Source organism: Pseudomonas sp. ERMR1:02, assembly GCF_002277815.1.
In the GTDB taxonomy this organism is placed as follows: Bacteria; Pseudomonadota; Gammaproteobacteria; order Pseudomonadales; family Pseudomonadaceae; genus Aquipseudomonas.
In genome coordinates this window covers 1-57,671 of the sequence record NZ_NKJI01000029.1, presented here as the reverse complement: position 1 = coordinate 57,671, position 57,671 = coordinate 1, and the positions used below count along the sequence as shown (strand labels likewise).

Here is a 57,671-nt window from a genome sequence, read left to right as displayed (position 1 = left end):
CTGTTTACCGGTGCCACCGCCGGCGTAAGGGGTGCCGCCGGCTTTGCCGCGTTCGCTGGCGCCAAGCACGGAATCCGCGCGCTGGCGCAAAGCATGGCCCGTGAACTCGGGCCGATGAACATTCACGTCGCGCACATCATCGTCGACGGAGCCATCGATACCGATTTCATCCGCGAGAGCTTCCCCGAAAAATATGCGACCAAGGACCAGGACGGCATTCTCAACCCCGAACACATTGCCGAGAATTATTGGTACCTGCACTGCCAGCCCCGTGACGCCTGGACCTTCGAACTGGACCTTCGCCCCTGGAGCGAACGCTGGTAAGCCCTCCCCTACAACAACAAGCAGAGCGCATCGACCATGAGCAAAACCGTGGAATTCTTGTTTGATCTGGGCAGCCCCGCCACCTACCTGGCGTACACCCAGCTACCAAAAATCTGTGAGCAAACCGACAGCCAGTTGATTTACATCCCGATCCTGCTCGGCGGCGTGTTCAAAGCCACCGGCAACGCCACCCCGGCGGCCATTCCAGCCAAGGGTCGCTACATGTTTCAGGACCTCGACCGTTATGCCAAACGCTATGGCGTGCCGCTGAAGTTCAATCCGCATTTCCCGATCAACACCCTGATGCTCATGCGCGCCGTCACCGGCATGCAGTTGCGCCATCCCGAGCGCTTTGGCGCATTCATCGATTGCCTGTTCAAAGCGCTGTGGGTTGACGGCCGGGATCTCAATGAACCGGCAACCGTCGCCGCTGTATTAAGTCAGAACGGCTTCAATCCGGGCGAAGTACTCGCCCTGACTGCCGATGAGGAAGTCAAAGCCACCCTCAAGGACAACACCGAGAAAGCGGTGCAGCGCGGTGTTTTCGGAGCCCCTAGCATGTTTGTCGATGATGAGCTGTTCTTCGGCCAGGACCGACTGGAATTCGTCCGCGAAGCCCTGAGTTAAATCTCGATGACCAACCGCCCTTGTGCCGCTCCCGACAGAAGCAGCTCATGGGCGGCTTCGGCGGTTTCCAGAGTGAACCCCCGCGGATCGAGAATCGGCTTGAGCTTGCCCGCCTCGATCAAGAGCGCCGCCTCCTGCAGGATTTCCCCGTGATGCTCACACCCCCGCCCCGTCAGCAACGGCAGCAAGGTGAATACACCGGAATAGCTGGCCCCGCGAAATGAAAGCGGCGCAAGACTGTGCTGACCCCAACCCAGGCAACTCACCACGTGACCGTGATAAATCCGCGCAGCCTTGAAAGACGCATCCAGAGTTTCGCCACCCACCGTGTCATAGACGATATCAAAGCCCTCCCCGGCCGTGTGCTCAGCCACGTAGTCCTCGACTGAAGACTTGCGGTAATCGATAAAGGTCGCACCCAAGCCTTCTATGATTCCTTGCTGCCGCGCAGAGCCAGTAGCAAACACCTCTGCGCCAAATGCGCGAGCGATTTGCACAGCGACATGCCCTACACCACCCGCCCCTCCATGAATCAACACTTTCTGCCCCGCCCGTACCCGAGCCCGGTCGACCAATCCTTCCCACGCCGTAATCAGAACCAACGGCAACCCCGCCGCTTCACACATGCTTATATTGCTCGGTTTACGCGCCAGCAGTCGTGCATCTACCACTGCGTATTCAGCCAGGGAACCCTGAGCTCCACCAATACCCGTTGCCATGGCGTAGACCTCATCGCCCGGCATCCAGCCACTGACACCCTCCCCTAATGTTTCCACTGTTCCCGCCAGATCCATACCCAACACTGCTGGTAACGGTTGGCGCGCATGAGTGGCCTGGCCCGAACGGATCTTGCCGTCTAACGGGTTCACCCCGCTGGCCGCGATCCGCACCCGGACCTGCCCGGCGCCAGGTGCAGGCCTGGGAATGGAGGCCAAGCGTAGCGGTCCATTAGCGGAGTCAACAATCAGCGCGCGCATTTGCAGTGAGTCAGTCATTTCGCCTATCTCCGTCAGAGGTGGTTGCAGGACCGATCTTGCGCCAACCCACTCATGCCGATAAGACGCGGTATAGCTATAGTAAGCATGCCCATCTGGCATGAATGAGAAACCCCGTGGACAAACTCAATGCAATGGCCATTTTCGTCCGGGTGGTAGAACGCGGCAGTTTTTCCGCTGTTGCCCGGGAAATGCAGACCAGTCAGCCGACCATCAGCAAAGTGCTGCGAGCGCTGGAAACCGGGCTGGGGGGAAAGCTGATCGCTCGCAGCACCCGCAAGTTATCCCTGACCGATGAAGGCCAGCGTTACTACAAAGAATGCCGGCAAATCCTCGCAGCGGTGGACGCCGCGGAGCACAGCTTCCAGTCCGGACGGGAAACCATCGCCGGACCGCTGAGAATCGGTTCCTCGGTCAGCTTCGGGCGTTTACAGATTGCGCCGCGTCTGGCGGAATTTCTCAGGCGCCATCCAGAGGTTCAGATCGATCTGCAACTGAGCGATCAGAATCAGGACCTGGTCAGCGAAGGTCTGGATGTCACGTTCAGGATCGGCGAATTGAACGACAGCGGTTTGATTGCCCGCCATGTCGGCACTACCCACCGGGTAACTGTCGCAACGCCAGATTACCTGGCGCAACACGGCAAGCCGCAAACGCCCGAAGAACTCAGCGGCCACAACTGCCTGCTGTTCAACCTGCTCAGCAGTCAGAATCAGTGGATCTACCAGAAAGCTGCCCGGCGTCACGAAGTACGGATCAAGGGCAATGCGCAAAGCAACAACTCTGAAGCGATTCGCGAGATGGTGCTGGGAGGATTGGGAATTGCTTTGTCGCCGGTATGGCTATTCAGCGAGGATCTGAAGGCTGGAAGAGTGATAGCGATTTTGCAGGAATACACCGCGCAGTCGCTGTCGATACATGCCGTGTCCCCGGCGAATCGTCGCCAATCCGCCAGGGTTAAAGCCTTCGTCGACTACATGAGCCAGGCGCTGGAATCAGCGCCTGAGCTACAACCCATTACAGAGCTCCAACCAATCAAATAGCCACCGTACGAGTGTTCAGCCACTCAAGGGCCGCACCTTCAAGCAACGGGCTCAGGCGTTCACGCACTTGGGCGTGGTAAGCGTTGAACCACTGCTTCTCCTCTTCACTCAGCAGCGACGGTTCCAGGCAACGGGTGTCAATCGGGCACAGGGTAAGTGTTTCAAATTTGAGGAACTCGCCAAATTCGCTGCTGCCTGCTTCGCGGTTCATCGCCAGGTTCTCGATGCGCACACCCCAGCGGCCTGGACGGTAGGTGCCCGGTTCGATGGAGGTGATCATCCCCAGCTGCATCGCGGTTTGCGGCGCAGGTGCGGCTTGATAGGCGATGACTTGCGGACCTTCGTGAACATTGAGGAAGTAGCCGACGCCGTGACCGGTGCCGTGGCCGTAGTCGACGCTTTCGGCCCAGATCGGCGCGCGGGCGATGGCATCGAGCAGTGGCGACAGAATACCTTTAGGGAACTGCGCGCGAGACAAGGCAATCACGCCTTTGAGCACTCGGGTGCAGTCGCGCTTCTGCTCGGCAGTCGGCGTTCCGACCGGAACCATCCGCGTGATGTCGGTCGTGCCGCCCAGATACTGGCCGCCTGAGTCGATCAGCAACAGGCCGTCACCCTCTACGACCGCGTGTTCCTCTTCGGTAGCGTGGTAGTGCGGCATGGCGCCGTTGGCGTTGAACGCGGCGATGGTGTTGAAGCTCAGCGACACGTAACCCGGACGACGCTCACGCGCGGCGGTGAGCTTTTCGTCGATGGTCAGTTCGGTGATGCGTTCACTGCCCAGCGCCGAGTCGAGCCAGGTGAAAAACTCACAGAGCGCCGCCCCGTCCTGCTCCATGGCCTGACGGATGTGCTCGGCATCGGCCAGGCTTTTCTGCGACTTGGCCAGGGTGGTCGGGTTCAGGCCTTCGATCAGCTTGACGCCGCTATCGAGGTTATCCAGCAGGCCCGCGGTCACTCGCGCCGGATCGACCAGTAGGCTCGCGCCGTCAGGCACCGCGCGCAGGGCATCCGCCACTTCGCTGTAATCGCGCAGGGTCACGCCGTCTTGCTCAAGCACTGCACGCAGCTCGGCATCGACCTTGCTCAGTGCCACGAACAGGGTCGCCTGCTGTTGACTGATCAAAGCGAAAGATACAAACACCGGGTTGAACGACACATCGCCGCCGCGCAGGTTGAACAGCCAGGCGATGTCATCCAGGGTGGCAATGAAATGCCAGTCGGCACCACGTGCCTGCAAGTTTTCGCGCAGCTTGGCGAGTTTGTCGCCGCGGCTGACAGTGGCTTGCGGCGGCAAGTGCTGATAGATCGGTTCGTTCGGCAGAATCGGGCGATCGCTCCAGACTTCGTTCAACAGATCGATGTCGGTGCGCAGACGTGCGCCGCGCTCTTCGAGTTTGCTGCCCAGGGTACGCGCCGAGGCCACGGCCATCACCGCACCATCCACTGCAACCACGCCGCCCTCAGGGGTTTGCTCGGCCAGCCAGTCCAATGGCGACGGTTGACCCGGTTGCAGCTTGACCAGTTCGATGCCGCTGCCCTTGAGTTCCTTGGTCGCTTGCTCCCAATAACGGCTGTCGGCCCAGACGCCGGCAAAATCTGGCGTGACGATCAGCGTGCCGACCGAGCCATGGAAGCCCGACAACCACTGCCGCCCCTGCCAGTAGCCCGGCAGGTATTCGGACAGGTGCGGGTCGGCCGACGGCACCAGAAGCGCGTGAATGCCCTCCCGGCTCATCAGTTCGCGGGTTTGTGCAAGGCGCTGGGGCACCGATCCATTGATCGAAGACTGCGTACTCATCGTAACTCCTGCTAACCACTCATCATTATTGTGTTGTTGTGTAGCGCCGATCAATGCCGGCGCATATCGCCCTATTGCCAGAATGCCGGAGCACTGGCGCAGGCCGCCTTAATCAGTTGTGCCGCCTGGTCGATATCCTGCTCGGTGGTGAAACGTCCCAGGCTCAAGCGAATGGTGCGACCCGCCAGGCGGGCATCGTGTCCCAGAGCGAGCAACACGTGGGACGGCGCATTGCTTGCGGAATTGCAGGCCGAGGTCGCGGAAAATGCGATTGAAGCAAGCAATGCCGCCGAATTGAACTCGCCTTCGCTGAAGGTCAGGCTCAGGGTGTGCGGGATCCGCTGGCTTTGACTGCCATTGAGACGCACGCCTGGAATGCTGAGCAATTGATCGAGCAGGCGTTCACGCAGACGTACGATCATGGCTTTTTCTTCATCGAACGAAGCCGCTGCCAATGCGAAGGCCTCGCCCATGGCGACGATCTGATGGGTCGCCAAAGTGCCGGAGCGCAAACCGCCCTCGTGCCCACCGCCGTGGATCTGCGCCAGCAAGCGCTGGTGTGCCCGCGGGCCGACATACAGCGCGCCAATGCCTTTGGGGCCATAGAGTTTGTGCGCCGAAAACGACATCAGGTCCACCGGCCACTCGGTTAGGTCGATCGCCACTTTACCTGCGCCCTGGGCTGCGTCGACATGAAACAGCGCATGGCGGTCACGCACCACCTGGCCGATGGCCGGGATGTCGTTGACCGTGCCGAGTTCGTTGTTAACCAGCATCAGCGACACCAGGAAGGTGTCTTCGCGCATGGCTTGGCTGACCGCTTGCGCAGTGATCAGGCCATCGGCGTCCGGTACCAGATACGTCACCGCGACGCCGGCGTCCTGCAACTGCTTCGTCGTGTCGAGGATAGCCTTGTGTTCGATCTGACTGGTGATGATGTGACCCCCGGCAACGCCGCGCGCCTGGGCGACACCCTTGAGGGCGAGGTTGTTGGATTCGGTGGCACCGGAAGTCCAGACGATCTGCGCAGGGAGGGCGCCGACCAGCTCAGCGACCTGGCGCCGCGCCTGCTCGACCGATTGCCGGGCCTGCTGGCCAAAGGCGTGGGAGCTGGAGGCCGGGTTGCCGAAATTGCCGCTAAAACCCAGGCACTCGACCATGACCTTGATGACTCGCTCATCCACCGGCGTGGTGGCGGCGTAGTCGAAATACAACGGACGTTTATTCATAAAAGACTCGCAGAGCGTGTTCCGGGATCAGGAGGCTCGTGACTGTAAACGCCAAGACGCAGCCTCGTGAGCTGCGCCCGGTTTCAGAACGTTACCAATACCTGATCGGATGCCGTTAAAGAAGTACCACTTCATTTAAAAGTGCGTTGGAACGCTCCTGAAAAGCGAGCTTAACAGGCATCGGGCGACCGGTTGAAGCAATGCGTCAGCTAAAGCTTTCGAGCAATATCGGATACAGCGAAGCCACCAGCAGCGCGGCCATGCCCCAGTTGAACAGGCGCAACCAGCGGCGGTCCTTCAGAACGTTGCGCAACAGCGTGCCGCACGCGGCCCACACGCCAACGCTCGGCAGGTTGATGATCGCGAACACCGCGGCAATCACGATGACATTGGTGAAGTAGCCCTGCATCGGCGTGTAAGTGCTGATGGCGCCGATGGCCATGATCCAGGCCTTGGGGTTGACCCACTGGAACGCGGCGGCGCTCAGGTAGCTGATGGGCTTACCCTCACCTTTCTCACTGTCCGAGACCGGCCCGGAATGGGCAATTTTCCACGCCAGATAGAGCAAATACGCCGCACCGACGTATCGCAGCACGGTGTAGAGCAAAGGGTAGGTCTTGAACACCGCGCCCAAACCGAAACCCACCGCCACGACCAGCACGAAGAAGCCGCAGGTAATGCCGAGCATATGGGGGATGGTGCGGTTAAAGCCGAAGTTCACGCCGGATGCCAGCAACATCGTGTTGTTCGGGCCGGGCGTGATAGAGGTGACGAGGGCAAACAGTGAGAAGCCCAGCAGCAGATCGAGCGAGAGTGTCATGGTTGGCAGTCCATCAGTGTCGGTCAGGTATTGACCCTATCGCACACCTCGGCGCAATCCCATGGACAGTTAGGTGAAAGTTCGAGCAGTACAGTTCTTGCTCAGCTAGGACGACCGTGCAGCTGTACACCTCGCTGGGCGTTCATCTCACCCTGTTTCTCAAAGCCGAAAGTCTTGCGCGGTTCACCGAGCAATTCGGCCTTTTTCGCGTGGTACTCGTCGAAGGACAAACCGCGACGATTCAACGCCTCAAGCGCCAATTCCCGCGTTTCTTCTGCGGTGTAGGGGCGCAATTCCGGGGAAACATGGCTGGCACATCCGGCAAGAACGGACAGGGTCAGCAGCAGGAAAGTGGTGATTGGGGTTTTCATGTCGCGCATCCTGGCAATCTGGTTCGGGGCAATGAACACAGGCTACTCGCGCCATTGGATGGGTAGAAATCAACGCTCTCGATAGTGGCTATCGAGTTTTCCTGATTCCAGTGCAGCCATCACCCTCATATTCCATAAAGAACTATAAATATTTATTTAACTTCTTTTACTGAATAAAAACGAAGCTTTATAACTGCTCCATCTGCCGACGAACTGTTGCTCACGCAACTGTTTGTCAGGCAACAGTCATTCAACAAACAGCCCTGAAAAATCAACAGCGCGGACTGATCAACGCGCTGCAAGCCCCGTAAACCGTGGCTTCGAGGGATTGGTACAGCTCTTGCTCAAAGGGGATAAGCCCAGTGATGACTCACTGCTCCCCCAGCAACTGTTTAAAAAGGAACTGATCACATGTCGCGTCCATTGAAAGTCGTTGCCCTCTCCGGCGGCACCTGGCGTCCTTCCCGCACCCTGGTGCTGACCCAAGCGCTGTTGGCGCAATTGGCCGAGCAACTGCCGATCGAGAGCAAGCTGATCGAACTGGGTGACATCGCCCGCCCACTGGGCGCGGCGCTGTCCCGTCAGGAAGTGAGTGCAGACATCGAAGCCGAACTCCAAGCCATCGAAAACGCCGACCTGCTAATCGTCGCCGCGCCAGTTTATCGCGGTTCCTACCCTGGCCTGCTCAAGCATTTGTTCGACCTGATCGATCTGAATGCGCTGATCAACACCCCGGTGTTGCTGGCCGCCACCGGTGGCAGCGAGCGTCATGCGCTGGTGCTCGATCATCAGTTGCGGCCGCTGTTCAGTTTCTTCCAGGCGTTGACCTTGCCGATTGGCGTGTATGCCACCGAAGCTGATTTTTCCAATTACCAGATAACCAGTGAACCCTTGAAGGCCCGCATTCGTCTTGCTGCAGAACGCGCCGCGCCGTTGTTCGGTGCGTACCCCAACAATCTGCTGAAAATCGCCTAAGGACTTGTTCATGGATGTTTTCTGGTTTCTGCCCACTCACGGCGACGGTCATTATTTGGGCACCACACAGGGCGCACGTCCCGTCACCCTCAACTATTTGAAACAAGTGGCTCAGGCGGCGGACAGCCTGGGCTACCACGGCGTGCTGATCCCCACCGGGCGTTCCTGCGAAGATTCGTGGGTGATCGCTTCGGCACTGGTGCCGCTGACCGAACGCTTGCGTTATCTGGTGGCGATCCGCCCCGGAATCATTTCGCCCACCGTGTCGGCGCGCATGGCCGCCACCCTCGATCGCCTGTCCAACGGCCGCTTACTGATCAACGTCGTAACTGGCGGCGACCCCGATGAAAACCGCGGCGACGGCAGCTTCCTCGATCACAGTGAGCGCTACGAAGTCACCGACGAATTCCTGAAGATCTGGCGCCGGGTGTTGCAAGGTGAGTCAGTGGATTTCGAGGGCAAACACCTGCGGGTGCAGAACGCCAAGGCACTGTATCCGCCGGTGCAGAAACCCTATCCGCCGCTGTATTTCGGCGGTTCGTCCGATGCCGCCCATGACCTGGCCGCCGAGCAGGTCGATGTCTACTTGACCTGGGGCGAACCGCCGGCCGCCGTGGCGCAAAAGCTGGCCGATGTCCGCGAGCGTGCGGCACGTCACGGGCGTACGGTGAAGTTCGGGATTCGCCTGCATGTAATCGTTCGCGAAACTACCGAAGAAGCGTGGAAAGCTGCGGACAAATTGATCGAACACATCAGCGACGAAACCATCGCCGCCGCGCAGAAGTCGTTCTCGCGTTTCGATTCCGAAGGTCAACGGCGCATGGCTGCGCTGCATGACGGGCGTCGCGACAACCTGGAGATCGCACCCAATTTGTGGGCCGGTGTCGGCCTGGTACGTGGTGGTGCTGGCACGGCGCTGGTGGGCGATCCGCAGCAGGTGGCAGCACGCATCAAGGAGTACGCGGACCTGGGGATCGAGAGCTTTATCTTCTCTGGCTACCCGCATCTCGAAGAGGCGTATCGCTTTGCCGAGCTGGTGTTCCCGCTGCTGCCCGAGCCGTACGCCAGCCTTGCCGGGCGCGGCGTCACCAACCTGACCGGGCCGTTTGGCGAAATGATTGCCAATGATGTGCTCCCCGCCAAAGCCTGATGCCGATCCTGGTCCCTGTAGGAGCTGCCGCAGGCTGCGATGGACGTCAACGGTAACGCGGGCCATCTGAATGAACGCGTTGTTCAGACGTTTTTCGCGAGCAAGCTCGCTCCTACAGAGACCACAACAAGAAGGAAACCCGCGTGACTGCCAAGCCGCACAGCGCCCTGATATCCCCGCTGCAGACCGCCCGCCAATTGGCCGCCGGTTTTGCCTTGACCGCCGTCGAACGCGACGAGCGTGGCGGTACGCCCAAGGCCGAGCGTGATGCCCTGCGCCAAAGCGGTCTGCTGGCGTTAAGTATTCCCACCCGGTTCGGCGGACTCGGCGCGAACTGGAGTGAAACCCTGACCATCGTGCGCGAGTTCGCCAAGGTCGACAGTTCGATTGCCCATGTTTTCGGCTTCCATCACCTGATGCTCGCCACCGTGCGCCTGTTCGCCCGACCTGAGCAATGGCAGCCGTGGTTTGAACAGACTGCGCGCAAGAACTGGTTCTGGGGCAATGCCCTCAACCCGCTGGACACCCGCACCGTGGTGAAAAACCTCGGTGGCTGGCGTGAGTTTTCCGGCAAGAAAAGCTTTTGCTCCGGCGCCAGCGATTCCGAGATGCTGATTGCCTCGGCAGTGGACGAAAGCGCTGGCGGCAAACTGCTGATCGCCGCCATTCCCAGCGGTCGCAGTGGCATCACGTTGCACAACGACTGGAACAACATGGGCCAGCGTCAGACCGACAGCGGCAGCGCCACGTTCGAACGGGTTCGCGTCGAAGAATCGGAACTGCTGCTGAACCCCGGTCCGTTGAGCACGCCGTTCGCCTGCCTGCGCCCGCTGATCGCTCAGCTCACCTTCACCCACATGTTCCTCGGCATCGCCGAAGGCGCCTTCGAAGAAGCGCGGCAATACACGCTGATCGAGACCCGACCGTGGCACAAATCCACTGCTCGGGATGTACGCCAGGACCCTTATGTACTCGGCCACTACGGCGAATTCTGGGTGGCTCTTGAAGGCGTCAGGTTGCTGGTGGAACGTGCTGGCGAGCTGCTCGACAAGGCCTGGGCAAAAGGTCCGGACCTCAGCGCCGAGGAGCGCGGACACCTGGCAACCGCCATCGCCACGGCCAAAGTCGCCGCGACCCGCAATGGACTGGAGTTGTGTAGCCGCTTGTTCGAAGTGACCGGCGCGCGCTCGACCCACGCCTCACTGCGCCTGGACCGTCACTGGCGCAATCTGCGTACACAAACCCTGCATGACCCGGTGGATTACAAACTCCAGGAGCTGGGTGACTGGGCGCTGAACCAGGCCCTGCCGATTCCGACTTTCTATTCATAGCCTGCCCTACAGGGAGCGTGCCCCATGCAACTGCTGACCTTACCGCCCTCGCCCGCTCTGGCCACGTCGATTCGTGCCACGGCCCAGGTGTTCGAAGACCCGAAATCCCAGGCCTTGCTCGCGCATCTACAACAAGTCGCCCCGAGTGAAGCCAGCGTGCTGATCATTGGCGAAACCGGCACCGGCAAAGAGCTGGTGGCCCGACATATCCACAACCTCAGCGCCCGACGCAACCGGCCATTCGTAGCGGTGAACTGCGGCGCGTTTTCCGAATCCCTGGTCGAGGCCGAGCTGTTCGGCCATGAAAAAGGCGCGTTTACCGGCGCATTGAGCGCCAAGGCCGGCTGGTTCGAAGAGGCCGACGGCGGCACCTTGTTCCTCGATGAAATTGGCGATCTGCCAATGGCGATTCAGGTCAAGTTGCTGCGGGTATTGCAGGAACGCGAAGTGGTGCGCCTGGGTTCGCGCAAGAGCATTCCCATCAATGTGCGGGTGCTGGCGGCGACCAACGTGCAACTGGAAAAAGCCATCAACGCCGGGCATTTCCGCGAAGACCTGTATTACCGGCTCGACGTGGTCAGCCTGGAGCTAAGCCCCCTGCGCGATCGTCCGGGCGACATCCTGCCGCTGACCCGCCACTTCATCGACGCCTACAGCCAGCGCTTGGGCTACGGCAACATCACCATCAGCAAAGAGGCCGAACTGAAACTGCGCAGTTACAGTTGGCCGGGCAATATTCGCGAACTGGAAAACGTCATTCACCATACCCTGCTGATTTGCCGCAATGGCGTGATCGAGCGCGACGATCTGCGCCTGTCGAACATGCGTATCGAGCGTCAGGATGACCACCACGCGCAGGTCGACGACTCCACCGAAGCGCTGCTTGAGCGAGCCTTTCAAAAGCTCTTCGAAGAACAGGCCGGTGCGTTGCACGAGAAGGTCGAAGATGCCTTGCTGCGGGCGGCCTATCGCTTCAGCCATTACAACCAGGTCCATACCGCTGCCCTTCTGGGGCTGAGCCGCAACGTGACCCGCACGCGCCTGATCAAAATCGGTGAACTGGCGGTTAACAAGCGCCGACCCACGGAAAACGTGCAGGGTGAGCGTTTGATGCAGTTGTCGATTTAAGCGCTTGCCTTTACTGCACCAGATTGCAATGCAGCGCGTGGTCATGGCTGCGTTCAAGGCTGTGCAACACCTGGAACGAGCCAAAGGTCACGGTTTTCGCCTGGTGGGCACGGATCAACTGCCAGAAATCCAGTTCGCCGCTTTCAAAGCTCTGAAATGCGGCTTCCCCGGCCTCGCGGGTTTGCCATTGCAAATAATTGAGCACCCGCCGGCCGTCGTCGCTGGCCTGGATGCTCGCACTCAGAAAACCGCTGTAATGCTGGGCCAAACGTTCGGTCTGCTGCGATAGCGCCGACACCAGTGCCGGTTGCTGATGGGGTTCGATCTCGAATTCGATCAACTGAGTGAAGCTGCGATTTTTCTCTGGCACTTGCATGAATAGTCCCCACTACCTGTAAGACGGATCTTGCGATCCGAAGGTGTGCAGGTTAAAACCTCTAGTTAAGTAGAGGTCAAGGGGCAATTTTTAAATGATCACCTCGGAAAACCTGCATAAAGAACTCACCGTAGGCCAATTGGCGGCGCGCAGCGGCGTGGCGGTTACGGCGCTGCACTTCTATGAATCCAAGGGGTTAATCAAGAGCAACCGCAATCAGGGCAACCAGCGGCGTTATCCGCGGGAGGTGCTGCGGCGGGTGGCGTTGATCAAAGTCGCCCAGCGTCTGGGAATTCCGTTGGTGGAAATTGGCGAGGCATTGAAAACCCTGCCGGATAATCGTGCACCGACGGCGGCGGACTGGAAGGTGTTGTCGGCGCAGTGGAGTCGCGATCTGGATGATCGGATTCAGCAGTTAACCCTGTTACGCGACAGGCTCAATGGCTGCATTGGTTGTGGGTGTTTGTCGATGGAGGCGTGTCCGTTGCGCAATTTTGGGGATGTGTTGGGGGAACAGGGGCCGGGGCGCAGTTGCTGGAATCGGGGACAGATCCGAAATAGTGGTGCGGCATTCGCGGGCAAGCCTCGCTCCCACAGGATTGCGTGTTGTTTAATCTTACACAAATCTGTAGGAGCGAGGCTTGCCCGCGAACGCGAGACTGTCAGAAATTTTGTGTTCGGGCATAACATGTTGAAAAGGAGCATGTATGCCGACCAAGAAGAAAACGGCCTCGGAGGCCAAACCCGAGCTTCCTTCGATCCCGAAGGAGCTGATTGATCAGTTCGTCAAAGGTCCAATGAGCGCCGAGGCGATTCAGGACGCCGCGATGGCGTTCAAAAAGGCGCTGATTGAACGAGCCCTTGGCGCCGAACTGGGTCACCACCTTGGCTATCTTCAGGGCGCACAGCGCCCTGAAGAGACGAGTAACCAGCGCAACGGCACAAGCGGCAAGACCGTGTTGACCGACGATGGCCCGCTGCGGCTGGACATCCCGAGGGATCGCGACGGCAGCTTTGCGCCGATCCTGATTCCCAAACACGAGCGTCGTTTTACGGGTTTCGATGACAAGATCATTGCCATGTACGCCCGTGGCATGACCGTTCGCGAGATCCGGGCATTCCTTTCGGAGCAGTACGGGACTGACGTTTCCCATGATTTCATCAGCTCGGTCACCGACGCGGTCTTAGAGGAAGTTGCTGCCTGGCAGCAACGCCCACTTGAGCCGATGTATCCGGTGATTTTCTTCGATGCTCTGCGGGTCAAAATCCGTGAGGAAGGGCTGGTTCGCAACAAGGCCATTTACCTGGCGTTAGGGTACTGCCAGACGGCACCCGAGATATCTTGGGCATTTGGATTGAGAACACTGAGGGGGCCAAGTTCTGGATGAAGGTCTTCAACGACCTCAAAACCCGAGGCGTCGAAGATGTGCTAATCGCGGTGACCGATGGCCTCAAAGGCATGCCAGAAGCCTTGAGCGCGGTGTATCCGACAGCGACCTTGCAGACCTGCATTGTGCATCTGATCCGCAACAGTCTTGATTACGCCGCCTGGGACAAGCGCCGTGAATTGGCCAAAGCCCTCAAGCCGATTTACCAAGCGCTTAATGTAGAAGCTGCCGAGCAAGCGCTGGACGCATTCGAAACCGGGCCTTGGGGCAAGCAGTACCCCACAGTCGTAGCCGCTTGGAGACGCGCCTGGGATCGAGTCATCCCGTTTTTCGTCTTCCCGCCTGGCATCAGAAAAGTGATCTACACCACCAATGCCATCGAGAGCATCAATGCTCAGCTGCGCAAGATCATCAAGACAAGAGGCCACTTCCCGACTGACGATGCGGCAACAAAGCTGATTGGCTGGCACTGCAAAACATCACTGCCAATTGGGGCAGCGCGGCGCACGACTGGAAGACAGCCATGAATCAATTTGCGATTCTTTATGGAGATCGATTTACCAGGTCAAACTGGTGAAATGAGGGCTTGCCTGACGGCAGGCCGTTACCGGCCCGCACACAAAATATCTGACACTCCCGCGAACGCGTCCTCCCTGTCAACCAATAATCAGAACCCCGGCGCGATCTGCCCTTTGTAGCGGGTCAAAATGAACTGCCGAACCTCATCGGAGTTCAACGCCTTGGCCAATTTCTGCAGGCCCGGGTCGTTGATGTTGTCCGGGCGGGCCACCAGGAACTCGATGTACAGGCTCTTGCCCTTCTCGACGATCAACGCACTGTTGGTGTCGATTCCCGCTTCCAGCGCGTAGTTGGCAAACACGAACGCCAAGTCGACCTGGCTCACCGAGCGCGCCAGCAACGCACCTTCCAGCTCACGGATTTTCAGGTGTTTGGGGTTTTCGGCGATGTCCCGTTGTGTCGCCAGAGTATTGCTCGGGTCCTTGAGTTTGATCAGCCCGGCTTCATGCAGCAGCACCAGTGCGCGACCGGTGTTCACCGGGTCGTTGGGGATCGATACAGTGGCGCCGTCCTTCAACTCGGAAATGTTTTTGATCTTGGTCGAGTAAGCGCCAAACGGTTCGATGTGCACGCCGACCACCGGCACCAGGTTGGTGTGGCGGGTCTTGTTGTAGTCATCGAGAAACGGCCGGTACTGATAATAGTTGGCGTCGAGGTTCTTCAAGGCCAACTGCTGGTTGGGCTGGATGAAATCGGTGAAAACCTTGATGTCCAGGTCCACCCCTTCCTTGGCCAGGGTCGGTTTGACGAATTCGAGGATTTCCGCGTGCGGCACGGGGGTGGCGCCAACGGTGAGTTTTTCATTGGCGTGAACGCTCAACGAAACTAAGGCAGCCAGAATGGCCAGGGTCTTTTTCATACTGTGCTCCTAGGCAGTTTCAAGTGGCCGTCGTGGGGTGGACGTGGGGCCGCGTTTTTTGATTGTTGAATCGAATCGTTATCGATGGCTGTAACGCGCCACCAAGCGGTCGCCACTCATTTGCAGGGCCTGGACCAGGATCAGCAACAGCACCACGGTGACTACCATCACGTCGGTCTGGAAGCGCTGGTAGCCATAGCGGATCGCCAAATCGCCCAGACCGCCGCCACCGATCACCCCGGCCATCGCCGTGTAATCGACCAGCACGATCGCGGTCACCGTGACCGCCGCCAACAGCCCTCCTCGGGCTTCGGGCAGCAAGGTGTGGCGAATGATTTGCCAGGTGTTCGCGCCCATGGCCTGGGTCGCTTCCACTACCCCGCGATCAACTTCGCGCAATGCGGTTTCCACCAGTCGCGCGAAGAACGGCGTGCATCCCACCACCAGCGGCGGAATGGTGCCCGGCACACCGAGCGAGGTGCCCACCAGCAAGGTGGTCAGGGGAATCAGCACGATCAGCAAAATGATGAACGGCAGCGAACGCAGCATGTTCACGATCACCGACAACACCCGATAAACCCCGACGGCCTCATGCAACTGGCGCTTGCCGGTGAGGAACAACAGAACCCCCAGCGGCAGCCCCAGCAGCACGGTAAAACCGAGCGCCGCGCCGAGCATGCTCAGGGTGTCGAGACAGGCCTGGCCGATGTCGGCCCAATAAATGTTCTTGAACAATTCGGCCATGATCACGACCAATCGTGGCGTGGCGGTTTCACGCCGTTGAGCAGCCAGTTACCGACCACGTGATACTTCCAGCGCACCGGGTCATGCAGGGTATGCACCCGCGCATTGCGCCAGTGGCGGTCGAAGTTGTGCTGCTTCAGGGTCGAGCGAGTGCCGCCCAGTTCGAACAGTTTGTTGGTCGCTTCGATGGCGATTTCGGTGGTCAGCACCTTTGCTTTGGCCACGGCCAGGGAGGCGCGGGCCACGTTGTCTTCATCAGGGGCCGGGCGTGCCGCATCCAGCGCGCGACCGGCCCGTTCCAGCAAGGCTTCGGCCGCCTCAAGGCGAATCTCCAGGCGACCGACCTGAATGATGGTCAGCGGGTCTTCGCTAGCCTTTTCCACGCCCGCGTCGATCCATGGCCGGGCGAATTGCTGGACGAACGCGATGGTGTCACGCAGGGCGGCGCGGGCGATGCCTGCATCGATGGCGGCGGTGGTCAACTGGGCGAACGGGCCGGCCAGAGTCGGGTTTTCATAGGAACGATGCGTCGGGAACAGGTTGAAGGCCGGGACGTGCAGATCTTTGGCCAACACCGTGCCGCTGGACGTGGTGCGCTGACCGATGCTGTCCCAGTCGTCGACGATCACCAGTCCATTTGTGCCGCGCTCAACGAAAGCCAGTTGGCCCTTTTGCTCTTCATCCAGCGCCAGCACCGCCAGCCAGTGAGCGTAGAGAGAACCGGTGCAGTAACCCTTACGCCCGTTAATCAGATGACCGTCGCCGTAACGGCGGATGGTCGCCTGAATGTCCTGCACGTTTTTGCCGCCGGTTTCCGACAAGGCGTTGGCAAAACGATGACCTTGCAGCGCCAGTGCGAAGAAACGCGCCTGTTGCTCCGGCGTGCCTTGCAGGCGAATGTCTTCCAGCAGGCAATAGTGGTTTTGCGGGATCTGCCCCAGGGACGGATCGGCCGCCGAGATGATCGCGATCACCTGCGCCAGCACCGCGCAGGACACCTGCGCGCCGCCGAATTCTTTCGGTACGGTGATGCCCCACAGGCCACTGTTGGAATACAGGTCGACGATCTCGGCGGGCACCTGGCGGGTGCGGTCGCGCTCGGCGTCCTGCTCCAGGAGGATCGCGGCGACGTGCTCGGCTACTCGCAGCGCTTCGGCTTCGTCGGCGATGCGGTGGGCGGCCGGCGGGTTGATCGGATAGACGGCTGAGTTGGACAAGGCAGACATACAAGACTCTCGACAAGGTGTTTATCGCTGGTCTTGCAGCTTCTGTGCCTAACTGTGTGAGCCTGTGTTTTCGGACGTTTCAGGGCGATATCGTGGGCTTTTAGATGACAAAGCGGAGCAATCTGTTGCTTCGCTGTTGATGGCTGAACAATGGCGCTGGTGCACGGGTCACGCCTGTCGCCGGCTGCGATCTTTTTTGAAACATGCTGAAAGTCAAATTCAAGAGATCGCAGCCTTCGGCAGCTCCTACACTTGTTTGTTCTGCTCCAAGGCAGCGAATTCACAACAACAGGGAGAACCACCATGAGCGTCAAACCCATTCCAGAGGGTTATCACAGCATTACCCCGTACCTGGGCATCGCAAAAGCAGCTGAAGCCATCGATTTCTATAAAAAAGCCTTCGGCGCCATCGAAGTCATGCGCCTGGCCATGCCCGACGGCGGTATCGGCCACGCCGAACTGCGCATCGGCGACTGCCCGATCATGCTTGGCACGCCGTGCGATCAAGGGCCGTTGAGCAATCCGGACCAATCGCCGTCCGTGGGTCTGCATTTGTATGTGACCGATGTGGACAAGTCTTATAAACAGGCGATTGCTGCCGGTGGCATCGTGGTGTCGCAGGTCAAGGATCAGTTTTATGGCGACCGTTCGGGGACTTTGAAGGATCCCTACGGCCATCTGTGGTTTTTGGCCACGCGCAAGGAGGATCTGACTCAGGAACAGATCGAGCAGCGGGCGAAGGAGTTATTTCAGCAAGGTTAAGATCTTAGTGCCTGTCAGGGCCTCTTCGCGGGCAAGCCTCGCTCCTACAGTTGATCGCGTTCGTTCTGTAGGAGCGAGGCTTGCCCGCGAAGGCGGCATCAGCCCCCGAGGGCACTACCCGCCGGCCATTACATCGCCGAAGAAGTGCCCGAACTGCTCCTCGCCGAAGTGCTGGATTTTCTGCGCTGACCCCGGCGCCTCGTTGAACTGACTCTTCCTATCACGCGGGCCGTCAACGGCCTGCGGGCATTGTCTTGCCCGAAGAAAGATCAGGCTTCGCGGAACACGAAACATTTTCTTTCATATCGCCCTTCGGGATTTCCGATGCTCATCCGTCCTATATAGATGCAGTCCAGTCGCGTAGGCAAAAGCCACGACCTGACTTTTATCGACCTCATCGCTGCGAAGCCCGTAGTAGAAGCCTTCTCATCGAAACAAGACCCTTGATCATGTCGAAGAAATCCCGTTCCAAAATCTGGTTTCTGGTCCATAGCTGGCTGGCGCTACCGATCTGGTTTTTCGTACTGATCGTCTGCGTGACAGGCACCTTGGCGGTGGTCAGCCAGGAAATCGTCTGGCTAGCCAACCCGCAAATGCGCGCCAGCCAGCCCTCGGACGACGCACCGCGCCTGAACTACGACCAAATCGTCGCGGCGATCAAAAAGGCCGAGCCCGACACGCTGGTCGAGGGCATCAACCGCCCCGACGAGTCGCACTTTGCCCTGGACGTGAGTGTCAGCTACCCCGACGGCCGTTCGGTGACGGTGTACGTCAACCCGTACACCGGCGAAATCCAGGGCCCCGCGCCGCAATTCAACTTCCAGGCATTCACTCGCGCCCTGCACGGCTGGTGGCTGGTGCCGTTCACCAATGGCTACAGCTGGGGCTGGTACCTGGTGTCGTTCCTGAGTTTGCCGATGCTCGCCTCGCTGGTGACCGGGCTGGTGGTATACAAGCGTTTCTGGAAAGGCTTCTTGCGTCCGACCCTGCGCATTCGCCATGGCGCGCGGATTTTCTGGGGCGACTTCCACCGACTCAGCGGCATCTGGTCGATCTGGTTCATCGCGGTGATTTCCATCACCAGCACCTGGTTCCTGATCCAGGCATTCATGTTCGATAACCAGATTTCCATTTCGACCGCACCGGTCGCCGCCGTAGTCCCACGCGAAAGCGTGCCGCTTACCGCCGACGGCTCGCCAGCGCCGATGATCAGCCTGGAAGTAGCGATCCAACAAGCCAAGGAACGCATCCCCGGCCTCGACGAAAGTTTTGTCAGCATGCCAGCCAACGCCTACAGCTACTTGTCTGTGGGTGGGCGTAGCTGGTATCCGCTGATGTACCAGACTGCCGATATCAACCCGTACACCGGCGAAATCGCCGCCACGCGCCGGCTCTCTGACCGTTCGGGCCTGGAGTTCGTGACCGAGTCCATGCGTCCGTTGCACACCGGCGATTTCGGCGGGATCTGGATCAAGTTAATCTGGTTCTTCTTCGGCCTGTTGCTGAGCATGATGGTGCTGAGCGGCCTGTTGATCTGGACCAAGCGCACCGCCCTTGCCACGGCCAACGCCCTCAAGCGCAGCAAAAAAATCCCTCGCAATGAAACTGCTCCGATCACTAGCCGTGAAGCCACGCAGGTCAGCCAATGAGCCAGGTCTGCGCTGAAAAACCGCCATCGAAACTCAGCCGTTTCTGGCACAAATGGCGCTTCCACATCAACGTCCTGCTGTTGCTGGTGCCGCTGGGCTTCATGCCCAAGTACTTCGCCGACGCCGCGTTGTTTCGTGGTGATACCGGGTTGGGCGAGCAGGAAATCGGTGATATCCAGGTCGGTCCGTGGAGCCTGCGCCTTGCCGAATTGCGTAATGAAGCACCGCGGCTCGATGGCCCCGCCGGCTATATGAAGAGCTTCAACGCGGCGCTGTGCGACAGCTGCCGCGAGCAGGTCAAGGCCACTTACCTGCGTATCGGCAAACCCCGCAGCCTGCGCGCCGCCGGGGTGATTTTCTTCGGCACGCCTTACCGCATGGGCGCCATGGTGCCAATCCCGGAAAAGACCAAAGCCGATGCCGAACTGTGGATCACCATGGAAGGCTGGGACGGCTCCATGCATCAGGCATCCATTCCTCTGAGCCAGGCCTCTCCTGCCACCCTCGCTTGGTTGAACACTCAAGGAGGCAAACCATGATCAAACCCATTCGCCCTCTGCACGCCGCGCTGCTGTTCCTCTGCGCCGGCTTCAGCGCCAACGTCCTGGCCCACAACCCGATGTGCGAATGCAAGGCCATCGACGCCGAGCAGATCAAGTGCACAGGCGGCTTTTCTGACGGCAGCGGCGCGCCGGGCGTGACCCTGGACGTGATCGGCTACGACGAAACCATCCTCGTGCCAGGCAAGCTCGGCGCCGACTCGACCCTGACCTTCAAGAAGCCCGGTGCCGAGTTCTATGTGCTGTTCGACGCAGGTCCCGGCCACGTCGTCGAAATCGACCAAGCGGACATCGAGGCGCCTGGAACATGAGCATGAACAGCCCGACCACGCAAGTCGTTCGCCCGGCCGGTGCGGGCCATGAAACCCTCTACGTGTTGCTGTTATGCCTGATGATCCTGGCGATTGCCGGCTCGGTGGTCGCCTGGCGCCACGAGTCGCAGGACGTGACCCATGTGAGCAGCCATCAACTGGATGCCCGCCGCGATCTGAGCGCTTCCGAGCAAGGCATCTATGCCGATTTGCGGGTGACACTGGACGAGATTCATCTGCTGCGTCAGGAACAGCAAACCCTGCCGACACCTGAAGCCCTTGCCGATGAAGGCTTCGCGCCGTTTGCTCAGGATGCCAGCTCTGTGAGTCGCGGTGACCATGCCTGGCAGTTGCTCGACACCAAGATTTATTTCGGACAGAGCCAGACGCCATCCATTGCAGGGTCATTTCTGATGCGCCTGAAGGCTGCCGACGATGCACCGGATATCTGGCTTAGCCGCGCCGCAGACATCAAGGCCCCGGCCGATGTCACCGATGCCGCGCTCGAAAGCGCCGGCTGGCAGCAGATCGTCGCGCAATTCGATGCTGGCGTGACCCGCCAGCATCGGCACTGAACCTTCGCCTTCACCCCAGAGAAGATCGCTTTCCCATGCCCATTTCATCTCTACGCTCTGCGCTGCGCCTGACGCTGATCGGCCTGCTGGCCTGCCTGCTGACACCCTTGGCCAGCGCCGACGAGGCCAAGCGCCTACGCATCGGCATCACTCTGCACCCGTATTACAGCTACGTGGCCAACATCGTCGGCGACAAGGCCGATGTGGTGCCGCTGATTCCTGCCGGCTTCAACCCCCACGCCTACGAACCCCGGGCCGAAGACATCAAGCGCATCAGTGGGCTGGATGTGATCGTGCTCAACGGCGTCGGCCATGATGACTTCGCAGACCGCATGATCGCCGCCAGCGAAACGCCGAATATCAAGGTAATCGAAGCCAACGAAAACGTGCCGCTGCTGGCCGCCACCGGCGTTGCCGCGCGCGGCGCCGGCAAGGTGGTGAATCCACATACCTTCCTGTCGATCAGCGCCTCGATTGCCCAGGTCAACAATATCGCCCGGGAACTGGGCAAGCTCGACCCGGCCAATGCCAAGACCTACACCGAGAACGCCCGCGCCTATGGCAAACGCCTGCGCAAGATGCGCGCCGACGCCCTGGGCAAACTGACCCAGGCACCCAACGCCGAACTGCGCGTGGCCACGGTGCACGCGGCTTACGACTACCTGCTGCGCGAATTTGGCCTGGAAGTCACCGCCGTGGTCGAACCGGCCCATGGCATTGAGCCAAGCCCGAGCCAGTTGAAAAAGACCATCGACCAACTGCGGGAACTGGACGTGAAGGTGATCTTCTCGGAAATGGATTTTCCGTCCACTTACGTCGAACCATTCAGCGTGAATCCGGGGTGAAGCTGTACCCGCTGTCGCACATTTCCTACGGCGAATACACCGCCGACAAGTATGAGAAGGAAATGACCGGCAACCTCAATACCGTGGTGCGGGCGATTCAGGAGTCAGGCGCATGACCTCAAAAGAAGTCGAGTTCCCTGTGGGAGCGAGCTTGCTCGCGAAAGCGTCCGCTCAGTCAACATCAATATCGAATGACACACCGCAATCGCGAGCAGGCTCACTCCTACAGGGGCCGGGGCCGACCCTGGATTTCGCCGACGTCAGCCTGACCCTAGGCCGCACAACGATCCTCGATAAAGTCACCTTTCAGGTCCGACCCGGTAGCGTGCATGCACTGGTCGGCCCCAACGGCGGCGGCAAAAGTTCGCTGATCAAGACCCTGCTCGGACAGATGCCGCATCAGGGCCGCTTGAGCCTGCAATGGCCGGGCGAGTCCGGCACCATCGGCTACGTCCCGCAGGCACTGGAATTCGACCGTGGCCTGCCGATTACTGTCGACGATTTCATGGCAGCGATGTGCCAGCGGCGCCCGGCGTTTCTCGGTTTGAGCAAGCACTACGCGGCTGCGATTGGCGAAGCGCTGGAACGGGTCGGCATGCAGGACAAACGCAAACGACGCATGGGGGCGCTGTCCGGTGGCGAGCGCCAGCGGGTGTTGTTAGCCCAGGGGCTGATTCCGGCGCCGCAATTGCTGGTGCTGGATGAGCCGATGTCTGCTCTCGATGAGGCCGGCATCCAGGTGTTCGCACGCTTGCTCGGTGACTGGCGGGCGGCGGGGATCACTGTGCTGTGGATCGAGCACGACCTGGAAGCGGTCGGGCGGCTGGCGGACTACGTCACCGGGCTCAACCGCCGGGTGCTGTTTGATGCCACGCCGCAACAGGCACTGACGCCGGACCGCCTGCTGACGCTGTTTTCGACCCATCCACGGAGCCTTGCCTGATGAGTTACGAAGCCTTTCGGTTGATGATCCAGGGCTGGGCCTCGTCGGGTTATCTGCCCGAGGCGCTGGCCTATGGATTTGTGGTCAACGCGCTGCTCGCCGGGCTGCTGATCGGCCCGGTGCTGGGCGGTTTGGGCACGTTGGTGGTGGTCAAGCGCTTCGCGTTTTTCTCCGAAGCGGTGGGCCACGCGGCGCTGACCGGCGTGGCGATTGGCATCCTGCTCGGCGAACCCTACACCGGTCCCTACGGCAGCCTGTTCGGTTACTGCCTGCTGTTCGGCATCCTGCTCAACTACCTGCGCAACCGCACCGGTCTGGCGCCAGATACATTGATCGGCGTGTTCCTCTCGGTGTCCCTGGCCCTGGGTGCGAGCCTGCTGCTGATTCTGGCGGGCAAGATCAACGTGCACATTCTGGAAAACGTGTTGTTCGGCTCGGTGCTGACGGTAAATGGCAACGATCTGCTGGTGTTGGCCATCGTTGGTTCGCTGGTAATGGCGCTGGCCTTGCCGCTGTACAACCGCATCATGCTCGCCAGTTTCAACCCGCAACTGGCGACGGTGCGCGGTGTGGCGGTGAAGACGCTGGATTATCTGTTCGTGATTCTGGTGACCCTGATCACCGTTGCCGCGGTGAAAGTCATCGGCGCGATTCTGGTCGGGGCCCTGCTCGTGATCCCTGCGGCAGCGGCACGCTTGCTCAGCCAATCGTTGAAGGGCTTTTTCTGGTGCTCTGTGCTGATCGCAACCGTCAGCACGCTGTGCGGGATTCTCGCGCCAATTGTCTTCGACCTGCCGATTCCATCGGGTGCCGCGATCATTCTGGTGGCCGGTATTGCCTTCGCCCTGTCCGCCATCGCTCGCGGTGTCGTCCCCAGCCTGAAAGGGAACCTTGGATAAATGTCATTTTCTCTGCGACAACTGACCCTGGCCGTAGCCCTTTGCGGGCTGGCCCACGCAGCATTCGCGGCTGACAGCGCCAAACCGCTGCGAGTGCTCGCGTCCCTGCCGGTCACCTATGGCCTGGGCGAAGTGCTGCTCAGAGGCACCAATGTGAACCTCGAACGCGCAGCCCCGGCCAACCTGCCCGGCAGCCGGCAGACCGCTTACTTCACCGGCCGTGGCGCGCCGGCGCTGGCCAAACTGGCGACCGAGGCCGATGCGGTCATCGGCCTGCGTTCATTGTGGCCGGATGATCCGCTGTACCCGATTGCGCGGCGCAGCAACATCCGCATCGTCGAAGTTGACGCCGCCCGCCCGGTGGACGGCGCCCTGCCCGGCATCGCCGTGCAGCCAAGCAACAAGGTCGATGGTTTGAACAGTCAGCCATGGCTGGCCAGCAACAATATGGGACGCATGGCTGATGTGATGGCGGCAGACCTGGTGCGCCTGGCGCCTGCGGCCAAGCCTGCGATCGAGGCCAATCTGGCAGCATTGAAGCAGCGGTTGCTCAAGCTCAGCGCTGACAGCGAAACGCGCCTGGCCAATGCCGACAACCTAAGTGTGATGAGCCTTAGCGATCACTTCGGTTACTTGATCGGTGGTCTCAATCTGGAGCTGGTGGGTCTCGATGCTCGGCCGGATGCCGAATGGACTCCTGAGGCGTTGAAGGCCTTGAGTGCGACGCTCAAGGACAATGATGTGGCGGTGGTGTTGCACCATCGACAGCCGTCGGATGCGGTGAAAACGGTAATTACAGAAGCTGGGAGTCGGTTGGTGGTGTTGAGTACCGATGCCGAGGATCCGGTGGCTGAGCTGGAGTGGAATGTGGATTTGCTCATTAAAGGACTGAACGAAATATGAGGCGGCCTGCCAGCCGACCTCATTTTACAGACGTCCCCAATCCCATGTAGGAGCTGGCTTGCCAGCGAATGCGGTGGGTCAGTCGACATAATTATCGCCTGAAAAAACGCCTTCGCTGGCAAGCCAGCTCCTACAGATACGCGTCGATCAGTGAGCCACAGCTGCCTGCTCGTCCATCTTCTGCCGCAAACTCAGCGGACGCATATCAGTCCAGGTTTCTTCGATGTAAGCCAAACATTCTTTTTTCAGTCCGCTTTTGCCTACAGTGCGCCAACCTTCCGGCACGGCTTTGTAGTCGGGCCAGATCGAGTATTGCTCTTCGTGGTTGACCACGACCTGAAAGAGGATGTCCTCGCGGTCGAATACTGACGTCATGCTGTCTCTCCATCACTATAAGGTGGGCTGCACGCCGCGTGCAGCCGGTATGTAGAAGGAACGTTGCTGTGTAAAGGGAACGTTGCAGGGTCCGGAAAATTTAGAGGCCGGCGGTGGCAGCGGCCAATGCACGGCCGAAAATCTCGGCCACTTGGTCGATTTGCGCGGCGGTAATCACCAGCGGCGGAAGGAAACGCACCACTGCGCCATGACGACCACCCAGTTCGAGGATCAAGCCGCGCTTGAGGCATTCGCGCTGCACCAGCGGAGCCAGGCGCGCAAACGCTGGCGGATGGCCCAAAGTGTCCAGCGCGCCGGTCGGGTCGACCAGTTCGACGCCAAGCATCAGGCCGCGACCGCGAATGTCGCCCAGTTGGGGAAAATCCCGCTGCAGGATGCGCAAATGCTCGCTCAGGCGCTCGCCCATGGCGGTGGCGTGTTCGCAAACCTTATGTTCGGTCAGGTAGCGCATCACTGCAGTGCCAGCGGCCATGGCCATCTGGTTGCCGCGGAAGGTCCCGGCATGGGCGCCCGGCAGCCAGGTGTCGAGCCAGTCGCGATACACCACCACCGCCAGCGGCAGGCTGCCGCCGATGGCTTTGGACATCACCACCACATCCGGAATGATCCCGGCATGCTCGAAGGCGAACATCTTGCCGGTGCGGGCAAAACCGCTCTGAATCTCGTCGACGATCAATGCCACATCAGCCTTTTCGGTTATACGGCGCAAGCCGCGCAACCAGTCCAGATCGGCAGGAATCACCCCACCCTCGCCCTGCACCACCTCCACAATGACTGCCGCCGGTAGTTGCACGCCGGCCTCAGGGTCATTGAGCAGGTTTTCCAGGTAATTCAGGTTGGCCTTCACCCCTTGTGCACCACCCAGACCGAACGGGCAGCGGTAATCGTAAGGGTACGGCATGAACTGCACGCCGTTGCCGAGCAAGGCGCCCAAAGGCTTTTTCGGTCCCAGGCTGCCCATCAGGCTCAGCGCGCCCTGGCTCATGCCGTGATAACCGCCCTGGAATGACAGTACGGTGCTGCGACCGGTGGCCGTTCGCACTAGCTTCAGTGCGGCTTCCACCGCGTCGGTGCCGGTGGGTCCGCAGAACTGGATCTTCGCTTGCGCGGCCAGTGCTGGTGGCAATAGACCGAACAGATCTTGAACGAACCGGTCCTTGACGGGTGTAGTCAGGTCCAGCGTGTGCAACGGCAGTTCGTCGCTCAACACTTGCTGGATGGCTTCGATCACCACCGGATGGTTATGCCCCAAGGCCAATGTCCCGGCACCGGCCAGACAATCGATGAAGCTGCGGCCCTCGACGTCTTCGACATAGATGCCCTTGGCACGCTTGAGTGCCAGGGGAATGCGTCGCGGGTAGCTGCGGGCATTGGATTCCTGCTGGTTTTGACGGGCCAGCAGCGGCGATTCGTTGAACTGATATAGCGTCTCGGTCGAAGCGACCCGGGTCGACTGATTTTCGATAAGGCTGGTAGCGACTGACATCTCTCGACCCCTCAATACGCTGTGGATAGTGACCAAAACTGCACACCTCGCAGGTGCGCGTTCCAGTCTCGGGGCGCACTTGCAGGTTTTCCTGTTCTGGAAACGCATCAGCGGCTCAAGGATTTAGACCTTCGATCCGCTTTCCATGAGGGTGATGACAGGCCTTTGTGCATGGGGATAGCCTGGAGCCCCCCGACCATGAAGGCTCGGGCACATGGCTGATAGCCCAAATGCCGGTAAAACGCTTCGCTGGTACGGGTGCTGTTGAGTCGGGCCTGATGCAGGCCCTGACCGAGCAACCAGCCTTCGAGATCCTGTACCAGGGCTTGTCCGGCGCCCCGGCGAAACCATTCCGGTTGTACGTAACAGAACGCAACCTTGCCATTGATCGAGGCCATCGCAACACCCACCGGTTTGTCCTGCAACAGGGCGATGTTCAGGTACAGCCGCTGGTCCGTAAGCCAGGGCTGGATGTGTTCGATGGTCTTGTTGTGAGTCCAGGTGGCAACGGTTTGTGGATGGTTGCGGTGGTCGAGAGCACAACCGACGCGGATAGAACGCTCGATGATGCGGTTGATGATGCCGGCGTCGGCCGGGGTTGCCTTGCAGGTGTGAATCGGTTCATTCATGGCGCTGTTACCTCAATCCATTGAGTGCGAGGAACGATAGTCCCGCGAGGTCCGGGCAGCCAATGGAGAGAAGTTACATTTGATGTGCGACACAAATCCCCTGTAGGAGCGAGCTCGTTCGCGATGGACGTCAACGAAAACGCGATCTGTCTGAATGATCGCGGTGTTCAGGCGTTCTTCGCGAGCGAGCTCGCTCCTACAAGGGATCGGTGTGGTTAAGCCGGTTGCAACGGCATGTTCAGCTCAACCCGCAACCCGTCTGGCCGGCTGTCGAAATGCAGGGTGCAGCCGCAACGCTGGACGATGGCCTGGACAATCGCCAGGCCGAGGCCGCAGCCGGTGCTCTGGCCATTGCGCCAGAAACGTTGGGTCAAATGTTGCAGGTCGTCTTGGGCGATGCCCGGCCCGTGATCGCGTACCACGAACTGCGCGCGGTTGCCGATGGTTTGCAAACTCAGTTCCACCGGCCCGTCGCCGGGCGTATGGCGCAGGGCGTTGTCCAGCAGGTTGCGCAGCGCGGCGATCGACAGCACCGCCGGCATTTGCACCGGAGCGTGTGAGAACCTGGCCGGCACCGCAAACCTGATGCGCTGGCGATCACCGCCGGCCGTATCCTGAATCGCCAGTTTCGCCACTTGTTCAGCGCTGCATTGCACACCGTCATCGAACGACAGACTGCCTTCGACCCGCGCCAGCAACAGCAATTGTTCAAGCGTGCGGTGCAGACGGTCGGCGCCCTCCTCGGCCCGGGCCAGGGATTGATCCCGGGCCGCGCCAACGGTCATGCGCGCCACTTGCAGATGGGTCTTGATTGCGGTCAGCGGGCTACGCAGTTCATGGGCAGCATCACCGGTCAGCCGGCGTTCGCGTTCGATGGTCTTGCCGATTCGCTGGAACAACTGGTTCTGCGTGTCGAGCAACGGTTGCAATTCGCTGGGCAATGGCTGGACCTGCAAGGGTTCCAGGGAGTCGGGGCTGCGGCGCATCAAGGCATCGCGCATGCGGTTAAGCGGCGCCAGCCCCTGGCCGATTCCCAGCCAGAGCAGGCACAGGCAACCGAGCAATGCCACACCCACCGGCACCGAGGCGGCCAGCAGGATCGACATGTTCAATGCCTCTCGCTCAATCTGCCGGTCGGCGGTGGTGATGCGCAGATCGCCCCGGGCCAGGGTGAAACTGCGCCACGGTGCACCATCGATCATCTGATCGTGGAAGCCCATTTTTTCGGCTTCCAGGGGTTGCCCCGGATCGCTGTGACTGCGGGCGAGGATTTCCCCGCGCAACGAGCTGACCTGACACGCCATGCCGCCAGGAATATTCAGCTGTTCGGCACCGAAATGGGTGCCCTCGCCCTTGTTCGGCAACGGCGGCAATTGCTCCATCAACCCGGCAACCATCCGCGCTGAAGCCACCAGGCGCTGGTCGAGGGAAAACATCATTTGATTGCGCAGGTCGCTGAGCATCCAGGCTGCCGCCAGCGCCCAGATCAGCGCAAACGCGGCGCCGAGTGTCAGGCTCAGGCGCAAACGCAGACTCATCACTTCGATTGATCTCCGCCATCGGCAGGGCCCAGGCGATAACCCAGGCCGCGCACAGTCTCGACAATTCCATTGCCGAGTTTGCGCCGCAGGTGATGGATGTGCACGTTGAGGGCGTTGCTCTCCAGCTCGTCGTTGAAGCCGTAGACGCTGTCCTTGAGTTGCTCGGTCGACAACACGCGGCCACGGTTATGCAGCAGGGCCTGCAACAGCGATTGTTCGCGGCGCGAGAGATCAACCGGCTGACCGGCGAGCGTTGTTTCGCGACTGCTCGGGTCGTAGGTCAGGGCACCGTGCTCGATCAGGTTGACGCTGCGCCCCGCCACCCGTCGCAGCAAAGTGTGCAGGCGTGCGGCCAATTCGCGCAGGTCGAAAGGCTTGAGCAGGTAGTCGTCGGCGCCGGCCTGCAAACCGTCGACACGGTCGGTGACCGAGTCCCGGGCCGTGAGGATCAGCACCGGCAGCTCCAGGCCATTGTGGCGCAGCTGCTGCAGCAACTTCAGACCGTCTTCGTCGGGCAAGCCGAGGTCGAGCACCATTACGTCGAACTCCGCCACCTTGAGCATCGCCCGGGCAGCAGACGCCGTGGCCACGTGCTCCACAGTCAGGCCCTGGGCGGTCAAGCCGGCGACGATGCCGCTGGCGATCAACTCATCGTCTTCGCAAACCAGTACGTGCATGGGCAGCTCCATAAAAAACTCGAGTCAATCAAACCCAAATTAAGTCCGGATTATGTCGGTGAATGCGGTGTGAGAGAAGCTCAAATCCCCCTGACGTATTGGCCTTGCTGCGAAGTGGCTGTTTATATCAGTCCAAATACTTGCCATCTAAAACTAACCAACAATAAAACTTAAAACCGCATTCAACCCCGAAACAGCCCTATACAAAAATCAAAACATAACCCACATGAAGGATAGTAATTTCAACCTGCAACCCACACTACCAACCCAATCAAAAGGAAATTGAAAATGCCAGCACTCAAGAACTTTGTTGCCGTCGACTGGCGCGCAGGCAAAGACAAGATTTACTTCTTTTTTAAAGACATCAACAAATATTCTCGATTTGATCTTGCCGATAATCTTGTCGAAGCGGGGCCCACGGACATAAAAGCGACTAACTGGGGAGCCTTTCATTCTCATGCCAAAGACCTGCGCTTTGGATTCACGACTACGGCGCATAATTCGAAACTGGACGGCGCAGCCACTATGAGCGAGCTGGAACTCGATATCTTATGGCTCTTTTATTATATGGATGAGATACCGACAGTCTGTCGATACGACCAAGACCTGGACAAAGTCATCAGTGTGCATAGCGTAAAAGATTCGAAATGGCGCGCTTTACTACCCTACTTCGATCGGATCGTCGCCGGTACATGGTGGAAAACATCTCGCCATGAGCACGCATTTCGATTTCTGCTGAACGACGGAACCTTCCTCAATCTAGACTTCCAACCTCAAGCCGTCACTCAGAAGCTCCCCCCCATCACCCACCTACCCATCACCGACAAATACTATCCAGGCCTCGAGCCTTACAAAAATCGAATCATTGCAGCCGTTCAAAACGACCAGCCTCTCTTCAACTGTTATTACTATATTTTCCTGACCAATAACGAGTACATCAGGTACAGCATCGACGACAGCCGGGTCGATACCGGCCCACGCAAAATTGATGACGGCACATGGCCTGGTCTGCTACGCGATTAAAGGTGTGTGACAACAGGAGCAATCAGTCGGCTCGTGGACGCGGTTAATCATCGGTTAATCGCAGCCTTTCATTGTGCACTTCACTTGCACCTGGCTAAGGCTTACCCATGCGTCAACTGTTTTTATTTTTTGTCCTCTTGATCTCGGGTGTGGCCCATGCAGGGACCAATCCATTCGAGACCAAACCTGAGTTCCTGCCGGTGGAAAAAGCGTTTGTCTTCACCTCCGAGCGCCTTGAATCAGGTGAAACACAGCTCTACTGGCAAATCACCGACGGTTATTACCTCTATCAGAAACGCCTGAAATTCGATGGCCTTCCCGCTGAGCATCAGCCTGTCTTACCTGAAGGCGAATCCCACAGCGACGAGTTCTTCGGCGAACAGCAGGTGTATCGCCAAGGCCTGGAGCTGAAGATTCCGGCTGGCGTAACCGGCCAGATCAAAGTCGGTTTCCAGGGCTGCGCGGATGCCGGATTGTGTTATCCGCCACAGACCAAGGTCGTGGACCTTGGTGGTAGCGCTGCTGTTTCCGCGACGAATGAAGCACCGGATCAGGCCCTGGCCAGCAACCTTCAACAAAGGGCGCTGGGCTGGAGTCTGCTGGTGTTCTTCGGCTTGGGACTGCTGCTGGCCTTCACTCCATGTTCACTGCCAATGCTACCGATTCTGGCCGGGCTGATCGTTGGCAGCGGCGCCTCGCCCAAGCGCGGTTTTGCCTTGGCTAGCAGTTATGTGGTGAGCATGGCACTGGTGTACGCGGCGATGGGCGTGCTGGCGGCGCTGCTTGGCGCGAACCTGCAGGCGCTGCTGCAAAACCCTTGGTTGCTGGGCAGTTTCGCGGCAATTTTCGTTCTCCTGGCGTTGCCCATGTTCGGCTTCTTCGAATTGCAATTGCCGGTGGCCGTGCGTGATCGGCTGGAAAATGTCTCGCGTAATCAGCGCGGCGGCAGCCTTGTTGGCGCTGGTGTGCTGGGGGCCTTGTCCGGTCTGTTGGTCGGCCCATGCATGACCGCGCCGCTGGCCGGCGCGCTGCTCTACATCGCCCAAAGCGGCAATGCGCTGCACGGCGGGCTGATTCTGTTCGCCTTGGGCATAGGCATTGGCGTGCCGCTGTTGCTTCTGGTGACGGTCGGCAATCGTTTTCTGCCCAAACCCGGCGCCTGGATGAACCTGCTCAAGGGCATCTTCGGCTTCCTGTTCCTCGCCACCGCGTTGCTGATGCTGCGTCCGGTACTGGATGAATCGCTGTGGGTCGGCTTGTGCGGCGCATTGTTGGTGATCGCGGCCTATAGCGCCTGGAAGCAATCGGAGGGTTTTGGACGCATTGCACATCTGTTCGGGGCCAGCTCCTTGTTGCTCGGTCTGTGGGGCAGCTTGTTGGTGATCGGTGCTGCAGGCGGTAGCGATGATCTGCTCAAACCGTTGCAGGTTTTCCGCAGCGCAGGTTCGGCCATCGCCGCCGTCCCAACGGGCCAAGACGCCTTCACCACCATCAAGGACCCTGCCGTGCTGCAGCGCGAACTCGATGCGGCGCAAGCGCAGGGCCAATGGGTGCTGCTGGATTACTACGCCGACTGGTGCGTGTCGTGCAAAGTCATGGAAAAACAGGTATTCGGCAAGGCCAAAGTGCTGGAAGCTCTCAGCGATGTGCGCTTGCTGCGACTGGACGTCACCACCGACAATGCCGCCAGCCGCGAATTGCTCAGCCGTTATAAAGTGCCGGGGCCACCGAGCCTGTTGTGGATCGGTGCCGACGGCTTTGAGCGTCGCAGCCAGCGCATCACCGGTGAGGTCGATGCCGACACTTTCCTGCAACGCTGGACCACCACCCGAGACGCCCGTTAATGCTGACCTTCACCCTCGGCACCTTTGCCATTGCGCTTAACCACCTGCTGCTGATCAGTGCATTGGCACTGGCGACGTTCATTGGTTGGCGGGTGGCCAAGCGCGGTGGCGAGAACCCCGAGTCGGTGCTGTTCAGCCTGTTCCTGATTGGCATGCTCGCGGCTCGGATCAGTTTCGTTGCGGTTTATTGGACGCACTATCGCAACGATCCGTGGCAGATCATCGATCTGCGCGACGGTGGTTTCCTTGCCTGGCCGGGGGTGATCGCGCTGGTACTCGCCACGCTGTACCGAGGCTGGCGTCGCCCGGGGCTGCGCCGCCCGTTGGGCTTTGGCGTGGCCAGCGGCCTGGCCTTCTGGCTGCTGGCGACCTTCTCCCTGACGATTTATGAACAAGGCACGCGCCTGCCGGAAATCACTCTGCGCAACGCCGCCGGTAAAACCGTGCAACTGGCTGACTACAAGGGCGGCCCGTTGGTCATCAATCTGTGGGCCACCTGGTGCCCGCCATGCCGCCGGGAAATGCCGGTACTGGAAAACGCCCAGCAACAGCGTCCGGACCTGACTTTTCTGTTCGTCAATCAGGCCGAAAGCATGCAAAGCGTCGCCACCTTTCTGGAAACCCAGGGCCTGAGCCTGTCCAACGTGCTGTTCGACGGCAGTGGTCGTCTGGGCCAGGCCGTCGGTTCGATGGCGTTGCCAACTACGCTGTTCTATAGCCCCGACGGTCGCCTGTTGGGCAGCCATTTGGGCGAACTGTCGCAAGCCAGTCTGGCCCGCGCCCTGGAAAGTTTCGACTCCGCACCTGCCACCTCTTCAAGGAAACCGCCATGCCCCGCCTCCGCCACCTGCTGACCCTGACCCTGGGTGCCGCCCTGCTGCACCTGCCGTCGCTGCAGGCCGAAGAGTTGCCCGATGCGATCAAGAAGATCGAAGCCAAAGGCGCGAAAATCGTTGGCCAGTTCGATGCGCCTGATGGTTTGCGCGGTTATGCGGCGCAGTACCAGAACCGCGGCATGGCGCTGTACCTGACGCCGGATGGCAAGCATGTGCTGCTGGGCAATCTGTATGACGCCGAAGGCAACGACTTGAGCAGCGCGCCGTTGCAAAAACTGGTGTACGCGCCGATGGCCAAGGAAGTCTGGGGCAAGATGGAAGCAAGCAACTGGATCGCCGATGGCAAAAAGGATGCGCCGCGAGTCATCTACCTGTTCAGCGACCCGAACTGCCCTTACTGCAACATGTTCTGGGAACAGGCACGGCCCTGGGTCAAGGCCGGCAAGGTGCAGCTGCGCCACATCATGGTCGGCATCATTCGCGAAGACAGCCCCGGCAAATCCGCCGCGCTGCTCGCCGCCAAGGACCCGCAAAAGGCCCTGCAAGACCACGAGGCCGCAGGCAAAGGCAGCTCGCTCAAGGCCTTGAAGGAAGTACCGCCGGCGATTCAGGCGAAGCTCGCAGCCAACATGCAATTGATGGAGGAGCTGGAGCTGTCCGCCACCCCGGCGATTTTCTACATGGATGACAAGGGCGAACTGCAACAGCAGCAAGGCGCGCCATCGCCGGACAAACTGGCGAAAATTCTCGGGCCTAAATAAGCGACAGCTCCGGCGCAATATCTGTAGGAGCGAGCACGTTCGCGATGGTCGCCAACGATTACGCTGGCAGCCTGACACCCAGCGGCGTTCTCGGGCTTATCGCGAGCGTGCTCGCTCCTACAGGTTTATAGCGGATTACGCTCGGACAAAAATGCCAGCAACGCCTCTGTCACAAACTCCGGGTTTTCCAGATTGGATATATGCCCCGCCTCCGGCACCAGCACACACGGACAACCAATCAACTCCGCCATTTCACGCGCTTCCGAAGGCGGCCTTGGCTTGTCCTGATCGCCACAGATCACCAGCGTGGTCGCGGCGTTCAGCTCGCCCAGATGCGGCAACAGATCATCCCGGCCAAAGGTAATTCGTCCCATCGGTACGATGCTTTCGCGCAGACGCTCGGGTGGCAACGCCGCAAGTTTGGCACGGAAATCCTGGTACAGCGCCGACTGCGGATCGATGCCCGGACGGAAGAAGATCGGCACCACGATGTCCAGCAACTGTGGCGAAATCACGCCGCTTTCTTCGATCATTTTGAATAGCGAGGAATAGTACTGGCGGGTCGCTTCCGGCTCGACGCCGACGTAGGTGTCCATCAGCACCAACCCGTTGAGCCGTTGCGGCACCGACAACGCCAACCGCACGCCCCACATGCCGCCAACCGACAGGCCGACCAGGGTCACGCGATCGATATCGAGATGATCGAGCAGCGCCAATGCCTGACGTGCCACATCGTCCAGCGACGTCGTACCGTCGGGCAACGGTCCCGATTCCCCGTGGCCCCACAGGTCCAGCGCGATCACCCGATACTGTTGCGACAACGATGCGATCTGCGGCGCCCACATGGCCTGGTCCCACAGATAACTGCCGGCCAGCAGGACCGCAGGGCCGGTGCCTTGGTCGATGTAGTGAAGGGGTTGTCCGTCAATGGTTACGAAGGGCATCGGGTGGCTCCGTTTGAAAAAATGGAGCCGGAAGGCTGAAGCGGCAATCCAGTGCAGTCAACGCGAAAATTGTACAAACCGTGCCGACGCCTTCGCGGGCAAGCCTCGCTCCTACGGGGATCGTGGTGCATTCGCAACCACACAAAACCCGTAGGAGCGAGGCTTGCCCGCGAAGGGGCCATCACAGGCGCCCAAGAATCAAAGCCCCTCCAACTCCGCCATCAGATCATTCAACCGATCCACCTTCTCCTCGGTAATGTCACTGGCCGTCAACCCATCGATATACCCGGCCAGTTCTTCCACCGTGCTGCACTCGAACATCGCCCGCAGCGGCACATCCCGTTGCAGGATTTTCTGCACCCGCGACGCGATCTGTGTGGCCAGTAATGAATGCCCGCCCAGTTCGAAGAAGTTGTCGCGGATACCGACCATCTCGACCTTCAGCACCTCGGCCCAGATAGCGGCCAAAGTCCCCTCAAGCTCACTGCGCGGTGCTTCATAGTCCTGGCTCTGCAACTGGCCGATCTCCAAGACCGGCAAGGCCTTGCGGTCCAGTTTTCCGTTGGCGTTGAGCGGCATCTTGTCGAGCCACAGCCAGTGCAGCGGCACCATGTATTCCGGCAGTTCGGCGCGCAGGCGTTGCTTGATGCGCTCCAGGCGTTCAGCTGGATTGAGCGCGGAATCCGCCGCTACCATGCTTGCTACCAGGAACCCGACCAGAAGCTTGCCGTTCACACCTTCCTGCACACCGACCGCCGCTTCACGGACTTCCGGTTGCTCATGCAGTCGCGCTTCTATTTCACCCAGTTCGATGCGGTAGCCGCGAATCTTCACTTGATGGTCAATTCGCCCGACGTATTCCAACACGCCGTCACTACGACGGCGAGCCAGGTCGCCTGTGCGATACAGACGATCGCCCGGTGCGCCAAACGGATTGGGCACAAACACCTGCGCGGTGCGCAGCGGATCGCTGACGTAACCGCGACCCACGCCGGTACCGGCGACGGACAACTCGCCCACTGTACCCAACGGCACCAGTTCCAGCGCGCCATCGAGCAGGTACAAACGGTTGTTGTCGGTCGGCGTACCGATCGGCAAATAGCTGCCGCGGGTCGAGTCTATGTCCACGCGGAAGAACGCCACGTCATCCGAGCATTCCGCCGGCCCGTAGGCATTCACCAGCCCGATGTCCGGATAGCGCAACAGCCATTGGTGTGCCAGTTCCGGCGGCATCGCCTCACCGGTCGGCAGCATCCAGCGCAGGCCGTCGAGGCTCATGCGCTCCTGGGCGAGCATGCTCTGGATCAGCGACGGCACGCTTTCCAGCACGCTGATGCCCTGGCTCTGCACATGGGCCAGCAAGCCCTGCGGATCGTGGGCGATGGTGTTCGGCACAATGTCCACCCGCGCACCAAACAGCGGCGCGGCGAGGAACTGCCAGACCGAAATATCGAAGCTTTGCGAAGCGGTCTGGGCGATCACGTCGGCATCGCTCAGGTCCAGGTACGGCACCTTGCTCAGCTGGTTATTGAGCATGCCGCGCTGTTCGACCATCACGCCCTTCGGCAATCCGGTGGAACCCGAGGTGTAGATCACGTACGCCAGGTTATCCGGACCGCTGTAGATGCCTGGATTGCTCACCAATACATCGCTTGCCTGCACCTCCTCCCAAACCAACAACCGAGGACGACTGGCGCAGCCGAATTCCTCTAGCAGCGCGACAGCCTGCTCGCGGCATGCCTGAGTGCACACCAGCAGCGGCGTGCGGCTTAGTTCAATGATCCGGCTCAGGCGCTGACCCGGCAGCCCCGGATCCAGCGGCAGATAACCCGCCCCCGCCTTGAAACTGCCGATGATCATGCCGAGCAGACCAAGGCTGCGCTCAGCCAGCAATGCCACAGGTTGATCCAGCCCGACACCGGCAGCGACCAAGGCATGACCGAGACGGTTACTGCGCTGGTTCAGTTCAAAGTAACTGTGCTGCTGGTCCAGACAACTGGCAGCGATCCGCTGCGGATACTCGGCGACTTGTGCTTCAAACAATGCAACGTAACTCTGCTCCAGCGGATACTCGTGCTCGCTCTGGTTGCAGCCATGGATCAGGAAATCCTGTTCCTCGCCCCCCAACAATGGCAGATCGGCCATGTCACCATGGAACCCTTCGACCAGTGCCAGCAGCAAGCGCTTGAATTCGCCGAGCATGCGCTCGACCGTGGATTCATCGAAATAACGCTGGTCGTAGGACAGGTGCAAGCCCAGGTCATCGCCCGGATAGCACACCGCCGTCAGCGGGAAGTTGGTGTGGGTGCGGCCAGAATCCGAGGTCGCATTGAGGCTCTGCGCACGGTCCAGCACCGAGACTTCCACCGGGGCGTTTTCGAACACGAACAGGCTGTCGAACAGCGGCTGGCCCTTGGGCAATTCGCTCTGTTCCTGAATGCTCACCAGTGGCAGGTATTCGTACTCGCGCAACTGCATGTTGCTGTCGAGCAGGTCCGTCAGCCACTGGCGCACGCTGCATCGTTGATCGTCCTGGGGCATCGTCACCCGCAGCGCGATGCTGTTGATGAACAGGCCGACGGTGCGTTGCATCTCGGGCATTTCCACCGGGCGCCCGGCTACCGTGACACCGAACAGCACGTCGCGATCACCGCTCAGGCGCCGCAGCACCAGGGCCCACGCCGCCTGGGCGAAAGTGTTGATGGTCAGTTGATGGGCCTGGGCCAGTTCACGCAGTTGCGCACCGTCACGGGCGTCGAGCCGGGTATAGCGATCGCCGACAATCATGCCGCCGCTGTCGCCAGCGTGTTCGCGCAGGAACGGCCGGTCGCTGGGGATCGGCGTGGTCCGTTCGAAACCTTGCAGGTTGATTTTCCACCACTGCCGCGCTTCGGCCAGGCTCTGGCGTTGCAGCCAGCCGATGTAGTCGCGATAACGTGGCGGCACGGCCAGCTGCGCTTCCCGGCCTTCGCCCAGAGAGGTGTAGATCTCGAAGAAATCGTTCATCAGCAGCGAACGGCACCAGGCATCGATGAGGATGTGATGGTTGCTCATCATGAACCAGTAACGCTCCGCGCCCACCCGGATCAAACGCAGGTGGAACGGGGCCTGATTGAGCAGATCGAAGCCGGCCTCGCGCTCGCTCTTGAGCAGGGTTTGCAGCTTTGGTTCCTGCTCCGCGTCGGCGATATCGCTCCAGTCGAGGTACTCGATCGGTGTGCTGCCCGGCTTGTGGATAACTTGCAGCATGTCTTCGCCGACGTTCCAGCAGAACGATGCACGCAAGGCTTCATGGCGGGCAATCACCGCTTGCCAGGCCTGGGCAAAGCGCTGCGGATCGAGTTCGCTGTTGATGCGGTAGCGGTCCTGCATGTAATAGAGGCCGGTGCCCGGTTCCAGCAAGGTGTGCAGCAGCATGCCTTCCTGCATCGGGGTCAGCGGGTAGACGTCCTCGATGACGGCGGCCGATACCGGCAGCGCATCGAGTTGTGTCTGGTTCAGTTTGGCCAGCGGGAAGTCCGATGGCGTCAGACCGCCCGCACCATCGCGCAAGCAGTGTTCGATCAGGCTCTGCAGTTCGCCCACGTAGGCGTCGGCCAGATCGCTGATGGTTTGCGGATCAAAGCGCTCGGCGCTGAAGGTCCAGCGCAGCACCAGTTCACCGCCATAGACCTGACTGTCGACGCTCAACTCGTTCGGCAACGGCGCCCGCGGATCGTGGGCCGCGCCGATGGCTTCGTCCAGCGGATGGAACAATGCATCGGCACCGAAGCTCTGGTCAAACTGGCCGAGGTAGTTGAAGGTGATCGGCGCCACCGGCAACACCGCCATGCCGTGGCGGCACTGATCGTCGGCGAGGTAGCGCAGCACGCCGTAACCCAGGCCCTTGTGCGGCACGGCGCGCAATTGTTCCTTTATCGCCTTGATCGAGGCGCCCTGCCCGGCCGCCTCTTCGATGTTCAATGGGGTCAGGCGCAATGGATAAGCGCTGGTGAACCAGCCGACGGTACGGGTCAGGTCGATCTCGTCAAACAGGGCCTCGCGGCCATGCCCTTCCAGTTGAATCAGCGCCGATGCGTGACCGCTCCAGCGGCACAACACACGGGCCAGTGCGGTCAGTAACAGGTCGTTGACCTGGGTGCGATAGGCGCTTGGTGCCTGTTGCAGCAATTGCCGGGTACGCTCGCTGTCGAGGCGCACGCTGACGGTTTGCGCATGCCGATTTTGTCGACCACCTTCGGGGCGATCACACGGCAATTCGGCGCTCGGCCCTGCCAATTGCGTCTGCCACCAGCTCAGTTCTTCACGCAGGGATTCGCTACCGGCATAGGCCTGCAAGCGCGCGGCCCAGTCCTTGAATGCGCTGGTTTTCGCCGGCAGTTTCACCGACTGCTGCGCGTCGAGTTGGCGATACACGGTTTGCAGATCATCCAGCAGCACGCGCCACGAAACGCCGTCCACCACCAAGTGGTGAATGGCGATGAACAGCCGTTGCTGCGCCTCAGGACCATCGACCAGCAGCACGCGCATCAGCGGTCCCTCTTCGAGGTCGAGACTGCGCTGCGCGTCGGCAAACAGAGCGGCGAATTTGTCCATGGACGAAACGCGCACCTGCCACAACACCGGCGCATCGGTAATCGCCTGGTGTTCGGCGTGCCATTGGCCGGCGACCTCGCTGAAGCGCAGGCGCAAGGCGTCATGCTGTTCAATCACCGCCAGCAGCGCTTGCTCCAGACGATGGGGCTCCAGTGCCACACTCGGTTGCAACAGCAACGCCTGGTTCCAGTGCTGGCGCTGCGGGATGTCGGTGTCGAAGAACCAATGCTGGATCGGCGTCAGGCGCGACTCGCCGGTGATCAAGCCCTGCTCTGCAATAACCAGCTCGGCGGCGACCAGTTCGGTGCGGGTCGCCACGGCTGCCAGGGTCTGCACGGTCTGGTGTTGGAACAGGTCGCGCGGGCTGAAGTGAATGCCCTGCTGTCGCGCACGGCTGACCACCTGGATCGACAGGATAGAGTCGCCACCGAGTTCGAAGAAGTTGTCGTTGAGGCCTACCTGTTTGACGTTGAGCACTTCGCACCAGATCTGCGCCAAGGTCAGCTCGAGTTCATTACCCGGCGCCACGTATTGCTGACGGTTCAGCTCCGGGTCCGGTGCCGGCAGTGCGCGGCGGTCGAGTTTGCCGTTGGCGGTCAACGGCATGCTCGCCAGCAGGATCAGGTGCGTGGGCACCATGTAGTCCGGCAGTTGTGCCTTGAGGTGCGACTTGAGCGCTTCGCGCAATGCTAATTGTTGTGCTTCATCCTGTTCGGCGACATCGGATACAAGATAGCCAACCAGCTGCTTGCCGCTCGGTGCATCGAGCGCCAGGACAACCGCTTCACGCACCGATACATGTTCCAGCAGTCGGGTTTCGATCTCGCCCAGCTCGATGCGAAAACCACGAATCTTCACTTGATGGTCAATGCGCCCGAGGTATTCCACCAGGCCATCGGCGCGCTGGCGCACCAGGTCGCCGGTGCGATACAGACGCCCACCATTGTTGGCGAACGGATCCGCCACAAACCGTTCGGCGGTCATGCCCGGACGCTGGTGATAACCCTGGGCCAGGCCAGCGCCGCCGACGTACAACTCGCCGGTAGCACCTTGCGGCACCAAAGCCAGATCGGCATCGAGAATGTACGCCACGCGATCGCCGATTACGCTGCCGATCGGCACGCTGCCGGCGCCTTCTTCCAGTACCTCGGGAGCCAGACTGGCCAATGGCATGACCACAGTTTCGGTCGGACCATAGGCATTGAAGAACAGGCCGGGCTTGAACGCCGCGCGAATCCGTTGCACGTGTTCGCCGGTCAGCGCTTCGCCGCCGGTGATGATCATGCGCACCGGCAGGATTTCATTGCGGGTTGCCAGCCATTGCGCCAACTGGCTGCCGTAGCTTGGGGTAAAGCCAAGAATATTGATGTTGTGACCGCGGATCAGCCCGCAGATTTCTTCGGCATCCCATTGGCCTTGAGCCCGCAAAACAACCTGCGCGCCACTCAACAAAGGCACCAGCAGACGTTCGGTGGCGGCGTCGAAGTTGATCGAATAGAAATGCAGTTCGCAGTCATCCGCACGCATGCCGAAGCGCTCGATCACTGCTTGGCAGTGCATGGCGATTTCCCCATGGGACACAACCACACCTTTGGGCTTACCGGTGGAACCCGAGGTGTAGATCAGGTACGCCTGATGCTGCGGCAGGCTGATGAATGGCAATTCGGTGGCCGGGTAATTCTCCAGTTCGGCGGCGTCTTCTTCGAGGCACCAGCGAGCCACGTTTTGCGGCAAATCACCTAGAGCCTTGAACATCGCCGCATCGCTGAGCATCAGGCCGATACCGCTGTCCTCAATCATGTAATGCAGGCGATCGAGCGGGTACTCCGGGTCCAGCGGCACGTAGGCGCCGCCAGCCTTGAGGATCGCCAGCAGGCCAACGACCATTTCCAGCGAACGCTCCAACGCCAGTCCGACGCGAACCTGCGGCCCGACGCCACGTTCACGCAGCATCCAGGCCAGGCGATTGGCGCGGCTGTCGAGTTCGGCATAGCTTAAGGTCTGCCCGTTGAAGGTCAGGGCCGGCGCATCATTGCGCAGCAGCGCCTGCTCGGCGAACAGCTGATGGATGCACTGGTCGAGGCGATGCTCGCCCGGCTCGACGCCGAGGCTGTCGAGCAGCTGTTGCTGTTCCGGCGCGTCGAGCAGCGGCAGTTCGCTCAGACGCTGTTGCGGATCGGTGATCAGCGCTTGCAGCAGGTTGCGCCAATGTCCGGCCATGCGCGCGATGCGCGGCTCGTCGAACAGATCGGTGCTGTAAGTCAGGCAGCAGCCCAGGCGATGGTCGAGATCGGTGACTTCCAGGTTGAGGTCGAACTTGGTCGCGCGGGCGTCGTTGGCCAGGTACTCCACCGTCATGCCAGCAAGGGTGCGGCTCTGCTGGAATTCCCAGCGCTGCACATTGCACATCACCTGGAACAACGGGTTGTACGCGGCGCTGCGCGGTGGCTGCAAGGCTTCGACCAGATGATCGAACGGCAGATCCTGATGGGACTGGCCTTCAATCACCGTGTGGCGCACCTGCTCGAACAGCTCGCCGACCGACATCTGGCCATCGAGCTGGCAACGCAGCACCTGGGTGTTGAGGAACGCGCCGATCAGCCCTTCGCTTTCCGGGCGGATGCGGTTGGCCACCGGCGCGCCGATGCGCAAGTCGGTCTGGCCGCTGTAGCGGTATAGCAGCACGGCCAGCGCGGCGGTCATGGTCATGAACAGGGTCAGGCCCTGTTGCGCATTGAAGGCGCGGACCTGTGCCGCGAGGTCATCGCTCAGGTCGAATCGGAACAGTTCGCCCTGATGACTTTGCACCGGCGGACGCGGACGGTCGCCGGGCAATTCCAGCAACGGATGTTCGCAGCCCAGTTGCGCGGTCCAGTAGTCGAGCTGGCGCTGACGCTCGCCGGACTCCAGCCACTGACGCTGCCAGACGCTGTAATCCAGGTACTGTACCGGTAGCGGTGCCAGCGGCGATTCACGGCCGTCGACGGACGCTTCGTAAAGCGCACTAAGTTCGCGAGCGAAGATATCCATCGCCCAACCTTCGGTGACGATGTGGTGCAGGGTCAGCACGAAGTAATGCTCTTGCTCTGCGGTCTTGACCAGGCAGGCGCGCAGCAGCGGAGCGGTTTCCAGATCAAACGGCAGGTGCGCTTCATCGTCGGCCAATTGCTGCACCCGCTGCTCGCGGACATCAGCGGCCAGTGTCGAGAAATCCTTCCAATCCATGCGCACAGCCGTCTCGGCATGCACCTGCTGACGAGCCACGCCGTCGACGCTCGGGAACGTGGTACGCAGGGTTTCGTGACGCAGGATCAGCGCTTGCAACGCTGCCTCGAAACGCCCGACATCCAGCACCCCGCGCAGACGCGCCATGCCGCCGACGTTGTAGGCCGGGCTGTCCGGCTCCATTTGCCAGAGGAACCACATGCGCTGCTGGGAATAGGACAGCGGCACCGGTTGGCTGCGGTCGACTTTCTCGATCGGCGGCTGTTTGTTGGTGTGGCCGCTGGCCTGGATCAAGCGGATCTGTTCGGCAAACGCGCCCAGTTCACTGTTCTCGAACAATGCACGCAGAGGCAGTTCGACGTCGCAGGCCTGACGGGTGCGGGAGATGATTTGCGTGGCCAGCAGTGAATGACCGCCGAGTGCGAAGAAATCATCGCGCAGGCCGATTTGTTTTAGACCCAGCACTTCACACCAGATGCCGGCGATTTGTTGCTCCAGTTCAGTCACGGGTTCAACGTGCTCACGAACCTGCCACTGCGGCTCCGGCAAGGCGCGACGGTCGAGTTTGCCGCTCGGGCTGAGGGGCATTTCGTCCAGACGCATCAGTTGCGCCGGGACCATGTATTCAGGCAGCTCAGCCGCCAGTGCGGTTTTCAGGCGCGTGGTTTGAATCTCTTCGGTTTCAGTGGCATCGGTCGCGGTGTAGTAACCGATCAGTTGTCCACCGGCCGAGGTTTCACGCACCAGCACCACGGCCTGGGCAACGCCGTCCTGAGCCAGCAGACGCGCTTCGATTTCTTGCGGCTCGACACGAAAGCCGCGCAGTTTGACCTGCTGATCGAGACGGCCGAGGTATTCGATCACGCCGTCAGCGGTCCAGCGTGCACGGTCGCCAGTGCGATACAGACGCGCGCCCTGCTCGCCTAGTGCATCGACCACGAAGCGTTCGGCAGTCAACGCCGGTCGTCCGAGATAACCACGGGCTAAACCAACGCCACTGATGCACAGTTCGCCCGGCACGCCGGCCGGGACAGGATTCAAGTCGCTGTCGAGCACTCGGCAAATCACGTTGCCCAACGGTCGGCCAATCGGCGAGCGCTCGCCATCAGTCACACTGCAATGCCAATGGGTGACGTTAATTGCGGTCTCGGTCGGACCATAACGGTTATGCAGTTGTACCGCCGGCAGTTGCGCCAGCACGCGGTTACGCAGTTCGGCCGGCAAGGCTTCACCGCCGCAGAACACGCGGCGCAGGCTGGTGCATTCGGCGCTCAGCGGCTCGTCGATGAACAGCGAAAGCAGCGGCGGCACGAAGTGCAGCGTGGTCACGCCATATTCTTGAACCAGCTGCGCGATGCGATGCGGATCGCGGTGTTCTCCGGGGCCGATGATCAGCAGGCGCGCGCCGGCTATCAGCGGCCAGAAGCACTCCCACACCGACACGTCGAAACTGATCGGCGCCTTTTGCATCAGCACGTCGCTGTCGTTCAGGCGATAGGTGCGCTGCATCCATTGCAGACGTTCGGCCAGCGCCGCGTGGGTGTTGCCGACGCCTTTGGGTTGGCCGGTGGAGCCGGAGGTGTAGATCACGTACGCGAGGTTATCGCCGTGCAAATGCAGGCCTGGCGCATGGCTTGGCCAGTTTTCCAGATGCAGGGCGTCCATGGCGATCACGCTGACGCCATCACTGGCCGGCAAGCGATCGAGCAATTGGGTCTGCGTCAGCAGCAATTCGACGCCACTGTCACTGAGCATGTAGGCCAGGCGCTCGGCGGGGTAATCCGGGTCCAGCGGCACATACGCACCACCGGCCTTGATGATCGCCAGCAGGCCGATCAGCAGTTGCGGCGAACGCTCGGCGGCGATGGCCACACAGACATCCGGGCCAACGCCTTTGTCGCGCAGGTAATGCGCCAGGCGGTTGGCCTGGGCGTGCAGTTCGGCGAAGTCCAGGCGACCGCCGTCCCACAGCAGCGCGGTGCGTTCCGGGGTCTGGCGTGCCTGCTCATTGAGCAGCTCCGGCAGCCACTTTTGCGCCGGATCGCAAGGGGCGACGCCCCAGTCGCCTTGTTGATCGTGTTCGGTTGAAGACATTAATTGCAGGTCGCCGACAGCGGTGGTCGGCTGCGTGCAAATACTTTCAAGCAGATGGATGAAATGCTCGGCCAGACGCTCGATGGTCGCGGCGTCGAACAGTTCATTGGCATAGTCGAAGGATAGGGTCAGGCGAGCGTTGCGATCTTCTTCGCTATGCAATTGCAGATCGAACTTGGCTTCACGGCTATGCCACGGCAGCTCTTCAGCCAGCAGCCCCGGCAGGCGCTTCAAGGCGCTGAGGTCGCGCTGCTGGTGGTTGAACATGACCTGGAACAAGCCCTGTTCGCGCGCCTGGGGGAAGGCTTCGAGCAGTTGTTCGAATGGCAGGTCCTGATGCGCTTGCGCGTCCAGTGCGGCCCGTCGGGTTTGACCCAACAGTTGCGCGAACGGCAGACGCGAATCGAGCTCGGCACGCAATACTTGGGTATTGATGAAGAAGCCGATCAGACCCTGAGTTTCGAGGCGCGGGCGGTTGGCGTTGGGCACGCCGATGCGGATGTCGCGTTGACCGCTGTAGCGATGCAACAGGGTCTGGAACGCTGCGAGCAGCAGCATGAAGGTTGTCGATTCATGGGCGTGGGCGGTCTGGCGAATGGCCTCGCTCAGGGGCGCGCCCAGACGCACGGTGTGGCGGGCGGCGCTGTGGGTTTGCCTGGCAGAACGCGGATGATCGGTGGCCAGTTCGAGCGTCGGGTGTTCGTCACCCAGTTGCGCTTTCCAGTAAGCCAGCTGACGCTCGCCCTCCCCTTGCGCCAGCCATTGGCGCTGCCAGCTGCCGTAATCGGCGTATTGCGTGGGCAATGCCGCGAGTGCCGCTTGCTGCCCTTGAGAGGCCGCCGCGTATAACCGGGAAAACTCGTCGATCAGCACGTTCAGCGACCAACCATCGGCGATGATATGGTGCAGGGTCACCAACAGCTGATGATCTTCCTCGTCAAGACGCACCAACGTCACCCACAGCAACGGGCCCTTTTCCAGATCGAACTGAGTGCGTGCTTCGTCCTCGCGGATCTGCTGCGCACGCGCTTCACGCTCGACGCCCGGCAGATCGCTGATGTCGATCAATTGCAGGTTGAATTCGCCAGCGGCATCGACCTGTTGCAGAGCTACGCCGTCGCGCTCAAAGAAGCGCGTGCGCAAGGATTCGTGGCGCTCGATCAACTGCTGGAAGCTTGCGCGCAAGGCCTCTTCGTCTAGCTCGCCGCGCAGGCGCAAGGCGCCGGGAATGTTGTAGGCGCTGCTTTGCGGATCGAGTTGCCAGGTTATCCACAGGCGGTTTTGCGCCAGGGATTGCGGCATAGCCTCAGTGCGCGACAAAGCGGTGATTGTGCCTTGAGCGCTGCCGCCGTCTTGTTGCTGCTGCACCACAGCGGCGGCAAACGCGGCCAGGGTCGGCGCCTCGAACAGCAAACGCAGATTCAGCTCCAGGCCCAGTTCTTCGCGCACCCGGGCAATCACCTGCGTGGCGGTGATCGAGTTGCCGCCGAGCAGGAAGAAGTGATCGTCGGCGGCGACCTGTTTGACCTGCAACTGCTCGCACCAGATCTGGCCGATCAGGTTTTGCAGATCGGTACCCGATTCGGTTTGGCTTTGTTCTTCGGCAGTGGTCGAAGGGAAAACCGCATAGCTGTCGAGGCTGCCATCCACCAGTCGATTACGGCACGCCGAGCGTTGCAATTTGCCGCTGGAGGTCTTGGGCAATGCGCCCGGATTGAGCAAAACCACCATACTCGGCGCTTGCTGATACGCCTCGGCCACGGCCTGACGGATGGCTTTGATCAAGGCTTCGGGCGGCAGGATTTTTTGCACGCTGCGGCTGATTTCCGCGGCGATGCCGATGCCTTCCTGTCCGTCGAGATTCACTGCGAAAGCAGCGACGCGCCCCTTGCGTACCACCTCCACTTCACATTCGACGGTCTGCTCGATGTCCTGTGGATAAAGGTTATGACCACGCACAATTAACATGTCTTTCAGGCGACCAGTGATGAACAGTTCACCGCCCCGCATGAAGCCCAGATCACCGGTGCGCAACCAGGTCTTGCCGGCGTGCTGGACAAAGGTCTTGGCGGTCGCCTCCGGGTTGCGCCAGTAGCCGTGGGCGATGCTCGGGCCGGTGGCCCAGACTTCGCCGACTGCGTTGTCTGCCAGTTCGGCAAGCGTCACTGGGTCGATGATCAGCACCCCATGATCGGGCTGACTGATGCCGCAGCTCATGATCGCGCTGCCCTCGCCCGCTTCTGCACGGTTCTGCGCCAGGGCTTGATCGTCGACACGCAGGTTGCCGATGCCTTGACTGCGGGTTGTACCGGCGACGAACAGTGTGGCTTCGGCCAGACCATAAGAGGCCATGAAGCTGTCTTCAGCGAAACCGCAGGTGGCGAACTTCTCGGCAAAGCGTTGCAGAGTATCGAGGCGGATCGGTTCGGACCCGGAATACGCCACGCGCCAGCGGCTCAGGTCGAGCCGTTCCAGCGCCGACTCGCTGACCCGCTCGCTGCACAGTCGATAGGCAAAATCCGGCCCGCCGCTGATGGTGCCGCCGTACTCACTGATCGCTTCCAGCCAGCGCAACGGTCGGCCGAGGAAGCACGCCGGCGCCATCAAAACGCACGGCACGCCGCTGAATATCGGCTGCAATAGACCGCCGATCAGGCCCATGTCGTGGTACAGCGGCAGCCAGCTGACGATCACGTCGTCGGGATTGAGGTCGATGCCGAAACCGTGACGAATCAGCAGTTCGTTGGTCACCAGGTTGCCGTGACTGACTTGCACGCCCTTCGGCAATGCTGTGGAACCGGAGGTGTATTGCAGGAACGCGATGTGCTCATCGGCCAGGTCCGGCGCGACCCACCGTTCGGCCAGCGCATTGTCGAGGTTATCGACGCACAGCAGCGGCGGCGCGCCTTCAATTTCCAGCAGTGCATCGCGCAGACCGGAGCTGGTCAGCAGCAGGCGCGGTTCGGCGTCGCCGATGATCGACAGCAGTCGCTCCTGATGATGACGACGCGTCGACTCCGGAGGATAAGCCGGCACGGCGATGACACCGGCATACAGGCAGCCGAAAAACGCCGCGACGTAATCCGGGCCGCTGGGAAACAGCAGCACCGCGCGATCGCCAAAACCGGCTTCGGCCTGCAACGCGCCGGCAATCGTCCGCGCTCGTTGATCCAGTTCGCGATAACTGAGCACCACAGCCTGATCCCGGGTTTCGGCGAGAAAACGCAAGGCCACCCGATCCGGCGTCAGCGCCGCGCGACGCTGAAGGGCTTGGACCAGTGTGCTGGGGATTTCGAACGCGTCGGTCATGAGGTTTCCTGCCTGAATTCGGCTTGCAATTGGAATCGGTTTTCGTATGTCACGACGTTCCCTGTAGGAGCAGCCGGTCGACGCTCGAATGCTCGCGAAAAACCGGAGAACACCGCGGGGAGTCAGGCACCCAGCGTTATCGTTGGCGACCATCGCGAGCAGGCTGTTCCTACAGGGTGATGGGGATTGCGCTGTGTCATTCACCAAAGAGAACGGATAGCGTCTTGAAATAATTAGGACGGGATGAGTCAGCGTGTCGAAGTTCTTACTCTGCACTTCCGTGGAGCATTAGTTCTCTTTCTCAATTGACAATCATTATCATTCAACATAATTTGTCGCTCGATGTGTAGGACAGCCAAGGTCTCTGGCGTCCCACCAACCTATTTGGCAGCAGGGTGATTTCCATGATGGAACAAGTGTCCACAAGCAGGTGCGATTCGCCGCTACTTCAGGCCTTCGTCGACAATCGACTGATTCTGGTCAAGATTGCAGCCCGCATCACCGGCTGCCGCTCGCGTGCCGAGGATGTGGTGCAGGACGCGTTCTTCCGACTGCAATCGGCGCCGCAGATCACATCCTCCTTCAAGGCTCAGCTCAGCTACTTGTTCCAGATCGTGCGTAACCTGGCGATCGATCACTACCGCAAACAGGCGCTGGAACAGAAGTATTCCGGGCCTGAAGAGGAAGGGCTGAACGTGGTGATTCAGGGGGCTTCACCGGAAACCTCGCACATCAATTTTTCGACCCTGGAAAACATCGCCGACGCGCTCACCGAACTGCCGAGCCGCACCCGCTACGCCTTCGAGATGTACCGCCTGCACGGCGTACCGCAAAAGGACATCGCCAAGGAACTCGGCGTCTCCCCGACCCTGGTGAACTTCATGATTCGCGATGCGCTGGTGCATTGCCGCAAGGTATCGGGGAGTCGCGCGGATGCCATCGCGCGCCGTTAAAAGCTTCGCGGGCAAGCCTCGCTCCTACAGGTTTTGCGGTGAATCGAAATCTATGATCCAGCCGCAAAACCTGTAGGAGCGAGGCTTGCCCGCGAAGACTGACTCAAGATCAATACAGATCTTGAGCCCACCGTATCAAGCCAACTCACACCGTTCAAAAAACCGCTCACGCCCCAGCACCATCAACGCGGCGCGCTTGTGCGGGAAGTCGAATTCTTTCTCGCAATGGAATCGCTGACCCTGCATGTATCCGATCATCTTGCCGTTGTCGGCGCGCGGCTCGGCGACCACCCGCTGGGTACGCGGATCATCGAGAAACAGGAAATGCACCAGCGCCGATAACCAGCTCGCCACCTTATGTGGGCCACGCTGGTTTTCTTCGCCCACCAGCATGTGAATGCCACGGTCGTAATCACCGGCATCAAAGAACGGTGCGATGCGATCTTCCTTGGCCCAATAGGCTTCGAAATAGGCGAACGGCTGATCGTCGAAACAACCGATCAGTGTCAGGGTGTGAGGGTCATCTTCGAGTTTGCTCAGGTACTCGCGATGCTGTTCGAGGCTGCCCTCCTCCTGCCAGAAACTCGCGACTCGCGGGCTGTTCTGCCAACGATTGAAACGGGTCAGGTCCAGGTCGATGTCCACCGTACGCAGGGAAATCCACATCCCCAACCGCACATCGAAACGCCGATAGACCTCGCCCCGTGGCTTCAACGGCCGCAGCGGATGACGCTTGCCGCCACTGATGACCATTTGTTGTGGATAACTGCTGGGCAGCGCCAGCCAGGGTTGCGGCAACTGCCAGAACAAGGTGCGCTCGCAGCGATATTGACCAACCGTTTCGGTGGGGATCAGCAGGCCGCTGAGTAACGCCTCAGTCGGGGTTTCATCGAGTCGCCAGGTCAGGCGTTGGCGAGCCGGGTCACGGGCGAACAGCCAGTAACAGGCAGCCCAGATGGCCTGGTTGGCAGGGCGGCCGCCTTCTTCCAGTTGCAACTGCAGCTCGGGGTCTCGGGTTAGCTGCAGCTCGATCAGCGGTTGGCCTTCGAGGCTCAGACTCAGCCGGTTTTCGGTTTCATCAGCTACGAGACTGCCGCCTGTGGGTAAGGCCAGGGTAGTCAGGTCATTCAGATTGGACATGGGTCGGGCTCACGATAATCGTCGACAGTTCAACGATGGGACGTGAGCCGAGGCGGGAAATTTAAGAGAATCCGATTAAGTCGGTGTGCATATCCGTTTCTTCGGTAACGGCGACTTAAGGTTCCGCTTTTACAGCGGGTCACTTTGAAAAGCGGAACGCCGCCCGGCGCAAAGTAACCAAACGCTCTTGCCCCACCACTCGGTGCCTCGCTGTGGCTCGGCATGCCCTCACTCCGGCCATCGTGGTTTAACGGGGCGCATGGATCAAAAACAAAGCGAGGCGGCCTGACAGCCGACCTGATTTCGAATGAACGCGTTCCTCTGTAGGAGCGATGCTTGCTCGCGATGGACGTCAACGATAACTCGACCTGTCTGAATGAACGCGTTGTCTGGACGTTTTTCGCGAGCAGGCTCGCTCCTACAGTGGAACGAGTCATCCACGCAATCAGGTCGGCTGTCAGGCCGCCTCGCGCGCTTTTGATTTGGCTTTTGATCTGCTTGCCCCATCGAGAGGCCGAGCGCAGGTTCTCTGTAGGAGCAAAGCTTGCTCGCGATGGCGGCGTACCAGGCGCCATCGCGAGCAAGCTTTGCTCCTACAGGCTCTTCCAAGTGACTCGCTGTAAGAGCGAAACCGCCAGCAGCCATCACCTTAAAAATGGATATTCACCCAATCCCAATGTGTCTGAGGCAGTCACCGCGGAACCGGCACAATTGCAATCTTGTATGGATCAAAAATCCTCAGCATCTGGCCATTGTCCCGCAACCCCTGAAGCAATTTGCCGAACGCCTCGCCAGTGATCGGTGCGGTCGGGCGCAGGATCGCGTAATGGTGATAAAGCTGGTCGATACGATCGGACACCAGCAACTGATCAGCGACTTTCATATTGCGTAAAAAGTAGTCGCTCAAGTAGGAGCGCGTGACCAGGGCGATGTCGGCGCGGCCTCGCAGCACCATCAGCAGGTTACTGTCATGGGAGTAGGTCAACGTGGCGTTGTAGTGGGTGGCGAGGTATTTGGGTTCGGCGTTGAAGCTGGCGAACTCGTAGTGGTAACCGCTGAACAGCGCCAGACGCTTGCCCGTCAGGTCATCAAAGTAGTCTTGCTGGCGAACCGGCCGGCCTTCGGGCTGGCGCTGCGCGACGAATATCTCAGCGTCCTCCAGGCCCATATCGACAGCGATGTGCGGGATATCTTTCCAGCCCCACTCGGGGTTTTCGAAGATCGCCATATCCACCCGGGCTTGCTTGAAGTCACCAAAGCGCCTGGGAATGGAAGTGGGCACCAACACGAATTGATAGTCGCTTTGCAGGGCATTGAGCGCCTCGACCAGTTGCGGCAGCAGGCCCGTGTCGGCGCCGGTTTCCGGGCGCACGGTATAAGGAGGAAAGTGTGCGGCACCAATGCGCACCAGTTGTGCAGCCTGGGACGGCATCACCCATAACGCCGCAAGCGCTGCCAGCAAAAGCCGCAAAGCCGTCCGAATTGGCGAAGACATCAAAACGACCCACTCCCCAAAATACTGCATCAATGCATTCACGCTAGGTTTTGCACAGTTAGCCAGTTTCCTGCCGACCAACACAAACTTATTATTTTTCCTCCAGCACCAGAATCAGCGCCTCATCGGCCAACTGATCGAGGCTCATGCTGCCATCGGCGCGAAACCAAGTGGTGGTCCAGGACAGCGCTCCGGTGAGGAAACGCCGGGTGACAAATACATCACCGCGGATGAAACCGGCGCTCTTGGCCTCACCCAGCACCTGCAGCCAGATGTCTTCATAGATGTCCCGCAGCGCCAGGACTTTTGCCTGGCCGTCCTCGGACAGTGAGCGCCATTCGTAGACCAGCACCGCCATGGCCTCGCCGCTGCCGCCCATGATCGATTGCAATTCGCAGCGGATCAGCGCCAGTACTCGCTCGCGAACGCTGTCGGCCTCGGCGATGGCCGCACGCATCAACGCGGTGTTGTAGCGGATCGTCTCTTCCATCACTGCCCGCAGGATTTCGTCCTTGCTTTTAAAGTGATGGAAAATGCTCCCGGACTGAATACCCACGGCGCCGGCCAGGTCGCGCACGGTGGTGCGCTCATAGCCTTTATTGCGAAACAGGTGAGCCGCCACTTGCAGCAGCTTGCCACGGGCGCTGTCCGGATCGGTCAACTGGCCGTTGTCGACCAAATCGCGCATGACCCTCAGGGCTTTTTGCTCGTCCACCCGTTCTCTCCTACAGTCGATCAATCTATACGCCACCCATCATGTAGGAGCGAGCTCGCTCGCGATGGACGTTAACGATGACGCGTTCAGCCTGAATGCACTCTGCGTCCTCACATCCTTCGCGAGCGAGCTCGCTCCTACAGTTTCGTGCGGTTGCGCGGGCAATTTAAGCTGGCATTGGCAACCAAGCAAGCGCTCGGGCTGAAGATATTTCAGGCATTTACAAACCAAGCGCTTGCTTGGTAGTCTCGAAACACGTCTGTCGGAGGTGGTTATGGAATTGACTGCGCCCAAAACAATTCGCATCGGTTGCGCCAGCGCCTTCTGGGGCGACACTTCGACCGCCGCCGCGCAATTGGTGGAAGGCGGACACCTGGACTATCTGGTGTTCGATTACCTGGCTGAAATTACGATGTCGATCATGGCCGGTGCGCGGATGAAAGATCCCCACTCCGGTTACGCCAGCGACCTCGTCGAAGTCTTGAGCCCGCTGCTTACACAACTCGCGGAGCAAAAAATCCGCGTCATCAGTAATGCCGGCGGGGTCAATCCACAGGCCTGCGCCGCCGCCTTGCAAGCGGCCTGCGACAAGGCCGGGGTCACATTAAAGATCGCCGTGTTGCTCGGTGACGACCTGCAACCGCAGTTCAAACAGCTCAGCACTCGCGGCATCCATGAAATGTTCAGCGGCGCCCCACTGCCACCGATGTGCGTCTCGACCAATGCCTACCTCGGCGCGCCGGGCATCGTCGAAGCATTGCGTTTGGGGGCGGACATCGTGATCACCGGGCGCGTGGTCGACAGCGCTGTGGTCAGCGCCGCGCTGGTGCATGAGTTCAAATGGTCGTGGCATGACTACGACAAGTTGGCCCAGGCTGCGCTGGCCGGGCACATCATCGAATGCGGCGCCCAGTGCACCGGGGGCAATTTTACCGATTGGCGCGATGTACCCGACTACGAGCACATCGGTTTTCCCATCGTCGAAGTCAGCGCCGACAGTCAGTTCATCGTCAGTAAACCCGAAGGCACAGGTGGTTTGGTCACGCCGCTGACGGTCGGCGAGCAGATGCTCTATGAGATCGGTGATCCTCGCGCCTACCTACTGCCCGACGTGGTTTGTGATTTCACCCGGGTCAAACTCGTGCAGCAAGGCAAAAACGCCGTTCAGGTGCACGGCGCAAAAGGTTTACCGCCGACCGATCAGTACAAGGTCAGCGCCACGTATCCGCAGGGCTTTCGTTGCACCGCCAGTTGCCTGATCGCGGGTATTGATGCGGTCGACAAGGCCCGGCGTGTGAGCGCGGCGATCATCAACAAGACTTCGCAAATATTCGCTGAACGCGGTTGGGCGCCATACAGCGAGGTGAACATCGAACTACTCGGCAGTGAAGCCACCTACGGCCCCCACGGCCAGCGCCAGGACAGTCGCGAAGTGGTGATCAAGCTCGCCGTGCGCCATCCGGACAAGCAGGCGTTGATTGTGTTCTCCCGGGAAATCGCCCAGGCCGCCACCGGCATGGCGCCAGGGCTGACCGGTATCGTCGGCGGCCGGCCGACGGTGTATCCGCTGATCCGGCTGTTCTCATTCCTTGTCGACAAAGCTACCTGCACGATGGAAATTGATCTTATGGGCCAGTGCCACCCATGCGCCCTGCCCGCGCTGGATGTGCTCGATACCCGCGACTTGCCCGCACCGTTCGAACCACCCAAACCAATGGCCCGGCCGATGCCAGCGTCGCCCTGGTCAAACTCGCCGTGGCCCGCTCGGGCGACAAGGGTAACCACAGCAACATCGGGGTCATGGCCCGCGATCCCGAGTTCCTGCCGTGGATCGCCGAGGCGTTGACTCCCGAAGTGATCGTCGACTGGATGAGCCATGTCCTCGACCCGATCCACGGACGCGTCGAGCGCTGGTATTTGCCCGCCACCCATAGCCTTAATTTTCTCCTGGAAAACGCCCTCGGTGGCGGTGGCGTCGCCAGCCTGCGCATCGACCCGCAAGGCAAGGCTTTCGCCCAGCAATTGCTGGAAATCCAGATTCCGGTGCCGCAGCGCATCGCCGACCAGGTCAACTAGAGGACTGCCGCCATGGCCTACGATTCGATTTTCAAAGCCGATCTGTTGCAGGCTTTACCGTCATCGTCACCGGCGGCGGCAGTGGCATCGGCCGCTGCACCGCTCACGAACTGGCGGCCCTCGGCGCGCATGTGCTGCTGGTCGGGCGCAAGGCCGACAAACTGAAAGCTGTCGCCGCCGAGATTGCTGAAGACGGTGGCAAGGCTGACTGGAGCACCTGCGATATCCGCGAGGAAGAAGCGGTTTCGTACCTGGTCAGCGAACTGGTCCGCAAGCACGGACCGATCCACGGCCTGGTCAACAATGCCGGCGGGCAATACCCGTCGCCGCTGGCGTCGATCAACCAGAAAGGTTTCGAAACCGTGATGCGCACCAATCTGGTGGGCGGTTTCCTGATGGCCCGGGAAGTGTTCAACCAGTCAATGAGCAAGCACGGTGGCGCCATCGTCAACATGCTCGCCGACATGTGGGGTGGTATGCCTGGCATGGGTCACTCCGGCGCGGCGCGTTCGGGCATGGACAACCTGACCAAGACTGCGGCCTTTGAGTGGGGTTATGCCGGGGTCCGGGTCAACGCCGTGGCGCCGGGCTGGGTCGCCTCCAGCGGCATGGACACCTACGAAGGTGCATTCAAGGCGGTGATTCCGACCTTGCGCGAACACGTGCCGCTCAAGCGCATCGGCACCGAATCGGAAGTCAGCGCGGCGATCGTGTTTCTGCTGAGCCCGGCGGCGGCGTTTATCAGCGGTAGCACTTTGCGCATTGACGGTGCGGCTAGCCTCGGCGGGCGGGCGTGGCCGATTCACAAGGCGACGAACAGTGAGTCGTACAACGGTTTTCATCGCGCGTACCTTCCGGACGTCCTCAAGGACAAGGAATAACCCATGCCGGTGATTCAGTCGCAACTTGACCCCAACAGCGAACAGTTCGCCCGCAATCGCGCGGCGATGCTGGTGGGCATCGAGCAAGTCCGAGCGCTCGAACAGAACCTGTTGAACAAGGCAGCCGAGGCCAAAACCAAGTTCGACAAGCGCGGGCAATTGCTGCCCCGAGAACGCCTCAACCTGCTGCTGGACCCCGGCGCGCCGTTCCTCGAACTGGCGAGCCTGGCCGGCTATAAGCTGCACGATGATAAGGACGGCAGCTCGGCCGGTGGCGGCTTGATCGCCGGTATCGGCTATGTGTCCGGCGTGCGTGCGCTTGTGGTGGCTAACAACAGCGCGATCAAGGGAGGGACCATCTCCCCCAGCGGTTTGAAAAAATCCCTGCGCCTGCAACAGATCGCCATGGAAAACAAATTGCCGGTGATTACCCTCGCCGAAAGCGGCGGCGCCAACCTCAACTATGCGGCGGAGATTTTTGTCGAAGGCGCGCGCAGCTTTGCCAATCAGGCGCGGATGTCGGCCATGGGCCTGCCGCAGATTACCGTCGTGCACGGCTCGGCCACGGCGGGCGGCGCGTATCAGCCAGGGTTGTCGGACTACATGGTGGTGGTGCGCGGCAAGGCCAAGCTGTTTCTCGCTGGTCCCCCGCTGCTCAAGGCTGCCACTGGCGAAGTCGCTACCGACGAAGAACTGGGCGGCGCCGAGATGCACGCGCAAATCGCCGGCACTGCCGAATACCTGGCCGAAAATGATGCCGATGGTGTGCGTCAGTACGCGAGATCGTCAGCCTGCTGTCATGGAACGATCAACTGCCGTGGCTCCCTGAACCGCAGTGGGAAGAACCGCTCTATCCCATCGATGAACTGCTGGGGCTGATCCCGGATGATCCGAAAAAACCTTACGACGTACGCGAAATCATCGCCCGTATCGCCGATGGCTCGAGCTTCCTCGAATTCAAGGTCGAGTTCGATCAGCAGACCGTTTGCGGTCATTTGAGAATCCAGGGTCGCACGTGCGGCTTTATTGGCAACAATGGCCCGATCACGCCCAAGGGTGCGAGCAAGGCTGCACAGTTCATTCAGCTGTGTGATCAGAGCCAGACGCCGTTGCTGTTTTTTCACAACACCACCGGTTCATGGTCGGCACTGAATCGGAACAGCAAGGCGTGATAAAGCATGGCGCCAAGATGATCCAGGCAGTAGCAAATGCTCGGGTGCCGAAACTCACCATCGTGGTCGGCGGTTCCTATGGGGCGGGCAATTATGCGATGTGCGGCCGCGGCCTCGACCCGCGCTTCATCTTCGCCTGGCCCAACAGTCGCACCGCAGTGATGGGCGGCGCCCAGGCCGGCAAGGTGCTGCGGATCGTCACCGAGGCCAAACAGGCCAAGGATGGCCTGGTGCCCGACCCGAAAATGCTCGACATGCTGGAACAAGTGACCGCGCAGAAACTCGACAGTCAGTCCACGGCGCTCTACGGCAGTGCCAACCTGTGGGACGACGGTTTGATCGATCCGCGCGATACCCGGACCTTGCTCGGGTATTTGCTGGATATTTGTCATGAGGCCGAGGTGCGGCCGCTGCAAGCCAACAGTTTTGGTGTCGCCCGGTTTTGATTGATCGTTCCCACGCTCTGCGTGGGAATGCAGCCCGGGACGCTCTGCGTCCCAAGAGCGGACGCAGAGCGTCCATTGAGGCGTTCCCACGCAGAGCGTGGGAACGATCGGGTTCGTCAGGAGAACAATAAAAATGATCTTCACCCAGGAACACGAAGCACTGCGTCGCACCATCCACCAATTCGTCGATCACGAGATCAACCCTCACGTCGAGGAATGGGAAAAGGCCGGGCGTTTTCCGATCCACGAAATCTTCCGCAAGGCCGGCAACCTTGGCCTGCTGGGGATTTCCAAACCGGAAAAATTCGGCGGAATGGGGCTGGACTACAGCTACTCGATTGTCGCCGCCGAAGAGTTCGGCACCATTCATTGCGGCGGCATTCCGATGTCCATTGGTGTACAGACCGACATGTGCACCCCGGCCCTTGCACGTTTCGGCTCCGATGAGCTGCGCGACGAGTTTCTGCGCCCGGCAATCAGCGGCGAGCAGGTCGGCTGCATCGGGGTGTCCGAAGTCGGTGCCGGTTCCGACGTTGCCGGGTTGAAAACCACCGCGCGCAAGGATGGCGACGACTACGTGATCAACGGCAGCAAGATGTGGATCACCAACTCACCGAGCGCCGATTTCATTTGTCTGTTGGCCAACACCTCGGACGACAAACCGCACATCAACAAATCGCTGATCATGGTGCCAATGAACACGCCTGGCATCAGCCTCAGTTCACACCTGGACAAGCTCGGCATGCGCAGTTCGGAAACCGCCCAAGTGTTTTCGACAACGTGCGCGTGCCGCAGCGCAACCGCATCGGCCATGAAGGCGCGGGGTTCATGATGCAGATGGTGCAGTTCCAGGAGGAACGCCTGTTCGGCGCGGCGAACATGATCAAGGGCTTGGAGTACTGCGTCGACAGCACCATCGAATACTGCAAGGAGCGCAAGACGTTCGGTATGCGCTGATCGACAACCAGGTCATTCACTTCCGCCTGGCCGAATTGCAGACCGAAATCGAATGCTTGCGG

At 60.3% G+C, this 57,671-nt stretch carries 39 protein-coding genes and 7 pseudogenes (1 of these 46 running past the window's edge); 27 read left to right on the top strand and 19 right to left on the bottom strand.

The window, feature by feature from the left end; genetic code table 11:
* Both CES87_RS30080 and CES87_RS30075 read left to right on the top strand, forming a co-directional pair.
* Nucleotides 1-324 carry the end of an SDR family oxidoreductase gene (locus tag CES87_RS30080; protein ID WP_128608973.1) on the top strand. The gene continues 405 nt to the left of window position 1, outside the view, so only the last 324 of its 729 coding nucleotides appear in the window; its start codon lies off the left edge, out of view; its stop codon occupies nt 322-324.
* A gap of 36 nt (nt 325-360) precedes the next feature.
* Complete coding sequence (locus CES87_RS30075) at nt 361-951, top strand: 2-hydroxychromene-2-carboxylate isomerase (RefSeq protein ID WP_128608972.1); 591 nt, start codon at nt 361-363, stop codon at nt 949-951.
* Here the strand turns inward: CES87_RS30075 and CES87_RS30070 are convergent.
* Entirely contained in the window at nt 948-1,946 is a 999-nt protein-coding gene (locus CES87_RS30070; protein WP_128608971.1) for a zinc-dependent alcohol dehydrogenase family protein, read from the bottom strand. The genes CES87_RS30075 and CES87_RS30070 overlap by 4 nt on opposite strands.
* Before the next feature lie 104 nt (nt 1,947-2,050).
* On the opposite strand from CES87_RS30070, the gene CES87_RS30065 reads away from it, so the two are divergent.
* Complete coding sequence (locus CES87_RS30065; protein ID WP_178081509.1) at nt 2,051-2,989, top strand: LysR family transcriptional regulator; 939 nt, start codon at nt 2,051-2,053, stop codon at nt 2,987-2,989.
* Here CES87_RS30065 and CES87_RS30060 read toward each other — a convergent pair.
* The 4 genes from CES87_RS30060 to CES87_RS30045 all read right to left on the bottom strand — a co-directional run bounded on the left by CES87_RS30060 (nt 2,982) and on the right by CES87_RS30045 (nt 7,210).
* A complete protein-coding gene (locus CES87_RS30060) occupies nt 2,982-4,790 on the bottom strand; it encodes an aminopeptidase P family protein (protein WP_128608969.1) in 1,809 nt (602 codons plus the stop codon). The two genes, CES87_RS30065 and CES87_RS30060, sit on opposite strands and share 8 nt — an antisense overlap.
* A gap of 71 nt (nt 4,791-4,861) precedes the next feature.
* On the bottom strand, nt 4,862-6,019 hold the full coding sequence (locus CES87_RS30055; protein WP_128608968.1) for an aminotransferase class V-fold PLP-dependent enzyme: 1,158 nt from the start codon (nt 6,017-6,019) through the stop codon (nt 4,862-4,864).
* A 205-nt stretch (nt 6,020-6,224) separates the two neighbouring features.
* A complete protein-coding gene (locus tag CES87_RS30050) occupies nt 6,225-6,839 on the bottom strand; it encodes a LysE family translocator (protein WP_128608967.1) in 615 nt (204 codons plus the stop codon).
* A 101-nt stretch (nt 6,840-6,940) separates the two neighbouring features.
* Entirely contained in the window at nt 6,941-7,210 is a 270-nt protein-coding gene (locus CES87_RS30045; protein WP_128608966.1) for a hypothetical protein, read from the bottom strand.
* Nucleotides 7,211-7,621: 411 nt separating this feature from the next.
* On the opposite strand from CES87_RS30045, the gene msuE reads away from it, so the two are divergent.
* The 4 genes from msuE to CES87_RS30025 all read left to right on the top strand — a co-directional run bounded on the left by msuE (nt 7,622) and on the right by CES87_RS30025 (nt 11,794).
* Entirely contained in the window at nt 7,622-8,185 is a 564-nt protein-coding gene (msuE, locus tag CES87_RS30040) for an FMN reductase (RefSeq protein ID WP_128608965.1), read from the top strand.
* Between the two features lie 10 nt (nt 8,186-8,195).
* Complete coding sequence (gene ssuD / locus CES87_RS30035; RefSeq protein ID WP_128608964.1) at nt 8,196-9,335, top strand: FMNH2-dependent alkanesulfonate monooxygenase; 1,140 nt, start codon at nt 8,196-8,198, stop codon at nt 9,333-9,335.
* A gap of 143 nt (nt 9,336-9,478) precedes the next feature.
* Entirely contained in the window at nt 9,479-10,666 is a 1,188-nt protein-coding gene (locus tag CES87_RS30030; protein ID WP_128608963.1) for an acyl-CoA dehydrogenase family protein, read from the top strand.
* Nucleotides 10,667-10,690: 24 nt separating this feature from the next.
* The gene (locus tag CES87_RS30025) at nt 10,691-11,794 is read left to right on the top strand and encodes a sigma-54-dependent Fis family transcriptional regulator (protein ID WP_128608962.1); all 1,104 of its coding nucleotides are present in this window, start codon (nt 10,691-10,693) and stop codon (nt 11,792-11,794) included.
* A 10-nt stretch (nt 11,795-11,804) separates the two neighbouring features.
* On the opposite strand, the gene CES87_RS30020 is transcribed toward CES87_RS30025, so the two are convergent.
* The gene (locus CES87_RS30020; protein ID WP_128608961.1) at nt 11,805-12,170 is read right to left on the bottom strand and encodes an antibiotic biosynthesis monooxygenase; all 366 of its coding nucleotides are present in this window, start codon (nt 12,168-12,170) and stop codon (nt 11,805-11,807) included.
* A gap of 94 nt (nt 12,171-12,264) precedes the next feature.
* Between CES87_RS30020 and soxR the strand changes: the two are divergent.
* A pseudogene (gene soxR, locus CES87_RS30015) lies at nt 12,265-12,731 on the top strand (redox-sensitive transcriptional activator SoxR).
* Between the two features lie 146 nt (nt 12,732-12,877).
* Nucleotides 12,878-14,135 (top strand): annotated as a pseudogene (locus CES87_RS30010) (IS256 family transposase).
* 90 nt (nt 14,136-14,225) lie between these two features.
* On the opposite strand, the gene CES87_RS30005 reads toward CES87_RS30010, so the two are convergent.
* From CES87_RS30005 to CES87_RS29995, 3 genes are all read right to left on the bottom strand, one after another.
* Entirely contained in the window at nt 14,226-14,996 is a 771-nt protein-coding gene (locus CES87_RS30005; protein WP_128608960.1) for a MetQ/NlpA family ABC transporter substrate-binding protein, read from the bottom strand.
* Between the two features lie 78 nt (nt 14,997-15,074).
* A complete protein-coding gene (locus CES87_RS30000; RefSeq protein ID WP_128608959.1) occupies nt 15,075-15,740 on the bottom strand; it encodes a methionine ABC transporter permease in 666 nt (221 codons plus the stop codon).
* Between the two features lie 2 nt (nt 15,741-15,742).
* Nucleotides 15,743-16,966, bottom strand: coding sequence for an SfnB family sulfur acquisition oxidoreductase (locus CES87_RS29995; protein WP_128608958.1), 1,224 nt, complete (start codon nt 16,964-16,966; stop codon nt 15,743-15,745).
* A 303-nt stretch (nt 16,967-17,269) separates the two neighbouring features.
* Here CES87_RS29995 and CES87_RS29990 point away from each other — a divergent pair, with 303 nt between their 5' ends.
* The 9 genes and pseudogenes from CES87_RS29990 to CES87_RS29950 all read left to right on the top strand — a co-directional run bounded on the left by CES87_RS29990 (nt 17,270) and on the right by CES87_RS29950 (nt 24,413).
* Nucleotides 17,270-17,728: a VOC family protein gene (locus CES87_RS29990; protein WP_128608957.1), complete on the top strand. Its 459-nt coding sequence runs from the start codon at nt 17,270-17,272 to the stop codon at nt 17,726-17,728.
* A 449-nt stretch (nt 17,729-18,177) separates the two neighbouring features.
* Nucleotides 18,178-19,377: a PepSY domain-containing protein gene (locus CES87_RS29985; protein WP_128608956.1), complete on the top strand. Its 1,200-nt coding sequence runs from the start codon at nt 18,178-18,180 to the stop codon at nt 19,375-19,377.
* Nucleotides 19,374-19,916, top strand: coding sequence for a thiamine pyrophosphate-binding protein (locus tag CES87_RS29980; RefSeq protein WP_128608955.1), 543 nt, complete (start codon nt 19,374-19,376; stop codon nt 19,914-19,916). Before CES87_RS29985 ends, CES87_RS29980 begins: the two co-directional genes overlap by 4 nt.
* Nucleotides 19,913-20,248 (top strand): hypothetical protein, encoded by a 336-nt coding sequence (locus CES87_RS29975; RefSeq protein ID WP_128608954.1) that lies wholly within the window; start codon nt 19,913-19,915, stop codon nt 20,246-20,248. Before CES87_RS29980 ends, CES87_RS29975 begins: the two co-directional genes overlap by 4 nt.
* Nucleotides 20,249-20,250: 2 nt before the next feature.
* The gene (locus CES87_RS29970) at nt 20,251-20,823 is read left to right on the top strand and encodes a DUF6162 family protein (RefSeq protein ID WP_128608977.1); all 573 of its coding nucleotides are present in this window, start codon (nt 20,251-20,253) and stop codon (nt 20,821-20,823) included.
* Nucleotides 20,824-20,858: 35 nt separating this feature from the next.
* A pseudogene (locus tag CES87_RS29965) lies at nt 20,859-21,784 on the top strand (metal ABC transporter substrate-binding protein).
* Entirely contained in the window at nt 21,781-22,611 is an 831-nt protein-coding gene (locus CES87_RS29960) for a metal ABC transporter ATP-binding protein (protein ID WP_128608953.1), read from the top strand. Before CES87_RS29965 ends, CES87_RS29960 begins: the two are co-directional and overlap by 4 nt.
* A complete protein-coding gene (locus tag CES87_RS29955; protein WP_128608952.1) occupies nt 22,611-23,510 on the top strand; it encodes a metal ABC transporter permease in 900 nt (299 codons plus the stop codon). The genes CES87_RS29960 and CES87_RS29955 overlap by 1 nt, the downstream gene beginning before the upstream one ends.
* The gene (locus tag CES87_RS29950; protein ID WP_128608951.1) at nt 23,511-24,413 is read left to right on the top strand and encodes a metal ABC transporter solute-binding protein, Zn/Mn family; all 903 of its coding nucleotides are present in this window, start codon (nt 23,511-23,513) and stop codon (nt 24,411-24,413) included.
* Between the two features lie 147 nt (nt 24,414-24,560).
* On the opposite strand, the gene CES87_RS29945 is transcribed toward CES87_RS29950, so the two are convergent.
* From CES87_RS29945 to CES87_RS29925, 5 genes are all read right to left on the bottom strand, one after another.
* Nucleotides 24,561-24,788: an MbtH family protein gene (locus tag CES87_RS29945; protein ID WP_128608950.1), complete on the bottom strand. Its 228-nt coding sequence runs from the start codon at nt 24,786-24,788 to the stop codon at nt 24,561-24,563.
* Nucleotides 24,789-24,888: 100 nt separating this feature from the next.
* Nucleotides 24,889-26,295 (bottom strand): aspartate aminotransferase family protein, encoded by a 1,407-nt coding sequence (locus tag CES87_RS29940; RefSeq protein WP_128608949.1) that lies wholly within the window; start codon nt 26,293-26,295, stop codon nt 24,889-24,891.
* 107 nt (nt 26,296-26,402) lie between these two features.
* Nucleotides 26,403-26,924: a GNAT family N-acetyltransferase gene (locus tag CES87_RS29935; RefSeq protein ID WP_128608948.1), complete on the bottom strand. Its 522-nt coding sequence runs from the start codon at nt 26,922-26,924 to the stop codon at nt 26,403-26,405.
* 215 nt (nt 26,925-27,139) lie between these two features.
* The gene (locus CES87_RS29930; protein WP_128608947.1) at nt 27,140-28,465 is read right to left on the bottom strand and encodes an ATP-binding protein; all 1,326 of its coding nucleotides are present in this window, start codon (nt 28,463-28,465) and stop codon (nt 27,140-27,142) included.
* Nucleotides 28,462-29,142, bottom strand: a complete 681-nt coding sequence (locus CES87_RS29925) for a response regulator (protein WP_034151358.1) — start codon at nt 29,140-29,142, stop codon at nt 28,462-28,464. Before CES87_RS29925 ends, CES87_RS29930 begins: the two co-directional genes overlap by 4 nt.
* 288 nt (nt 29,143-29,430) lie before the next feature.
* Between CES87_RS29925 and CES87_RS29920 the strand changes: the two genes are divergently transcribed.
* The 4 genes from CES87_RS29920 to dsbG all read left to right on the top strand — a co-directional run bounded on the left by CES87_RS29920 (nt 29,431) and on the right by dsbG (nt 33,606).
* Nucleotides 29,431-30,165, top strand: coding sequence for a hypothetical protein (locus tag CES87_RS29920; protein ID WP_128608946.1), 735 nt, complete (start codon nt 29,431-29,433; stop codon nt 30,163-30,165).
* A gap of 107 nt (nt 30,166-30,272) precedes the next feature.
* Nucleotides 30,273-32,009, top strand: a complete 1,737-nt coding sequence (dsbD, locus tag CES87_RS29915; RefSeq protein WP_128608945.1) for a protein-disulfide reductase DsbD — start codon at nt 30,273-30,275, stop codon at nt 32,007-32,009.
* Nucleotides 32,009-32,863 carry a TlpA disulfide reductase family protein gene (locus CES87_RS29910; RefSeq protein WP_128608944.1) on the top strand — a complete coding sequence of 285 codons (855 nt, stop codon included), beginning with the start codon at nt 32,009-32,011 and terminating at the stop codon, nt 32,861-32,863. Before dsbD ends, CES87_RS29910 begins: the two co-directional genes overlap by 1 nt.
* Nucleotides 32,839-33,606 (top strand): thiol:disulfide interchange protein DsbG, encoded by a 768-nt coding sequence (dsbG, locus tag CES87_RS29905; protein WP_128608943.1) that lies wholly within the window; start codon nt 32,839-32,841, stop codon nt 33,604-33,606. The genes CES87_RS29910 and dsbG overlap by 25 nt, the downstream gene beginning before the upstream one ends.
* A 125-nt stretch (nt 33,607-33,731) precedes the next feature.
* Here dsbG and CES87_RS29900 read toward each other — a convergent pair whose 3' ends face one another.
* Together CES87_RS29900 and CES87_RS29895 are read right to left on the bottom strand one after the other, a co-directional pair.
* Nucleotides 33,732-34,550, bottom strand: a complete 819-nt coding sequence (locus tag CES87_RS29900; protein WP_128608942.1) for an alpha/beta fold hydrolase — start codon at nt 34,548-34,550, stop codon at nt 33,732-33,734.
* 198 nt (nt 34,551-34,748) lie between these two features.
* A complete protein-coding gene (locus CES87_RS29895; protein WP_128608941.1) occupies nt 34,749-47,774 on the bottom strand; it encodes a non-ribosomal peptide synthetase in 13,026 nt (4,341 codons plus the stop codon).
* Between the two features lie 404 nt (nt 47,775-48,178).
* Here CES87_RS29895 and CES87_RS29890 point away from each other — a divergent pair, with 404 nt between their 5' ends.
* Nucleotides 48,179-48,727, top strand: coding sequence for an RNA polymerase factor sigma-70 (locus CES87_RS29890; RefSeq protein WP_128608940.1), 549 nt, complete (start codon nt 48,179-48,181; stop codon nt 48,725-48,727).
* Between the two features lie 135 nt (nt 48,728-48,862).
* Here the strand turns inward: CES87_RS29890 and CES87_RS29885 are convergent, their stop codons facing one another.
* From CES87_RS29885 to CES87_RS29870, 3 genes are all read right to left on the bottom strand, one after another.
* On the bottom strand, nt 48,863-49,867 hold the full coding sequence (locus CES87_RS29885) for a GNAT family N-acetyltransferase (RefSeq protein ID WP_128608939.1): 1,005 nt from the start codon (nt 49,865-49,867) through the stop codon (nt 48,863-48,865).
* Nucleotides 49,868-50,558: 691 nt separating this feature from the next.
* Entirely contained in the window at nt 50,559-51,362 is an 804-nt protein-coding gene (locus CES87_RS29875; RefSeq protein ID WP_178081508.1) for an ABC transporter substrate-binding protein, read from the bottom strand.
* Between the two features lie 91 nt (nt 51,363-51,453).
* Nucleotides 51,454-52,077, bottom strand: coding sequence for a TetR/AcrR family transcriptional regulator (locus CES87_RS29870; protein WP_128608936.1), 624 nt, complete (start codon nt 52,075-52,077; stop codon nt 51,454-51,456).
* Between the two features lie 274 nt (nt 52,078-52,351).
* Between CES87_RS29870 and CES87_RS29865 the strand changes: the two are divergent.
* The 4 pseudogenes from CES87_RS29865 to atuD all read left to right on the top strand — a co-directional run.
* A pseudogene (locus CES87_RS29865) lies at nt 52,352-54,153 on the top strand (acyclic terpene utilization AtuA family protein).
* Between the two features lie 12 nt (nt 54,154-54,165).
* Nucleotides 54,166-55,034 (top strand): annotated as a pseudogene (locus CES87_RS29860) (SDR family oxidoreductase).
* 3 nt (nt 55,035-55,037) lie between these two features.
* Nucleotides 55,038-56,652: pseudogene (gene atuC / locus CES87_RS29855) on the top strand (geranyl-CoA carboxylase subunit beta).
* A 133-nt stretch (nt 56,653-56,785) separates the two neighbouring features.
* Nucleotides 56,786-57,671: pseudogene (gene atuD / locus CES87_RS29850) on the top strand (citronellyl-CoA dehydrogenase); the annotation flags it as partial.

What these genes read in the sequence shown, in the direction of transcription:
- CES87_RS30075 (WP_128608972.1), top strand. Translation starts at nt 361, where the DNA reads ATGAGCAAAACCGTGGAATTCTTGTTTGATCTGGGCAGCCCCGCCACC.
- CES87_RS30070 (WP_128608971.1), bottom strand. Translation starts at nt 1,946, where the DNA reads ATGACTGACTCACTGCAAATGCGCGCGCTGATTGTTGACTCCGCTAAT.
- CES87_RS30065 (WP_178081509.1), top strand. Translation starts at nt 2,051, where the DNA reads ATGAGAAACCCCGTGGACAAACTCAATGCAATGGCCATTTTCGTCCGG.
- CES87_RS30060 (WP_128608969.1), bottom strand. Translation starts at nt 4,790, where the DNA reads ATGAGTACGCAGTCTTCGATCAATGGATCGGTGCCCCAGCGCCTTGCA.
- CES87_RS30055 (WP_128608968.1), bottom strand. Translation starts at nt 6,019, where the DNA reads ATGAATAAACGTCCGTTGTATTTCGACTACGCCGCCACCACGCCGGTG.
- CES87_RS30050 (WP_128608967.1), bottom strand. Translation starts at nt 6,839, where the DNA reads ATGACACTCTCGCTCGATCTGCTGCTGGGCTTCTCACTGTTTGCCCTC.
- CES87_RS30045 (WP_128608966.1), bottom strand. Translation starts at nt 7,210, where the DNA reads ATGAAAACCCCAATCACCACTTTCCTGCTGCTGACCCTGTCCGTTCTT.
- msuE (WP_128608965.1), top strand. Translation starts at nt 7,622, where the DNA reads ATGTCGCGTCCATTGAAAGTCGTTGCCCTCTCCGGCGGCACCTGGCGT.
- ssuD (WP_128608964.1), top strand. Translation starts at nt 8,196, where the DNA reads ATGGATGTTTTCTGGTTTCTGCCCACTCACGGCGACGGTCATTATTTG.
- CES87_RS30025 (WP_128608962.1), top strand. Translation starts at nt 10,691, where the DNA reads ATGCAACTGCTGACCTTACCGCCCTCGCCCGCTCTGGCCACGTCGATT.
- CES87_RS30020 (WP_128608961.1), bottom strand. Translation starts at nt 12,170, where the DNA reads ATGCAAGTGCCAGAGAAAAATCGCAGCTTCACTCAGTTGATCGAATTC.
- CES87_RS30005 (WP_128608960.1), bottom strand. Translation starts at nt 14,996, where the DNA reads ATGAAAAAGACCCTGGCCATTCTGGCTGCCTTAGTTTCGTTGAGCGTT.
- CES87_RS30000 (WP_128608959.1), bottom strand. Translation starts at nt 15,740, where the DNA reads ATGGCCGAATTGTTCAAGAACATTTATTGGGCCGACATCGGCCAGGCC.
- CES87_RS29995 (WP_128608958.1), bottom strand. Translation starts at nt 16,966, where the DNA reads ATGTCTGCCTTGTCCAACTCAGCCGTCTATCCGATCAACCCGCCGGCC.
- CES87_RS29990 (WP_128608957.1), top strand. Translation starts at nt 17,270, where the DNA reads ATGAGCGTCAAACCCATTCCAGAGGGTTATCACAGCATTACCCCGTAC.
- CES87_RS29985 (WP_128608956.1), top strand. Translation starts at nt 18,178, where the DNA reads ATGTCGAAGAAATCCCGTTCCAAAATCTGGTTTCTGGTCCATAGCTGG.
- CES87_RS29980 (WP_128608955.1), top strand. Translation starts at nt 19,374, where the DNA reads ATGAGCCAGGTCTGCGCTGAAAAACCGCCATCGAAACTCAGCCGTTTC.
- CES87_RS29975 (WP_128608954.1), top strand. Translation starts at nt 19,913, where the DNA reads ATGATCAAACCCATTCGCCCTCTGCACGCCGCGCTGCTGTTCCTCTGC.
- CES87_RS29970 (WP_128608977.1), top strand. Translation starts at nt 20,251, where the DNA reads ATGAACAGCCCGACCACGCAAGTCGTTCGCCCGGCCGGTGCGGGCCAT.
- CES87_RS29960 (WP_128608953.1), top strand. Translation starts at nt 21,781, where the DNA reads ATGACCTCAAAAGAAGTCGAGTTCCCTGTGGGAGCGAGCTTGCTCGCG.
- CES87_RS29955 (WP_128608952.1), top strand. Translation starts at nt 22,611, where the DNA reads ATGAGTTACGAAGCCTTTCGGTTGATGATCCAGGGCTGGGCCTCGTCG.
- CES87_RS29950 (WP_128608951.1), top strand. Translation starts at nt 23,511, where the DNA reads ATGTCATTTTCTCTGCGACAACTGACCCTGGCCGTAGCCCTTTGCGGG.
- CES87_RS29945 (WP_128608950.1), bottom strand. Translation starts at nt 24,788, where the DNA reads ATGACGTCAGTATTCGACCGCGAGGACATCCTCTTTCAGGTCGTGGTC.
- CES87_RS29940 (WP_128608949.1), bottom strand. Translation starts at nt 26,295, where the DNA reads ATGTCAGTCGCTACCAGCCTTATCGAAAATCAGTCGACCCGGGTCGCT.
- CES87_RS29935 (WP_128608948.1), bottom strand. Translation starts at nt 26,924, where the DNA reads ATGAATGAACCGATTCACACCTGCAAGGCAACCCCGGCCGACGCCGGC.
- CES87_RS29925 (WP_034151358.1), bottom strand. Translation starts at nt 29,142, where the DNA reads ATGCACGTACTGGTTTGCGAAGACGATGAGTTGATCGCCAGCGGCATC.
- CES87_RS29920 (WP_128608946.1), top strand. Translation starts at nt 29,431, where the DNA reads ATGCCAGCACTCAAGAACTTTGTTGCCGTCGACTGGCGCGCAGGCAAA.
- dsbD (WP_128608945.1), top strand. Translation starts at nt 30,273, where the DNA reads ATGCGTCAACTGTTTTTATTTTTTGTCCTCTTGATCTCGGGTGTGGCC.
- CES87_RS29910 (WP_128608944.1), top strand. Translation starts at nt 32,009, where the DNA reads ATGCTGACCTTCACCCTCGGCACCTTTGCCATTGCGCTTAACCACCTG.
- dsbG (WP_128608943.1), top strand. Translation starts at nt 32,839, where the DNA reads ATGCCCCGCCTCCGCCACCTGCTGACCCTGACCCTGGGTGCCGCCCTG.
- CES87_RS29900 (WP_128608942.1), bottom strand. Translation starts at nt 34,550, where the DNA reads ATGCCCTTCGTAACCATTGACGGACAACCCCTTCACTACATCGACCAA.
- CES87_RS29895 (WP_128608941.1), bottom strand. Translation starts at nt 47,774, where the DNA reads ATGACCGACGCGTTCGAAATCCCCAGCACACTGGTCCAAGCCCTTCAG.
- CES87_RS29890 (WP_128608940.1), top strand. Translation starts at nt 48,179, where the DNA reads ATGATGGAACAAGTGTCCACAAGCAGGTGCGATTCGCCGCTACTTCAG.
- CES87_RS29885 (WP_128608939.1), bottom strand. Translation starts at nt 49,867, where the DNA reads ATGTCCAATCTGAATGACCTGACTACCCTGGCCTTACCCACAGGCGGC.
- CES87_RS29875 (WP_178081508.1), bottom strand. Translation starts at nt 51,362, where the DNA reads ATGTCTTCGCCAATTCGGACGGCTTTGCGGCTTTTGCTGGCAGCGCTT.